This is a genomic window from Sporanaerobacter sp. PP17-6a (assembly GCF_900095615.1).
Classification (GTDB): domain Bacteria; phylum Bacillota; class Clostridia; order Tissierellales; family Acidilutibacteraceae; genus Acidilutibacter; species Acidilutibacter cellobiosedens.
The window spans coordinates 1-57,671 of record NZ_FMIF01000025.1; the positions used below are offsets into that span (position 1 = coordinate 1).

Sequence of the window (57,671 nt, forward strand, 5' to 3'; positions counted from 1 at the left end):
TTTTGACTTCCGCCTTGTAATACCCATATATTTTTTCCCTTTTCCTCCACGGCTTTTAAGGTATCATGGAGAAGGTTAGCTTCCAATTTATCTGTAAAGCCTCCATTTCCAAATACCGGTGTAGGAAGAACAAGGATTATATTTTTCTCCTGGGAATTTTCCAGATCATTTTTTAACCATAGCCACTGCTCTGAATTTGAAGCTCTGAGACCTCCCTTGGAACTATCGGCCTTTATTATAAGCAAATTATTAAGCTTATAAGGCTTGTACCCGGAAGACACATTTATAATATTGGAATTCTTTAAACCATTTTGGAATTCCTGAGTAGTTCCTCCAAGATATATTCCTGTATTGAAATTATTCATTTTTCCTTTTATTTTATCCGTTGCAGCATATCCTACCAATTCATTTAATTTTTGTGGCACGGCAGTTATCCCTAAAGTATAACCGTTCGCTTCTTTTTTCACAGCTACATTTTTATCATCCTTTAAAGTGCTGGAGGCAGGTAGTACCAAGCTTCCGCTTTGAGAAGGGGGATATACAGCAGACAATCCGTCAAGGAGAATTTCTCCTGAGTATTTAGTAGGACTGTCGACCTCGACTATATAGATTTTCTTGAGAGTAACAGGATATTCTATTCCTTGAGGAATATCGGCAGTTACATATTGCCATCCGGACCAATCAATACTTTTTGAAAAATCTATATTAATTGATTTTCCGGTTTTATCTACGATATTTCCTCTCAGCCAACCTCCGTTTTCGTCTCCGTAAACCCATAAACCTAATTTACTGGGGGTTCCATCTAACACACGTCCATTTCCTCCGTTCTGGATGAAATTAACATAGGCTGCTCTTGTATTTTCTCCCAGAGTAAAATCGTATTGAAGGCTCAGGCTTTTATTACCTTCCTTGGCCTCATCTGAAGAAGCAATACTTCCTTTTGTAGTTTCAGGAGAAGTAGATGAAGAGAAGTTCTCCATATTGTCAAAGGACTCAACCAATACTCCTTTTCCTCCTATGGAAACCAGTATGTTTTCAACTCCCTCTCCTAATTTAGCGGTTATTGCTCCTTTTCCGCCGTTACTGTTGCTGTAAAAGATTCCTTTTTCCACATAGCCTATATTTCCTATAACGGTGAAGTTTAAATCTTCCGGATATATAATAGCCTTATAACCATCTTTGTCCTTCCCATGAAATACGCTTAAATTCTTTTGGCTGTTGATATCAAGAGAGAAACTGGTTAAATCCGTGGTAATATCCATTACTTTTCCCAGAACTTTTATATCATAGGTCCCTGTAATTCCATTGTAACTGGCAGTTACCTTTCCGGTTCCGGAAGAATTAGCCTTAAGGACATTTCCGTTAAAGGTTCCGTCAATTCCTGACACGGTATACTTGACTAACGACTGGTCAATTGCAATAGGATTGTAATACTGATCATAACCCTTTACCGAGAATTTTCTGGTGGTTTCCGGGAACATATTGGAATCATCAGTAGTTACAGTTAAATAAGCTAAGGTTCCCTGAGGAGGATTCGAGAATACACCAACTCCGTCTACAACTTTTCTTTCAGTACCGTCTGAAGGTTTATTTACAACTGTTGGGGTTTGTTCATCTAAGGCTCTTACGGCCATAGTGGTTGACCCGCCTCCATCAAGGACTAATGCATTATAAGCACCTAAATCCTTCATTATTTGAGAGAATACCTCTTGGGACACTCCCTTAAAGGAAGTGTCTCTTCCGTCAATTGTTACCATAAGAAGTTCATTTCCATCTTGAGTTATACCCAATCCTGTTCTTGGGTTGTCCCCCTTGATATTAAGATTGGAGTTTATAGTTTTTCCATTTTCAACTATTCTGCTTCCGCCGCCTATGGCAAATTTTATTTTATCCAAATCAAGATCCGTATAATCAGGTACTGCGGAAAGTTTAAGTTCAACGGTATCTCCTACATGGAAATTATTTAAAAGGGTATCTTTGACTCTTCCCCTTCCTGTAAGTATGTATCCATCTTCAGGAATGTTCACAGCTTCTTGACCTACACGCACATCTGTTACAACGTCATTTTCCACTACTACCTCTATCATATCGTTAAATAATTTGTTTCCTATGGACTTTTGGCCCCAATGCCTATTATAAAGCATTATCTCCTCATATTTTTCACTGGCTTTGTTGACAGCAGATAATATGACTTCCGAGTTTGTTGCAGAAGAAACCGCTGCAAGTTTTTTATTGAAGTAATTAAGAGAAGGATTATTGTTCTCATCTAATACAAAAGCCGGAAGAGCATAATCTTTACTCATAGGCGAAGAAATCATGTCTCCGTCATTAATTAATGCTCCGAGAGAGTGAGGAATAGGATTATATTCGAAGAAATCTCCGTTTATTCCTCCTAGGGCCCCTGAATCTTTTACCATAGTACTTACTTTTTCTCTATTTGAAATTCCCTTTTTACTGAATAAGCCTTTGACTTCAGTATACTCATCTTTTAAATTAACCCTGAGAACATTTATATTCCACCATCCTTTAGTAGTAAATTTAAGGATGTTGCTGTATTCTACTCCGCTGGAGAGATGTTTCGAATTTTTTGTTTCATATATTACAGTAGGCATAACAGGATTAGTAGCTACAGTAAAAGCTGGGGAAGCTGCGGATAATATTGAAACGAGTACTAAGAGTAATATAAAAGATTTTTTAATTTCTTTTTTCATTAATGTCACCTCACTTGTTTTTTATTAATATTTACTTAAGGGAACCCCCTAAAAATATTATATAATTTAAATATCTCAAATTGATTACAAAATCATTACAATCATTTGACAAAGGAAAAAAATAACGAACAAAAAGAATTATATCTCCTTGTTCGCCATCAGTCGGGGTGGAGGGATTCGAACCCCCGGCCCCATGGTCCCAAACCACGTGCGCTACCAAGCTGCGCTACACCCCGTAACTATTATAGTATAATGTATCTTACGATTTCGTGCAACGTGACAAAATAAGTTAAATGGGAGATTTATTCATTTATAGATTAAGTATCCTTGAGAAATCAGCATTTTTCTCACTGTATCTATTGATTTGAAAGGGAAGTAAGAAATTATATTATGATGTTCAATTATATGAACAGAAATTCTTTCTAATCATATTCTATATTAAATCAATTAAATATATAAGGGGGAAAATTGTATGAAACAAATGGGTGGTAATGAGATAATACATGGAGGATATGCGGACCCGTCTCCATATCCGGAAATTAAAGTTCTGGGAGAAAATAAACTCTATGCGGAGATTCTGATGGATGACTATGCAGGAGGGGTTAGTGAATTTACAGCAATAAATCAGTACTTATATCATTATTTTATTTCCAACAAAGAAGCGGAAGAAGTCGCTAATATGTGGGAACGTATATCTATCACGGAAATGCATCATATGGAGATGTTAGCAGAAACCATTTTACTGTTGGGAGGCAATCCTATATACAGAGGGAGCCAAAATACAAATTGCTGTTGTTGGAATGCGGGATATGTATATTATGGATGTAACTTATGTGGCCGGCTTCATGCGGATCTTATGTCTGAATACGAAGCAATTCGAAACTATGAGAGACATATCAAAGAGATTAATGACCCTTATGTTCAGGCGATTTTGGCGAGAATTATTTTGGATGAAAAAGTTCATATTGAACATTTTAATAAGGCTATTGGAAAGTATTGCGGCTGGTAATTGAGCATTGATATTTTTTATTGACGAATCATTTTAGCAGTGTTATAATTTAGTCAAGTTCTTATATTGGAAATAATTGAATAAAAATCTTGAACCTTATCAAGAGTGGTGGAGGGAATGGGCCCTATGAAACCCGGCAACCTGAAATGTGTACTTACTTCAATGGTGCTAAATCCCACAGAAATGTTGTTCTGAAAGATGAGGTGCATTTGTTGCCTTTTCTTCGGAAGAGGTTTTTTTATTTAAAAAAACAGAAAATCAAGGAGGCATTTGTATGAAAAGATGGTTGTTTACTTCGGAATCCGTAACAGAGGGACATCCTGATAAAATCTGCGATCAGATATCGGATGCCATATTGGATGCTATATTAGAAAAGGATCCGGAGGCAAGAGTTGCTTGTGAAACAAGTGTTACTACAGGACTTATACTGGTGGTTGGTGAAATATCCACAAAATGTTATGTAGATATACCTAAGGTTGTAAGAAAGACTGTTAAGGAAATAGGATATACCAGAGCAAAATATGGTTTTGATGCGGATACATGTGCGGTAATTACTTCAATTAATGAGCAGTCCCCCGACATAGCTATTGGTGTAAATAAAGCATTGGAGCAGAGAGAATTGAGTGAAGATGAATTAGACAGTATCGGTGCCGGTGATCAGGGAATGATGTTTGGATTTGCCTGCAATGAAACGCCGGAACTAATGCCTCTGCCTATATCTTTGGCTCACAAGTTATCAAAGAGATTGGCGGAAGTCAGAAAAAATCATACGCTTCCCTATTTGAGGCCAGACGGGAAGACTCAGGTAACTATTGAATATGAAGACGGAAAGCCCGTAAGAGTTGAAAATGTTGTAGTGTCCGCTCAGCATTGTTCAGATATTGATTTACCAACTATCAGAAAGGATATAATAGAAAATGTTATAAGTAAGATAATACCCTTAAATATGATAGATGAGAATACCAAATACTATGTAAATCCTACCGGAAGGTTTGTTATCGGAGGTCCAATGGGGGATTCGGGACTTACGGGAAGAAAGATAATAGTCGATACTTACGGAGGCTATTGCAGACATGGAGGAGGGGCCTTTTCGGGTAAGGATCCTACAAAAGTAGATCGTTCTGCAGCCTATGCCGCGAGATATGTGGCAAAAAACATAGTAGCCGCAGGAATTGCGGAAAAATGTGAAGTAGGACTTGCTTATGCCATAGGAGTGGCAAGACCTCTGTCAATTTATGTGGAGACCTTTGGAACAGGAAAATTGACTGATAATGAAATTGAGAGCTTAGTTAACAAACATTTTGATTTGAGGCCTGCTGCAATCATCAGAGATTTGAATTTAAGAAGACCTATATATAGACAAGTTGCAAGCTACGGTCATTTTGGAAGGCCGGATTTGGATCTTCCTTGGGAAAGAACCGATAAAGTAGAAGAATTGAGAAAAGACGGATTTAAACTTTAATACCATTGAAAAATTTTTAAAATTTAGAAGACATGAGTTAGTTTTAAACTGATCTTATGTCTCATTTTTTATATGAAGTTAAATAATTAAATTTTACCGATATAACGGTAAGATTAATATAAATAAAACGATTTCATAATACTATAATTATAAATAGATTATAAATATAGCTAAAATGTGATACTTATCAACGAGACAATTAAAGGAGGATATAATTGGATATTTTTAAGAAGGATTATATATTTTTAGATATTGGTTTAAAAGACAAAGAAAACAGTATTGATTTTATTGCCGGTAAGGCTGTTGAACTAAGCATATCCAATGACAAAGATCAAACAAAAAAAGATTTATGGAGCAGAGAAAGGGCATTTAATACCGCCATTGATGAAACAATAGCAATACCACACACTAAGTCGGAATCAATTAACCTTCCGGCGATATTCATCATAAAGTCGAAGAACATCATTGACTGGGGCGGAAAGAATATTAAACTGATTATATCCTTTTTGACTCCTAAAGAAAATAAGGACAATATCCATTTAACCATGTTGTCTAAAATATCCAGGAAACTTGTGGATGATAAATTTAAGACTACTTTAAACGAGTCTGATGATATTAATTTAATATATGAATTAATTATGAGTGCTTTAAATTCTTAAAATTGAAAGGAGAGAATATTATGGCAAAGAAAATTATAGGCTTATGTGCTTGTCCTATGGGACTTGCCCATACTTTTATGGCTGCCGAAGCATTAGAGAAAGCGGCAAAGGAAAAAGGGTATGATGTAAAGATTGAAACTCAAGGAGCAGATGGAATTCAAAACAAGCTTACGGCAGATGATATTAAAAAAGCAGATATTATAATTCATTCTGTGGGAATAACTCCTGAAGGTATGGACAGATTTGAAGGATATGAAGTATACGAAGTGGAACTTCAGGAATTAATTAAAAATCCAAAGGGAATTTTAGAAGAAATCGAAGAAGATAAAGGATTTAAGTAATTTTTAAAAGGAAAGAAGGGAATTGAAATGACGATTAAAAAAAGAACTATCGGAGTGTCTGAGGATAAAATTGTTGGAAAGGCAAATGATTTAAATGATGGTAAGCAATCTGCTTGGACAGAAATAAGCAGACATATAATGACCGGTATATCTTATATGATACCTATATTGATTATGGGAGGACTTGTCGGAGCATTTTCACAAATTATACCTTATGTCATATTAAGGGTAGACCCTTCGTTATCCATTATAGATGCATTAAATTCAGGACAATATACCGGATTTAGCGAAATATTATTGAAATTAGCCAATGTAATGTCTACTTTTGGCTTTACGTTATTTGGATTTGCAGTTCCTATGTTTGCAGCATTTACTGCTAATTCAATAGGCGGGAAGACCGCTCTTCTTGCAGGATTTATCGGCGGATATATAGCAAATAATCCGGTTGCTAAGCTAAGCATTGTAAACGGGAAATGGGAATCGGCAGCTCCCGTTGCTTCAGGGTTTCTTGGGGGCGTTATTATAGCTTTTGCTGTCGGATATTTTGTAAAATGGCTGAACAAAAAAATAAAGGTATCACATAATTGGCTGGCATTTAAAACTACTTTTTTAGTTCCTCTATTAACGGTATTGTTTACGTTGATATTTATGGTATATATAGTAACCCCTGTTGGCGGCGCTATGAATAGTCTTATTAAGAATGTGCTTCAATCTGCAGGGAAATCGGGAGAGATGATATATGCGGTAATCCTTTCTGCTGCAACGGCTTTTGATTTGGGAGGACCTGTTAATAAGGCGGCAGGATTTGTTGCTGCCGCATTTACGATAGAAAAAACTCTTCCTATTACTGCAAGGGTTATAGCAATAGTCACTCCATCTATAGGATTGGGATTGAGTACTTTAATTGATAAAAAATTAGTCGGCAGAAGGGTATACGACAAACAATTTTATCAGGCAGGGAAGACATCTATATTTTTAGCCTTCATGGGAATTTCAGAGGGAGCAATTCCTTTTGCTTTAGAGAGACCCGGCTTTGTAATTCCTCTATATGTGATTTGTTCTGTAATAGGTTCGGTTACGGCAATTGCATTGGGAGCTGTTCAATGGTTTCCCGAATCCGCAATATGGGCTTGGCCGCTTATAGACGGAATAGTTCCGTATATAATAGGATTGGCTGTAGGATCTATTTTGATTGCCGTAATAAACGTACTGCATAGAAATAACCTGATTAAGAAAGGTAAATTAGAAGTTTTCTAATAAAACAGAAGTTATAAGGATAAGGAGGAAAAATGGAAAAATTAAAAATAGGTGTAATTCCTCATACCCATTGGGATAGAGAATGGTATTTTACGTCATCAAAATCATTCATCTATTCTCTCCACGATTTTGATGAAATTATCGGATATTTAGAACAGAATAAAGAATTTAAGTGTTTTATCTTTGACGGACAAACTTCAATAATAGAAGATTATGTTTCCGCAAGACCTGACATGGAGGCGAGAATTAAAAAACTTGTCAAAGATAATAGAATGATTATCGGACCTTGGTATACTCAACCTGACACATTAGTAGTATCAGGCGAATCCTTAATAAGGAATTTGCTTTATGGTATACATTATGCCGAAAAGCTTGGGAAATATATGAAAGTCGGGTATCTTCCCGATTCGTTTGGAATGAATGAGCAGATGCCACAGATATATAAGGGATTTGGTTTTGATTATGCAGCCTTTAGAAGAGGCATATCCGACAGATTAGTTAAGAATAGGGAGTTTTATTGGACTTCGCCAAATGGTGATGAAGTATTTGTTCACAATATATACGCTTACGGAAGTTTTGGATATCCTCCGGAAAATCCGGATGAACTTAAAAAGTATATAATTGATATTGTAGACAAATTAAAAGAAAAGTATAGGACAGGATTAATATTGTTGTTTAATGGGGAAGATCAAAAACCAATCAGAAAGGATTTACCTCAAATTCTTCAAACAGCCCGAAAAATATTACCGAATATGGATTTTGAGATAATGTCCTTAGAAGAAGGATTAATGGAAATTAAAAAATCCGGCGTGGATTTTGAAAGATATCAAGGAGAATTTACTTTTGGACAATATTCGAGAACTCATAAAAGCATTTTTTCAACTCGTGCAGATTTAAAGATAATGAATAACAGAATAGAAAATTATATTCAAAATATAGCTGAGCCGGTGTCGTCATTAGCTTATACCCTCGGTTTTAAGTATGAGGAGAAGGTCTTTGAAAAAATTTGGAAGCTGATGCTTCTAAATTCTGCTCATGACAGTATTGGTATGTGTAATTCCGATGAAACCAACAAATATGTTGAATATAGGTTTATTGAAGCAAAGAATCTTTTATTTTCATTAACGGAATTAAAGATGAGAGAAATAAGTACAAGAATTCCGGTAAAAGATAACTTCCAATTTCAAGTATATAATCTCCTGCCTTATAAAAGAGGTGGAATTATAGAGACGGAGCTTTTCTTACCCTTTGATGAAGTGGAAATTTATGATGAAGAGGGCAATATATATGAACCACAAATTATTGATATTAAAAATGTAACGGGTTCTTTGCTTAAGAGTTCTATTAAGGAGATCGGAGTGGATAACGACTCTGATACTTCTTGGCATAAAGAGATTGAAAATATATTTGATGCTAAGATATTAATTGATATTGAAGAATTACAGCCCTTTAGTTATAAAACCCTCTATATTCGTAAAAAAGAAGAATCTCATATGCTGCCGATTGAAAATAATAATTATATAGAAAATGAATACTTCCTTATATCAATAGACGATAAGGGAATTATAAATATATATGACAAGAAGAGGCAGATTAACTATAAAGATGCAATTTATTTTGAAGATGACGGGGATGAAGGAGACAGTTACGACTATTCCGAACCGGCCCACAATGTTTATTTAAGAGATATTAATGTAATAAATGTTGATAAAATAATCAATACTCTTAAAAGCACCCTTTATATAACTGTTGATATGCCTTTACCATATAATTTAAAAGAAAGAGTTCAAGGAAAAAATACCGTAAATAACAATATTACTTTAGAACTTTCATTAATTAAAAATAATTCCAATATCGGAATAGATGTTACAGTACTCAATAGGGCAGTGGAGCATAGACTTAGAATTATTGCAAATACTGATATATGTGCGAAATACTCTTATGCCGATGAACAATTTGGCACTATAAAGAGAAAAACTTATCTTAAAGAAGTTGAATCCTGGAAGGAAGAGAAATGGGACGAAAAACCCAGGACAATTGAGCCAATGCAGAGCTTTGTCAGTATAACGGATGAGAATTTAACGGTTCAGGTTGTTACAGATGGGGTAAGAGAGTACCAAATTGTAGGTGAGAAATTTAATAAGATTGCCATGACTGTACTAAGATCTATTCCATACCTTGGGAAGGAAAATCTTAATGACAGACCTGGTAGAGCATCGGGCATGAAAGCCCAAACTTTCGATTCCCGGCTTATAAATAAGAAAATTAATGCGAAATATTTTATATCATGTTATGATAAATATTGTGATTATGAACTTGCTAAGAATGCAAAGGAAATACTTACTCCTATCATTTGCTACCAGGGATCACAGTTTAAGAATAATGCAACTTACTTTGTCATTACAAATCCGAAAGATAAAAGATTGCCGTTAGATTATTCTGCATTGGAGATAAGAGGAGATGTTATATTATCAACGGTAAAAAAAGCGGAACAGAAAGAGAATTTGGTTGTAAGGTTTTATAATCCTGATAGACTTAGGAGTAAGAAGTCAGTAATTATAGGTAAAACAGAAAATTTTTACGAATCTACCTTAGACGAAAAAATAATTTCAAAATTAGACCAGGGTAAAATAGAAATTGGTACCTGTGAAGCAAAAAGCATCATTTACTCTCCTGAAAACAATAATAAATAATAGTAAAAGGTGAGTCCATGAATAAGAGAGAAGAGAACTTGATAAGAATTCTATATGAAAGAAAGAATAACTTTGTATTAATAAAGGAAATGGCCAAAGAAGAAAATTGTTGTGACAAAACCGTTAGAAATTCTCTTGATAGAGTAGAAGAATATCTTAACAAGTTTTCTTGCGATTTAAAACTTGAAAGAAAAAAAGGCAAAGGAATTTGCCTAAGAATTAAACCTCATTCTAAGGTAACCCTTAAAGATATTTTAGGCAATAATTATATGAAAGAAGACACCATATCTGATGATGAGCGGAGAGCCGAATTATCATATACATTGTTAATGTCGACAAAAGCTATAACATTAGAAGAATTTTCAAAAAAATATTATGTTAATAAAAAAATAATTACGGAAGATTTAAAGAAAATAGGTAGGCAACTGGAGAAATATAATTTAAGAATAATTTCCAAACAAAGAATAGGAAATTTTATAAAAGGATTAGAGAAGGATAAAAGAAAAGCATTATCTAATACCATTAAAGATTTAAATCAATTTAGTAAATCAAAATCAACTTTGAGAGATATTTTTCTACCTCATGAAATAGATATTGTTAAAAATGAAATAATGGATTTACAAAGAAATATCGGAATATCCTTTACCGACGAGTCAAATAATGCTTTAGCCATACACATTCTTTTTATGATAAAGAGAATAAAATTAAATCAGCCCATAAGTTTTTTTAAAGATGAAAAAGATTTGGTAAAATCTAAGATTCAATATTCATGGGCTGTAAAATTAACTAAGAACTTGGGAAATATATTTTCTATAACATTTTCAGAAGATGAAATAATTTATCTGACAATACATTTATTGGGAATGAAATATAACGAAGACAGCAATATAGATATAAGCAATTTCATTGTCAAATCAGAATCGAATATTGTAGACTTATTAATAAATAGGTTATTAGACGGTTTGGAAGGAATCGGAGAGGCATCTTTCAAAACCGATGAGATATTAAAGCAGGCTTTAAGATTACATTTATATGGTTCCATTAACAGAATTAACTATGGCTTATCATTGGAAAATCCGATATTAGATGAGATAAAAAGAATGAATCCATATTTGTATTATGAAGTTTTAGATGTAGTGGATAAATTTAATGTCGATTATAATATACAGATTCCAAGGGAAGAGGTAGGATATATAACAATTCATTTTCAGGCTTCAATTGAAAGAAGTAAAAAAAATTTGGAGAAGAAATACTCGGCAGTTATCCTATGCCATATGGGAGTTGGCATTTCAAATTATCTGAAAATAAAATTGGAAAAGATATTTCCATGGGTTGAATTTATAGGAAGTATTTCCGTTAAGGAAATCCCTAAGTTTTTACAAAGTAATCATGTGGACTTTATTTTTTCTACAGTGGATATTGATGATTCTTATTTTAATTATATAAAGATTAACTCTATTATAGATAAAAAAGAAGAATCAAAAATTAAAGAATCGGTAAATAATAACTTGCTGCATAAGGAATTAAAAAAAGATAGAAAATCCCATAAGTATATATACGAGAAATTTATATTTTTAAGGAAAAGCTTTAAAAATAAATTTGAAGTTATAAAATTTATTACCGATAAATTAAGGGAATCAAACAGGATAGACGCTGAATTTCATAGCTCTGTGCTGAAAAGAGAATCTATAGACTCTACGGAGATCGGAAATTTTTTGGCAATACCTCACGGAGATTCTAAGCATATAATATCTTCAACCATAAGTATTCTTACATTGAAAGAACCTATTATATGGGGAAAAGAACAGGTACAGATTGTATTCCTTTTATCTGTAAAAAAAGAAGACTATTCAAAGGATAATACAATGGGTGGGTTTTTTAAACATTTAAACGATTTAAGCAATAACAAAGAAGATTTAAAAAAGTTGATTGAAGAAGACAATATCAACAATTTTTTTAAACTTATAGAATTATAATTAGACAAAACGAGGGGATGATTAATATAGGTGCAATATTTTTTGAACCTGTTTTTAAAGAAAAAATATGGGGCGGGGACAGCCTTAGAAATTTCGGATATAATTTGCCCTCCGATAAAACCGGGGAATGCTGGGCTTTTGCTGCTCATCATAATGGACAAAGTATTGTAAAAAACGGAGAATATAAAGGAAAAACTCTTGGAGACCTTTGGAAGAATAACAGAGAATTGTTCGGCAATATTAAAGGAGATAAGTTTCCTTTATTAGTAAAGATTATTGATGCAAAAGATGATCTTTCCGTTCAAGTTCATCCAGGTAACGAATATGCATTTAAAAATGAAAACGGAGAATCAGGAAAGACTGAGTGTTGGTATATCATGGATTGTAAAAAGGACTCACAATTGGTATTGGGGGTAAATGCACGAAACAAGGAAGAACTTAATGAAATGATAGATAATGGCAGATGGAACGAATTATTAAGGACTATTCCCATAAAAAAAGGAGATTTTGTTTTTGTGCCGAGCGGAACGGTACATGCCTTGAAGGGAGGAACACTGGTATTAGAAATACAGCAGAATTCGGATATAACATATAGGCTGTATGATTATGACAGGAGAGATTCCAAAGGAAATCTTAGAGAGCTTCATATTGAAAAATCTAAAGCAGCTATAGAAGTGCCTTATGTGGATAAACAATTTAAACCTGTTGTGAATAAGCTCAAAGATATTATTGAAACTAAGTTAGTTAAATGTGATTATTTTACCGTATATAAATTTGACGTAAAAGGAAATATAAGTTTAACACAGAATCACCCATTTATGCTATTCAGTATAATAGATGGGGAAGGAAATTTAACAGTTAATGAAAAAATATACAAAATTAAAAAAGGAGATCATTTCATGCTTCCTAAAGGCGTAACAAGCTATATTTTAGAAGGCAAAATATCCTTAATTGTATCATATATATAAAAATGTTTATAGACATGGCTTCCAAAATAGTATTCATAGGAAGCCTTTTTTGTGATATTATTATGTTATAATACATATAAATAAGATTTGCACGGGGGAATGAAATTGGTTGCAGTAGTAGGGACAGTAGCTGAGATAATATATAGGAATGAAAAAAATGGTTATACCGTATTATCATTAGAAACGGATAATGATTTAATTACTATTGTCGGATATATGCCTGTTATAAATATGGGGGAAACAATAAAGGTTGAAGGAGAATGGACATTTCATTCTATTTACGGGGAACAACTAAAGATATCGAATATATCGACGGTGGTTCCTTCTACATTAAACGGAATAGAAAAATATCTTTCCTCCGGTCTTATTCCCAATATGGGAGTTAAAACCGCCAAAAAGATAATTGAAAAATTTGGCTTGGATTCTTTGGATATAATCCAGTACAATCCTGAAAGATTGAAGGAGATAGAAGGGATAGGCGATAAAAAGCTGAAAAAAATAGTTGAAGCCTTTGAAGAACAAAAGGACATGAGAGATATAATGGTCTTTCTTCAGCAATACGGAATTACGATATCTTACGGTATCAGAATATATAAAAAATGGGGGAAAGATACAATAAAAATTATTTCTGAAAATCCTTACAGGTTGTCTGAGGATATATTTGGGATAGGATTTAAGACGGCGGACAAGATTGCTCAGAATATGGGAGTTGAAAAAAATTCTCCTTATAGAGTAATGGCAGGAATTAAATATAAGATTATGGAATTTGCAGGGAAGGGACATTCTTATGTGCCGGAGAATGAGCTTGTTTTGGAAGTATCGGCTATGCTCGATATTGAAATAAATGAGGTAGAAGAGGGATTAAGAGAGCTGGCATTAAAGGGAGATCTGCATTTGGAAAATTCAGAGATGGAAACTCTTGTCTATTATACTCCTTTCTATAAGGCGGAGTCTAATGTAAGCAAAAAGATATTGGAACTTTCGAGGGTGAAATTACCTCAGTTAAATTTGAAAATAGAGGAAGATATTGAAAGAATAGAAAAAGATGAGGGAATACATTTTGCTTTAAAACAAAAAGAGGCAATAAAAGAATCGGCAGAGAACGGATTGCTTGTTATTACAGGGGGACCGGGAACAGGCAAAACCACCACTATAAATGCCATTATCAAAATTTTTGAAGAAAAAGATATGAAAGTTATATTAGCTGCTCCTACAGGAAGAGCTGCAAAGAGGATGAGCAATGCTACAGGAAAAGATGCCAAAACAATTCACAGGCTTTTGGAATATTCTTTTTTGGAAGAGGATATGGCTTTCAGCAAGAATGAGGAAGATCCTATTGAAGGGGATTTGATAATAATAGATGAGGCTTCAATGGTTGATATTCTTCTTATGAATAGTCTTATGAAAGCAATTGCTCCCGGAACAAGGCTTATTCTTTTAGGAGATGTGGATCAGCTTCCTTCGGTGGGGCCGGGAAATGTGCTGAAAGATATAATTAACAGCGGCGTAGTAAAAGTTGTTCAGCTTAACGAAATATTCAGGCAGGCTGAAGAAAGCATGATTATAGTCAATGCTCATAAAATCAACAGAGGAGAAAATCCTGTTTTAAATGTAAAGGATAAGGATTTCTTTTTTATTCATAAGAAAACTTCCAGGGAGATATCGGATATTATATTGGATCTATGCAGTTACAGAATTCCTGATTTTGACGGATATGATAAATTTAAAGATATTCAGGTTCTGTCACCTATGAAAAAAGGAGAAGTGGGAATTAATTCTCTGAATCAAAAGCTTCAGAATATTCTTAACCCAAAGGGAAAGGGAAAACAGGAGAAACAAGTAGGAGAAGAAATATTCAGAGTAGGGGATAAGGTAATGCAAATAAAGAACAACTACCGCATAGAATGGAAAACGGCTCAGGGAGAAGAAGGAGAAGGAATTTTCAATGGAGATTTGGGAATTATAGATGATATTGATGAGGAAGAAAAAAAACTTAAGGTATTATTTGATGATGAACGAAAGGTTGAATACGATTTTAACGAGATTGATGAGCTTAAACTTGCTTATGCAATAACAGTACATAAAAGCCAGGGAAGTGAATTTCCAGTAGTGATAATACCTATCTGCTGGGGCCCTCCTATGCTTCTTACGAGAAACCTTCTTTATACCGCAATAACGAGGGCCAAAAAATTAGTAGTACTGGTAGGAGAAGAGAAATATCTTTATATGATGATTAACAATAACCGTATTGATAAAAGATATTCGGGACTTGACAGCAGAATCAGAAATATGATGACAATTATTTAGGAGGATTTTATGGAAATATGGAAAGAATTTGAGGACATGCTCTTTCCGGAGAAAGGAATATGTTTTTTCTGCGGGGAATATTCTGATGAGATTTCTCATTATATTTGTCATCAATGTAAGAGCAGAATAGAATATTTAAACAAAGATATTCCCTTTGAATTTTCCTACGTTGACAGAATTGCATATTCTCTTTTCTACAGCAATTTCATACGAGAACATATATTTTTATATAAATATCACGGAAGAGGGTATCTTTATAAACCTTTTGGAGAAATACTAATAAATACATTTTTAGAAAGATTCTCTCCGGAAGATATAGACATAATTACTAATGTGCCCATTCACAGAAGGAAGAAAGCAATGAGAGGTTTTGACCAGTCGGAACTTTTGGCAGGTTACATATCCCAAAGGATGAATATATATAATTCAAGAAAAAATTTATTGAGGGTAAAGGAAACTAAATCTCAAAATAAATTAAACAAAGAACAGAGAAGAACGAACATAGAAGGTGCATTTCAGGTTAGAAAAAAGGAAGAATTTGGAGGTAAAAGAATACTTATTTTGGACGATATAATAACTACAGGAATTACTTTTGAGGAAAGCGCAAAGGTATTAAAAGATTGCGGTGCAGAAAAAGTATATGGACTGGCATTGACATCGGGGATGAAATTTTAAAGGAGTGAAAAATATGAATTTGAGAAATTGCAGAAGGTGTGGAAAAGTTTATGCCTATGACGGATTTGATCTATGTCATGACTGCAGAATGATAGATGAGAAAGATTTTGAAAAAGTCAGAACGTATTTAGATGAAAATCCCAGTGCGGATATTAATGAAATATCTGAGAAAACTGAAGTAAATACCAAAAAAATAATAAAATTTTTAAGGGAAGGCAGATTGGAATTAAAAGATGAAAACAATTTTCTTTTACTCTGTGAAAGATGCGGAAAACCTATTAGAAAAGGAAGATTTTGCGAAAAATGTACCGCGCAATTGGAGAGAGAACTTAAAAGAGCCATAGGCCAAGAAAGAAGTCTGGAAGATCTTCCTAAGGATTCGGCAAGAGAGAGGATGAGAGTAATAGAGAGAAAAGGGAAAAAAGATCTAAAGTAGAATCTTTATTTTTCCGATAATAATATCAAGAAGGGAAAGGGGTGTTTTTATGAAAATAAATGGAATAAACAAGACTTTGGAGGTATATGAAAACATTGAAATTAAGAAAAGTAATGACATCAGGGGAATATCAAAGAAAGATGAACTTAAACTTTCGGATAAAGCAATGGATTATGGTATTGCATTGAAAAAGCTGAAAGATGTTCCCGAGATCAGAATGGATAAAGTAAAAAAAATTCAGGATGAAATAAAGACAGGAGTGTATAAACCTGACGGGGAAAAAATAGTAGAGAAAATGTTTCAAGAAGCTAATTTTGAAAAAAGAATATAACTCGGTGGTGAGCGTATGACCTTTAGTGAAGAATTAACCGAACTTCTTTTGAAGGAATCGGAAGTTTTGGAAGAGCTTAAGAATATTACCTTTAAAAAGGCAGACGCACTTATTGAAGGAAATATAAAGGAGCTTGAATTGATTGTCGAAAAAGAAGAAAGGATTATTAATTTAACGGCATCTTTGGAAATAGAAAGGGAAAATCTATTGGACAATTGGGGATTAAAAAAAGATACTCCTATTTCCGACATAATAAAATCGGTTCCGGAAGGTGCCGAAAAATTGGAAAAATTAAAAAGCAAAATGATTGACAACGTTAAGGAAATAAAAGAAAAAAATGAATTCAACAGAAAGCTGACTTTAGATTCTATTGAATGGATAGATTTTAATGTAAATCTTCTTTCTTCTTTTCAGACTTCTTCTATATATAACAAGAAGGATAATGAGATAAGTCAGGGGAACAGTATATTTGATAAGAAGGTGTAGATATGTCATTTGGAGGATTATATATTTCCGTATCGGGAATTAAAGCCAATGAGAGATCTTTGGATACTATTTCTCATAATATTGCTAATGTAAACAATGCTGATTATGTAAGGCAGAATGCAATTCATGCATTCAGCAGGTATAGAAATCTTGAAGACGGAAGTATTCAAGTAGGAACAGGAGTCAATGTTCAGGAAATAAGGCAGATGAGAGACGAATTTTTAGATTTGAAGTATAGGAAGGAAAATACAATCTTAGGATACTGGCAGTCTCAAGGCGATATTTTGGGGGAAATAGAAGCCGTATTTAATGAGAAAACTGATTCTCAAACAGGGCTTCAAGATGTATTAAACGAATTTTGGGACGGTTGGGACGAGCTGTATAAGGAAGCGGACAGCCTTACGATCAGGGGAGTTCTCCATGAGAGAGCGATATCTTTAACGGAAACCATAAACCACATGAGCGATCAACTCAATTCTATTCAACTGGATTTAAACAAGGAAATTCTCAATGAGGCAGAAAAAGTGAACACATTACTTTCACAAATTTCCGAATTGAACTCAAAGATAACTATGACGGAATCACCGGGTTCGAATATAAAGGCTAATGACTTCAGAGATGAAAGAAATGCTCTTATCGATGAACTGTCTGAACTTCTTCCGGTAGATTATTATGAAAGCAATAACCATGGAATAGTTATAAGTTTAAACGGAAGAGATTTGATTAACGGGGAATATTCCAATCCCATAGAGATTAAAAAGGATAGCAGAGGATTTGGATATCTGTATTGGTCGGATACGGGAGAAGAGATTCAGCTAAAAGAAGGCGGACAATTATTCGGATATATTCACGCAAGAGATGTGGTTATTGATAAATACAAGGATAAACTCAATACTTTTGTTAAGACTATTGCGGATAAAGTAAATGAATGTGTCAAGAAGGGATATGATTTGGAAGGGAATCCGGGAGTTGTGTTTTTTTTAGGTAATTTACCTGATGGTTCCGATATAGATGCATCAAATATAAGGGTAAATCCGGAATTATCTAATTTTAATAAAATAGCGATATCAACAGACCCCACTGAACGGGGAAACGGTGAAATAATCAAAAAATATATAGATGATTTAAAAAATGAAAAATTCAGCGAATTGGATGGTTCCACATTTGAGGTTTATTATAGGAATGTAATACTGGACTTAGGAATAGAAGGGAGCCAAGCAAGCACTATTGTTCAAAACCAAAATTCTCTGATAAAAGAAATATCCGATAGAAAGTCTTCCATATCCGGTGTATCTTTGGAAGAAGAGATAACTGATATGATTAATTATCAACATTCATATGTCGCAAATACAAGAGTGTTTAATGTCATAGATGAAATGATGGATTTGATTATAAACAGAATGGTTCAATAAACGGAAGGAGTGATTGAAATTGATGTTGGGATTTAATACTGCAGTATCGGGGTTGCTTTCAAGTCAAAGAAGTCTTTATGTAACAAGCCATAATTTTTCAAATGCGACTACTCCCGGATACTCAAGACAGATAGCTTATCAAAGAGCAACAGATCCTTATTATACTCCTGGGGTCGGATATATAGGAACGGGTACAGAGATATATGATGTTCGCAGAGTGAGGAATTCCTATGTAGATTATAAATATTGGAATGAAAACGGATCAAAAGGAGAATGGGAGACAAAGGCCGAATCATTGAAAGAGTTGGAAACTCTGTTTGGCGAACCTTCAAATAACAGCTTCAGGCAGTATATGGATGATTTTTTCCAATCTTTGGAGGACTTAACTACCAATCCTTCAGATTCTTCTTTCAGAGAGCCCGTTCGTGAAGCTGCTTTGGCGCTGACAAAACATATAAATGAAACCGCGGAGCGACTGGTAAATGTAAAGGAGGAAACTTCTTTTCAAATAGAGGCCCAAGTGAAAAAAGTAAATGATATCGCGGCTCAGATATCGTCGTTAAATGGGCAGATCTATTCTTTGGAAATAGACGGAAAGACCGCTAATGATTTAAGAGATAGAAGAGAACTTTTAGTTGATGACCTTTCAAAGATAGTCAATGTTCAGGTAGATGAATATTCCGACGGAAAGTACAGGGTAAGCATCGGCGGAATTGCTTTGGTAAACCATACCGAAGTGAGCGGAATAAAATATGAGTCCCCTACGGGAGACCCCGATGATGAGAAGGAACTCCAATGGGCAAACGGGAATGCACTGAATTTAAAATCAGGCTCTTTAAAAGCTCTTCAGGAATTATATGAAGGTGACGGAGAAAACAATACTTACAGAGGAATAAACTTTTATATAAATAAATTGAACACTTTCGCTCAGGTATTTGCCGATACAATAAACGAACAACATAGGGCAGGAGAAGGATTAAATGACAGTACTGGAATTGACTTCTTTAAAATTTCGGATTCTGTAAATCCGGCGCTCACATTAACTTTGTCTGATGAGATATTGGATAATACCGCGAATATTGCAGCAGGAACTGTCGGTACGGGGGTTGAGAATGCTGACAACCTTCGTGCCATAATAAAATTAAGAGAAGATAAGACTTTCTTCAGCGGAGGAGTGTCTCAAGGAACACCTGATGACTTTTTAAAATCCATCATTTCCAACTTAGCCGTTGACAGTACTCACGCGAAAAGAATGGATTCCAACGAAGAACAGATCATCAATAATATACGTGAAAAAAGAGAATCAGAATCGGGAGTATCGACCGAGGAAGAGACGACGAATATGATAAGGTTTTTAAATTCCTATAGAGCTTCTTCAGAGATGATATCTACTTTGGATCAGATATTGGATGTAGTTGTTAACAGACTGGGAGTAGCAGGAAGATAGAAAGAGGTGAAAAAATATGAGAATAACAAACGGCATGATGATAAACAATATGCTGTATAATGTAAATCAGAATTTGGCGAGGCTGGAAAAAATTAATCAACAATACTCAACCCAAAAGAAATTTTCTCTGCCTTCGGATGACCCTATAGGAGTCAGCAAAAGCCTTAAATTTAATACCGACTTATCAAAGATAGCTCAATATAAAAGGAATGCGGAAGATGCTGATGCGTGGATGACAGAGACGGAATCGGCTCTTACGGAGATAGAGACTATTTTCCAAAGAGCAAATGAGCTTGCCGTTCAGATGGCTAACGGAACATATAAAGACGACTTAAAAAATACCAAGGAAGAAATAGACCAGATGAAGGAACATCTCATTCAGATATCCAACACGACCTATGCGGGAAGATACCTTTTCAGTGGATTTAAAACCGATCAGTCCCTTCTTGATGATGACGGAAATTATGCCATACCTTTGACTATGAATGGCGATGATACGGAAATATTTCAGTATAATGTAGGGGTATCGGAGGCTGTAAAGGTGAATACCTTGGGAGGAAGGGTATTCGGAACATATACAACGGATGCATCAGGCAATATTACAGAAGATTTTTCAAGTGATGTTACTTCCGGAGAAGGAAGCTATTTAGCGGAAGTGCTTCAGAAATTCAGTGATGCCTTAGGTGGTACGGAACCCGTTGAAGATGAAATACAAAATACCATTGGGAGAATAAAAACTTCTCTTAATCAGATCTTATCGGTAAAATCTGAAATAGGGGCAAAGGTAAACAGACTTGAACTTACTCAGAAAAAATTGGATTCACAGGTTCAGAGTACCAAGGAACTTATTTCGGATAATGAAGACGTGGATTTGTTTGAAATTGTAATATCTCTGTATAAAGAGGAAAATGTATATACGGCAAGCTTATCTGCCGGAGCGAAAATCATTCAACCTTCTCTTCTTGATTTTCTATCATAATGCAAATGTCAATTACGGCTGCCTCTTATATAGAGGCAGCGGTTTGGTATTTAAAGGAGGAAAAATCATGATTTTAAGTACGAAAAATTTTGGGGATATAGAAATAGATGAGGATAAGATCATATCATTTCCTGAGGGAATACCGGGATTTGAAGATGAGAACCAATTTGTAATCATCAGCAATCCCGATGAAGAAAATCCTTTTCACTGGCTTCAGTCTGTAAACACTCCCGGCCTTGCCTTTGTGATCATAAATCCTTTTTTAATACTTAAAGACTATTCTTTGGAACTTCCTTCCTCGGCAGTAGAAAAGTTGGAACTTAGCACTGAAGATGATGCGGCAGTATATTCTATAGCGGTAGTTCCCGAAAAAATCGAAAATATAACCATTAATCTTTTGGGCCCTATAGTTATCAATTGGAAGAAGAAGATAGGCGGCCAGGTAATCCTTGATGATGAAAAGTACAGTACAAAGTACCGTGTCTTTTCTAAAGATACGGCAAGTGAGGTGGGATAGATGCTCATACTCACAAGGAAGAAGGATGAAAGCATATTAATCGGAAAGGATATAAAATTGAAGATAATATCCATAGAAGAGGGAAAAGTAAAAATAGGTATTGAAGCCCCTAAAGATGTTGAGATACTTAGAAAAGAACTGCTGGATACCGTAGAAAAAGAAAATATATCCGCAGCAGAGAGCAACATGGATTTAGATAAATTAAAAGACTTGATTAAAAAATAAATTAAAAAAATTGTTGAATTAACTAAACTTAAATTTATTTTTGTCGATAAAAATACTGTAAGAAGAAATCTTACATAACGGCATGGAAGCCGAATAAAAATCAGGGAGGAATATATAATGAGAATTAACAACAACATGATGGCTATGAATGCTCACAGACAATTGTCAATCAACAATGACAGTGTGTCAAAATCTTTGGAGAAATTATCATCAGGTTACAGAATCAACAGAGCAGGAGACGATGCAGCAGGTCTTGCTATATCGGAAAAAATGAGAGGCCAGATAAGAGGACTTAATATGGCATCAAAGAATGCCCAGGATGATATATCTCTTATTCAGACAGCAGAAGGTGCATTAAACGAAACTCATTCAATTCTTCAAAGAATGAGAGAATTAGCTGTTCAATCAGCAAATGACACAAACGTTTCAGTAGACCGCCAGGCTCTTCAAGCAGAAGTTGACCAATTATCATCAGAAATTACAAGAATATCAAAGGATACTGAATTTAACACTCAAAAATTGTTGGACAGTTCCTTTGAGGACAAAGTATTTCATATAGGAGCCAATCAGGATCAAAATATAAAACTAAGTATAGCTGATATGGGCGGAAAAGCAATAAAGGTTGAACAAGAATATACAGTTGATAGCAATGATTTAAAAACCGGTACAGGTACAGCAGCTACAACTGTTGCTAAGTTTGTTAGTGTAGGAGGTACAATAGGTACTACTACAGCTACTGTAGCCGGATATTATGAAGTTGCGGGAACAGCAGCAAGTACTGTATTATTCCGTGCTGCAGACAAGGCATACACTACATCAACAACAACATTAGGAGTAAATATCTATTCACAAACTGAAGCAAATACATCGATTACGACAATAAACAATGCAATTGAAAGAGTATCCTCTGAGAGATCAAAACTTGGAGCTTTCCAGAACAGGTTGGAGCATACAATAAAGAACTTGGACAATGTATCCGAGAACGTACAATCAGCAGAATCAAGAATCAGAGACGTAGATATGGCGAAGGAAATGATGGAATTCACGAAACAAAATATTCTTTCCCAAGCAGCTAATGCAATGCTTGCTCAAGCAAATCAAGCACCACAGACAGTACTTCAATTATTGAAATAGAAATTTTATTTCAGGGACGATTTTTAATTCAAGGATGAATTAGAAAAGTTAAAACTCAGTATTTTCGACTCAGGGACGAGTTGATATGGTAACCATATTAGCTCGTCCTTTTTCTTAGGGGACAAACACAGGGGGACGGTTCTTCTGTGTTGTTTTACATCAATATATGGTAGGAAAATGATGTCGGTTTTACTTAAATTTAAACGAAATAATGCATATAATCCTAAAGTCCTAAAAATTGTGTCATATATAGAGTACTATAGAACCATATTTTTTAACAAATATAGAATAGTATGGATATAGTGTTGTATATATGATATGATAGAAAAGTAGAATTGTAATTATAAATATATTTCATATTCGAGGAGGGAGGTACGTATGTTGGTAATAGGCAGAAGACCAGGGCAATATGTAGTAATCAATAACAATATTAAAGTAAAAGTTGTGAAAAGCGATTCGGGAGACCTCCGATTGGCAATCGATGCACCATCTGATATAAAAATAATTCGAGGTGAGATATACGAAACGGAAGTATTGAGGAAGGCCTAATCCACATGATTTTTAAATATTTAGCTCATGGATGAGTTAGTTTGGCAGCCACACACAAATTGACTCATTTTTATTTTGGTATCAACAGGACTGCGCATACCCGGGTAAGCAGAACCTGTTATATATAAATTTGGTGAGAAAGGAAGCTCACTTAAAAAAATTCAAGGAGGGAATATATAATGAGAATTAATAACAATTTAATGGCAATGAATGCCCACAGACAGTTAGGAATCAATAACGACAGTGTAGCAAAATCTTTGGAGAAATTGTCATCAGGGTATAGGATCAACAGAGCAGGAGACGATGCAGCAGGATTGTCAATATCAGAAAAAATGAGAGGCCAGATAAGAGGACTTAATATGGCATCAAAGAATGCTCAAGACGACATATCCCTTATTCAGACATCAGAAGGTGCGTTAAACGAAACTCATGCTATCCTTCAAAGAATGAGAGAATTGGCAGTTCAGTCAGCAAACGATACAAACGTTACAATAGATCGTCAAGCATTACAAGCAGAAGTTGATCAATTAGGATCAGAAATCTCAAGAATATCAAGAGATACAGAGTTTAACACTCAAAAATTGTTAGACGGTTCATTCCAAGATAAGGTATTTCATATAGGAGCCAATGAAGGACAAAACATAAAACTAAGTGTAGGAAGCATTGATGGGAAGTATTTGGGAATTCAGACACAATATAAGGCTGATGGTTCCGGACTAAAAGAAGTAAATGCTTCGGGAGTTGTTTCAGGAGATAATGTTGCTGTATTCAGAAATGTAGGAGATGTTCTTATATCTGGATCTTCAGGGGTTGAAGAAGTACTTGCAAATACGGCAGGATATTATGTATTGGATGGTTCAGGAAATGTTACGAAGGAGTTATTCCGTACTGCAGATGCGACATTTGCAAGCGGTGAATTGGTAACATTGGGAGTTAATATTTATTCACAAGCGACAGCAGATAAATCAATTACACAGATCAATAATGCTCTTGACAAAGTATCGGCAGAAAGATCAAAATTAGGAGCATATCAAAACAGATTGGAACATACTATCAAGAATCTTGATAATGTAGCAGAAAACTTACAGGCATCAGAATCAAGAATCAGAGACGTAGATATGGCAAAAGAAATGATGGAATTTACAAAACAAAACATACTTCAACAAGCGGCAACAGCAATGCTTGCTCAAGCAAATCAAGCACCGCAAACAGTACTTCAATTGTTAAAATAGTATATATCAGCTATTAAAGGCAGAGGATAAAATCTTCTGCCTAATTTTTTTTGACATAAATGGCTATGATTTTTTTATGCTGTTTTGGGCAATTAAGTATGCCACCTTGGTTATTTAAAAATTGATATTTTAGTTTTATATTATGTTATAATAACATCATCTAAGTATAATTATGAGGATGTATTTATTTTTATAGCTTATATTATTTTAATATAAATAACATTTTAAGGGGGCATCTTTTATGTATACTACGGTTAGAGAAATTATGAATTTAGAACCATTTTCTGATGCTCAGATAATTTCAGGAATTGGAGGAATGGATAACATAATAAAGTCAGTAACGGTGATGGATCTTCCTGATTTGGGTAATTGGCTTAAAGGCTACGAACTTGTTCTGGCTAATGGATATACTATTAAAGATGATATTTGCAATCAAAGAAAATTAATTATGGATTTAAAAGAAAAGAATTCTTCTGCATTAGCCATAAAGTTAAAAAGATTCTTAGATGAAATTCCAGAAGAGGTTAAAGATCTGTCAAATAAATTTGACATTCCTATCATTGTAGTTTCAAATAGTTTTAGCTGGATAGATATTATAGATCCTGTAGTTCAATCCATTGTAAATAAGCAACACAAAATAATTGATGAAACAATAAAAATACAAAATGAAATTATGAAGGTAACTTTAGAAGGAGGAGATTTAAATAATATTTGTTCTTTTGTTAGTAAGGTTATAGAAAAACCTCTGTCAATATTGGATGTAAAATTTGATTTGCTTGGGTATTCCGATAATTTCAGCTGGGAAATGTCTTTAAAGGGTATAAATAATCACGGCTTATTTTTAAGAAATATGATGTCTGAAAGCAAAGAAATAAATTTAAATTATTATGTTTATTTTAATAAGTATCTAAACGAGTATAATAAGAAATTATTTCTTCTGCCAATAGAACATTATAATAAACTTTATGGTTACATTGCAATTGTTGCAGACGTTAATTTTACTGAAATGTCTGAAATTGATATAGCAAGACTTCAAAGCATTTCAGTCATGTGTGCTCTTGAGATAATAAAAAAAGAAGAATCAAGAAATATAGGCAGAAGGTTTCGCAATGCCTTCTTGGCGGAATTGATAGAAGGTAATTATAGACTACAGGAAGAGATAATCGAAAGAGCTAAATTGATAGATATAAAAATTTATGATGAATATATACTTGTATTATTTAATTTAGATATATTTAGCAATTATGCTTTGATTCAAGAGAAAAATAGAAATAAATTTCAATTTGATATAAACAACTTAATAGATGTATTAAAAGAGAACATATTTGAATTGAAGAATGTGATGTTTTATGATAAAGGGAATATTCTTATAGGTTTTTTACCGAATATATCTGAAATTTCAGAGAATTATAAGGAAATAATATTAAAAATCAGATCATATATGTATAAATGTCTGAAAAAAGGTAAGATAAATATTGGAGTTAGTGATTGGTCTCCGGTTTATAAGCTCAAAGAAGCTTATAATAAAGCATATATTTCCCTTAAGGTTAGTGACTTTTTTAATAACAACAATTGTGTATTCTATGATGAACTGGGAATATTAAAATTTTTTATTGAAAAAAATGGAGATATAAATTTTGATTTTATAGACGATTTTTATGGGCAGACTATACAGCCTTTAGTTGTATATGACAAAAAAAATAATACGAATTTGCTTGATACTCTTAAAAATTATCTAATAAATGATTGTTCTATCATTAAAACAGCTCAGTCTTTGTTTATACATGAAAATACTTTAAGGGCAAGATTGTTTAGAATAGAAAGTTTAACGGGAAAATCCGTAAAAAATAATGATGACTTGTTTGATTTGAATTTGGGAATGAGGATATATTTTTTTGTTTTAAATAAGAGTTAAGGTGCTAATTATTAAAAACCATATGAATTTTAGTATTTTAGGGCTATTGCCCTTTTTTTATAACCCATAGGGAAATCATAATTTCCTTAGTGTAAATTTCTCGTCAAATGGGTTTCAAAAAAGGCTTCTTTAATTTATTGATGCTTCGATTGAAGCCTTTTTTATTTTATATCATTTCTATAGATTGTTTGGACTTCTTTCCTTATATGAATACTTAGTTGTAGAAACATACAATTTATATTCCATTATATTGTAGGAAACGAGTATGTAAGTAGGTACTGAAGAGTTGTAAAATATCGTTAAAGATTGAATATAAAAATACTAATCTTTAATACAGGAAGGAGAGAAGAAAATGCGAGACAAATTTAGAGGAAAGGATTATTTAGGATTTAAAGACTTTACTAAGGAGGAAATAGAACACCTTTTAAGCATTGCTCAAGATTTAAAAAGAAAGTGGACAATGAGAGAACCCCATGAATATTTAAAAGGAAAAAGTTATGCTATGATATTTGAAAAAAAATCAACAAGGACGAGAAATTCATTCCATGCGGGGGCAGCTGCATTAGGAGCACAATCATTTTATTTGAGGCCGGATGAAATGCAGTTAAGCAGAGGAGAACCTATAAAGGATACTGCAAGAATATTGGACAGATATTTTGATGGGCTTTATATAAGAACCTTTGGTCAGGAAATAGTAGAAGAATTTGCTAAATATATGAAAAATCCTGTTATTAATGCTTTAACATCATTGGAACATCCGTGTCAAGGCTTAGCAGATCTTCTTACAATTCGTGAAAAAAAAGGAGAATTTAAGGGACTCAAGATTTGTTATGCAGGAGACATATATAATGTTTGTCATTCATTAATGCTGGGAGCAGCTATGTTTGGTATGGACATGTATATAGCTACACCTAAAGGGTATGGTGCAGAGCCTTCAATAGTGGAAATGGCAAGAAAACATGCTGCTTTATCAGGTTCTAAGATTGTATTTACGGATGATTTTGATAAGGCACTGAAAGATGCTGATATAGTATATGGAAATACATGGCATAGTATGGGAGAAAACGAAGAACAAAAAGAACAGAGAATTAAAGACTTTATGCCATATCAAATCAACAGTGAAGCAATGAGCAAGGCAAGGAAAGATGCAATATTTATGCATTGCTTACCAGGATACAGAGGGGAAGATATGACTGATGAAGTTATTGAGGGACCTCAATCTGTAGTATGGGATGAAGGAGAAAACAGAATGCATGCTGTAAAGGCGGTATTAGTTGCAACTTCCCTTTAATAAGGTTTACTATTTATTATAAAAAGGAGAATTGTCATGGGAGACAGAATAGTTATTGCTCTCGGAGGAAATGCATTGCAGACAGTCGATGGTTCGCCAACTTTTGAATCACAAATGAAGGCTTGCCAACAAACGGCTGAAAAAATAGCTGAACTCTTGGAAAAAAATTATGAGTTGATCATTACTCATGGAAATGGACCTCAGGTAGGGAATATAGTTATACAAAATGAAATATCAAATAGTTCCAGAACTCCCTCAATGCCTTTACATGTGTGTGGCGCAATGAGCCAAGGGGAAATAGGATACTGGCTTCAACAGTCCATATTGAATGAGATTTATACAAAAAATATAAATAAGTCAGTGTGTACTATAATAAGTCAAGTTGTTGTTGATGAGAATGATAAAGCATTTGAATCTCCGTCAAAACCAATAGGGCCATTCTATGATGAAATTGAAGCAAAAAAAATATCGGATGAAAAGGGATATATTATGAAGGAAGATGCGGGAAGAGGATGGCGAAGAGTTGTTGCTTCTCCGGTACCGGTAAACCTTGTTGAAAAAGATGCAATAAGACTATTGATAAGTGAAGGTATAGTAACAATAGTTGGCGGCGGTGGCGGAATTCCAGTTGTAAAAGAAGATAATCGTATTAAGGGAGTATCAGCAGTTATTGACAAAGATCTAACTTCTGAAATGATTGCAGAGATGATAGACGCAGATATATTATTGATTTTAACCGCAGTAGATAACGTTTCCATTAACTTTAATAAACCTAATCAACAACCTATATATTCAATGAATATTGATGATGCTAAAAGATATATAAAAGAAGGACAGTTTGCTCCTGGAAGTATGCTTCCCAAGATAAAGGCGGCTATTAAGTTTGTAACCTCAAAAAGAGGGCGAAAGTGCATTATAACATCTTTGGAAAAGGCAGTTAATGCAATAGAAGGTAAATCGGGAACTTTGATTTCATGATTTAAAGATAATTAAATTGCATATCAAGTGCTAAAATGATTTTTTTAGCACTTGATATGTGGTATTACAATTTATTTTTAACTAAAGTGAAAGGAGTTGAAATATGGAAAATTTAGCTGATAACAGAGAAATTGACGGTAAACAAGATTTATCAAAATCTATGAATTTCAGCGGACTTCTGGGGATGGGTATCGGGTGTATATTTGGCTCTTCTTGGTTGGTGATGGCCGGAACATGGCTTGATATATCAGGAGGACCAATCAATGCAATAATTGCCTTTGTTCTTTGCCTTGTAGTAGAACTTCCTCTGGCATTGTCATATCTTGAAGCAGTGCCCATGATTCCTTTGGCAGGAGGAGAAATGGTATATTCATATCTTGCTTTTGGAGGATTTGCAGGAATGATAGCAGGATGGTTTGGCGCAGTAGTTAATATTGTACTTTGTGCTTGGGAGTCTTTAGCAATAGCTAAGATGATAGGATATTTGTTTCCTTCGGTAAAGACAGTAGGAACCTTGTACACTATCAGTGGATTTAATGTTACAGTACCGTTAACGATTTTAAGCCTGGGAGTTATATGGACCATTAGTTTTATAAATTACAGAGGAGTAAAAATATCAGGAAAATTTCAAACTGCTACAACGACAACAGTGTTAGGGTTAACAATTATTTCTACAATAGTGGGTTTGACTAAATTTGATTTTGCAAATTTGCAACCGTTGACAGTAAAGCCTGTATCAAAGGGGGCATTAGGTATGCTGGCAATATTACCTTTTTCTTTGGCAGGTTGGGAGAATATAGCTAAAGGTGCAGAGGAAGCGAATCTGAGCATTTCAAGGAAAAAAGTAGGAATTGCTGTTGTTATTTCTTTGATATTTCCTATATTCATGTATGTTTTAACATTAATTGTACCTACAGGTATTGTACCATGGCAGAAATTAGTAAATACGGATGTTGCTTATGCTTTTGCACTAAAATCAGTGGGATATCCGGTATTTGGCATACTTCTCATAGTTGCAGCATGTATAGGAGTAATAGGTGTGTGTAATTCAGTATTCTACGGGGCAACAAGGTTATTGTATTCCATGGGAAAGGTTGGGCTGATACCAAAAAAATTTGCATATGTCCATCCCAAATACAAGACTCCTACATTTACGATAATATTTGTTTCAGTTATAGCTTCCATTGCTCCGTTCATTGGAACGGCAGCGTTTATGCCGTTAGTTGATATTGCCGCTTTTTCCTATATAGTTTTGTGGGGTTCCACTCTAGCATCTGTATTAAGGCTGAGAAAAACTCAGCCTAATTTGGACAGGCCGGCCAAAATGCCAGGAGGGAAACTTGTAGGATATGGAGGCCTTATAATCTCTATAGTTTTACTCCTTGTAATATTGGTTCCTATAAGTCCGGGTTCATTAGCTTGGCCCAGTGAATATTTGCTTCTTGTCGGTTTAATAGTATTGGGAATAATATTATATCATTTTAGAGATAAAAATATTTCAGAAGATATTAAGGCTAAGATGATTTTAGGTGATATAAGTAAGCAGATAATTGAAAGAGAGAAAAATTAAATAATTAAATAGATGAAATCTAAAAACTATGAAAGGAGATGAACCATGGGAAATTTAAATGATAAAGCAGCTAAAGACAAGCAAGAATTGTCTAAATCTATTAGTTTTGTTGGATTTTTAGGAATGGGTATTGGCTGTGTGTTTGGAGCGTCCTGGTTAATAATGACCGGAACATGGCTTAATGCTGCAGGAGGACCAATCAATGCAATAATTGCCTTTGTTCTTTGCCTTGTAGTGGAACTACCTCTGGCATTGTCATACCTTGAGGCGGTGCCTATGATTCCTTTGGCAGGAGGAGAAATGGTATATTCCTATCTTGCCTTTGGAGGATTCGCAGGAATGATAGCAGGATGGTTTGGCGCAGTAGTTAATATCATACTTTGTGCTTGGGAATCAATAGCAATAACAAAAATGGTAGGATATTTGTTTCCTTCGGTAAAGACAGTAGGAACATTGTATACGATCAGTGGATTTAATGTTACAGTACCGTTAATTATTTTAGGTTTAGCGGTAATATGGGGAATTGCTTTTATTCAATATAAAGGAGTTAAGATATCAACTAAATTTCAAACAGGTACGACAATTACAGTCATAAGTTTAGTTATTGTTTCTACGATAGTGGGTTTAACAAGATTTAATTCTGTAAATTTACAACCTTTGACTATAAAACCCATGTCTAAAGGGACCCTGAGTTTACTTGTAATGTTACCTTTTTCTGTTGCAGGATGGGAAACAATATCAAAAGGCGCAGAGGAAGCAAATCTAAGCATTTCAAGAAAAAAAGTAGGCGCTGCTGTTGTTATTTCCTTAATCTTTTCTATAAGTATGTATATAATAACGTTAATTGTACCGGCTGGGGTTGTTCCATGGAGGGATTTATTGAAATCTGACGTGCCATTTGCTACAGCAATGAGATCTGCTGGCGCCCCTATATTTGGTATACTTCTTATACTAGCAGCATGTGTGGGAGTAATAGGAGTTTATAATTCAGTATTCTATGGAGCAACAAGGCTTTTGTATTCTATGGGAGAAGTTGGATTGATACCAAAAAAGTTTGCATATGTCCATCCCAAATACAAGACTCCTACATTTACAATAATATTTGTTTCAGTTATAGCTTCTATTGCCCCATTCATTGGTAGTGCAGCTTTAATACCTTTGATTGATGTGGCTTCCTTTGCTTATATAGTTTTGTGGGGGTCTACTTTAGCATCTGTATTAAGGCTAAGAAAAACTCAGCCCGATTTAGACAGGCCTGCAAAGATGCCCGGAGATAAACTGGCAGGATATGTTGGATTGATAATAGCTTTAATATTACTTCTCATAATACTGATTCCTACAAGTCCCGGTTCATTGGCATGGCCGAGTGAATATCTTCTTCTTATCGGTTTAATAGCATTAGGGACAATATTATATATTTTTAGAGACAAGAGCGTTTCAAAAGATGAAAAGTACAAAATGATTTTAGGAGATATAAGTAAACAGATAATTATAAGGGATGAAAAAAGTTAAATGGCTAAGGTATTTATTTTAAAATATAAAAGGAGGAGTTATTTATGGAAAAGAAATATGTAAGAAATGCTACAGGTGTTTTAAAAAAGGTTTTGCTTTGCCCACCAACATATTTTGAATTTGAGCCTATTAATGTTATAACTGAAGATTGGCTGAAAAAAGGGCAAAAAGCTGATAAAAAAGCATGTTTGAGAGAACATGAGGAGTTTGCACAAGCTTATAGGGAAAACGGTGTAGAAGTTGTGATGATGGACCCCACACCAGGATTGACTTATGAAGTATTTGCAAGAGATTTCGGAGGAATGGTTGCGGAAGGATTTATAATGGGCAATTTCAGAGAGCCTTGCAGAAAGGGAGAAACAGCAGTTTACGAAGCAAAGATGAAAGAACTTGGAGTACCTAATATAGCAAGATGTACTGCGGGTGCTTATGAAGGCGGAGATTTTTGGATGCTTGATGAATATACTTTGGCTCATGGAGTTGTGGCAAGGACTGATTGGGATGGACTAAATAATGTAAAAAGACAAGTGGCTGAAATAGGGTACAATATGATAGGAATTCCATGTTTAAGACAAAATCTCCATTTAGATATGTGCTTCAATATTGTAGCTGAAAAAACGGCTGTTGTATGTAAAGAAGCCATTCCCGATTTCTTTTTGAAGATGTTGGAAAGAAGAGGATTTACTTTGATTAATGTAAACCAAGAGGGAGTTTATAGACATTACTGCAATCTTCAAGCTCTTGGAAACAATAAGGTTCTTACATTTAGCAACAATAAAGAGGTAAATAAACAGCTTAGAGCTTTGGGAATAGAAGTTATAACCGTTGATTTAGTTGAGATATTAAAAGGTGGCGGCGGACCTCATTGCATGACATTTCCGCTTGAAAGGGAAATATAAAGAAGATCAGCCAAATAAAACATTAATCAGCCAAGATCTTAATTTGATCTTGGCTGATTGATGTTTTTTTATAATTTTTATAAATATTTCACATAAAATTACCGATAACATTTAAAGAACTATATATAGAAGGACTGATAAAATGGATATCAATATAATCAATAACAATTTTAAAATACTAAAACTTATGGGATATAACAACATAAAATTGTCTGATTCTTTTAATATAGAGGAAACAAAGGACGGATTTCATACATACAAGTATATTGATGAAAACGGGAAGTCTGTTTATATGCACAGTAAATATAATATTAAAAGAGAAGTTGATTCTGTTTTGGAAAATATAGATTTTAATAGGGATGCACTATATTTAGTTTATGGTTTAGGGTTGGGATATCATATAAAAGAGTTGAAGAAGAGAATCAGCAGTAAAAGCTATATTTTTGTTATAGAAAAAGATATGAGCGTAATATCTACATATATTAAAAATGAAGATTTTAGAGAGATATTTGGAAGCAATATTTTGTTTTTATTCGGAAGTGAAGATGATATATTGACATTATTCAACAACAAAATCTTTGCTTTTAATACTATGCCTCTTTTGGGGAACTTAACATATGTTATACTGCCTTCCTATAATAGAATATATGGGAAATGGATAAACAGCATGAATAGTAAGATTATGGATATTGTTAAGCACTCATTTTTTATGTTGGGAAATGATATGAAAGATACCATAATAGGAATAGAAAATAATTTTGAAAATATAAAAGAATTAATTGAGAGTCCGAGTATAGAAAAAATTAAAGATAAATATAAAAAAGTCCCGGCGATAATAGTTTCTGCAGGCCCTTCTCTTGATAAGAATGTTGACAAGCTTAAAGAGGCTCAAGGTAAATGCCTTATTATTGCAACGGATGCAGTACTTACGACATTGAAAAAGCGTGGAATTGTTCCGGATGGAGTGGTTAGTATTGAGAGAGGGGAAGCAACTTATGAAAAATTTTATAAAGATAAAAATATAGATAAAAGAATTGTATTTATAGGCCCTCCCGTAGTGAAAAAAGAATTGTTTCATGAATTAAGGGATAATAAAAAACTTATTTGTTTAAAAAAATATGAAAAAATCAATGAATGGATAAATAATGATATATTAAATGAAAATAGATTGTTGAGTATGGGAACTTCCTGTGCTCATGTGGCCTTTTCTTTTGTTAAATATATAGGAGCTGATCCCGTTGTATTTATAGGTCAGGATTTAGCCTATACTTCAGAGGGTGTTACTCATTCTCAAGATGTGGAAGTTAGGACTAAAAAAAATTTGGAAGAAGAAAAGGATATAGTATTTGTAAGGGGTATGAATGGAGAAGAACTTCCTACAAATAGAGTATTCAAAAACTTTTTGACTTGGTATGAACTTCAAATAGCAAACGACAACAGCGGGAGAGAATATATAAATGCTACAGAAGGCGGTGCATTAATTAAAGGTGCTCAATCTATGAAATTAGATGATGTAATAAATAAATATTGTAAAAAGAAAATTATACCGCTTTATGATATTGTTCCTGAAGGAAGGTTTGATGAAAAAAAATATAAAAAGACCTTGGAAAAAATTGAAGAATTATATCAATATTTTGATGATATCAGGAGGGAAGCAGAAGAACAGATAATAAGATTGAATGAAATAAAGGAAAGAGATAATATAAAGAAGATATTAAAAGAATTGAATAAAGCAGCAAAATTGGAACAGCTCTGCATATCCAACGGCGTTTCAAGAACAATGTTTCAACCTGTTATAATGATGTCGGCGAGCAGGATAAAAATGTTAGGGAATGAATTGACAAGGGATAATGTAAAAGCTAATCTAATTATTCAAAAAAATATGGCGATAGGAATATTGGGAGGCTGCCATGCATTACAAAATTCTGTTTCCAAGATAATTGATAGGTTGAAGTCCGATATTCAGTGTAAAAAAGAATAGAAAAAGCGCGTCAAATAAAAAAAATTTTAGAATAACAGAATAAATAAAGGAGCTGATAAAATGGACATACCATCTCTATCCATAGCCCTAAGCCAATCCAAACTCTACCAAGAAGTAGGAGTATCCGTCATGGAAATGGCTATGGATTCAATAAAAATGCAGGGTACAGATTTGACTAAAATGATGGAAACAACCACAAAAATTATGCAGCAATCTGTAAATCCTAATATAGGAGGAAATATAGATATTTCTATTTAAGCGGGAATTAAATCTAATCTGACTGATGGACAAGGCATTCGTCTACATGCCTGTCCACGGTCTTAATACAAATGGCAGGCTACCATGTGCTCCGATTCTTTTTCTATTAATTTTGGTTCTATTTCATGACATTGCTTCATTCTATATTTACATCTGGTTACAAATTTGCAGCCTGATGGCGGGTTAAGGGGACTGGGTACATCTCCCTCTAAGGTTATGATTGAATTCTTTTTAGCCATTTTTGGATCAGGTTCAAGAACTGATGACAAAAGAGCTTGAGTGTAAGGATGAAGGGGATGTTTATATATATCATCACTATTTCCTATTTCAACCAATTTACCCAAATACATTACCCCTATTCTATGGGATATATGCCTTACCATAGATAAATCATGAGCAATAAACAAATATGTTAATCCCATTTCATTTTGTAAATCTTCCAACATGTTGACTACTTGTGCCTGAATGGATACATCAAGAGCCGATATAGGCTCATCACATAATATAAATTCAGGATTACTTGATAATGCTCTTGCTATACCTATTCTTTGTCTCTGTCCTCCGCTGAATTCATGAGGGTATCTATCCATATGGCTTTTTCCCAGCCCTACCTTTTCTAATAGCTCTAAAACTCTTTCTTTACGTTCTTTTTTACTTCCTATATGATAAACATCCAAAGGTTCGGAAATTAAATCCTGTACAGTTAAAGTCGGATTGAGAGATGCATATGGGTCTTGAAATATCATCTGCATTTTTCTTCTGTAAAGCCTTAAATCCGGCTCCTTTAATTTAGCTATATTTTTTCCTCTATAGAGAATTTCACCATCTGTTATATCAAAGAGTCTGATAATACTTCTGCCTGTGGTAGATTTACCGCAGCCGGATTCACCTACCAATCCTAAAGTTTCTCCTTCATTTATATGGAAGCTCACATTGTCTACAGCCTTTAGGTATTGAGGTTTACTTATGAAAGATGATTTTTTTACCGGAAAATATTTTTTTAAGTTTTTTACTTCTATTAATTTTTCCTTTTCCTTATTTTCCATTATATTCATCTCCTTTATCTAAAATCCAACACATAGCCCTATGATTATTTTTTTCATAATATTTAGGCTGTTGTTTTTTGCATATATTCATTACATAAGGACATCGTCCCGAAAAAGGACAACCTTCGATTGTCTTAGATAAATCAGGAGGATTACCCTTTATTGGTATAAGCCTTTGCTTTCCTTCTGTACCTTTCTTTGGTAAGGATTGAAGCAGACCTTTTGTATATGGGTGCATGGGATTATAGAATATATCGTCCACAGTTCCTTCTTCCATGATAAGTCCTCCATACATAACTATTACCTTAGAACATGTGTTAGCTACTACTCCTAAATCATGAGTTATTAAAATAATTGAGGCGCTCATCTTTTCCTTTAATTCCATCAATAATTTCAGTATTTGAGCCTGAATGGTGACATCCAAAGCCGTAGTAGGTTCATCCGCTATAAGTAATTCCGGTTCGCAACTTAATGCCATAGCAATAATAGCTCTTTGTCTCATGCCACCGCTGAATTCATGGGGATAATTATTGTATCTTTCCTCTGGTGAAGGAATTCCTACTATTCGAAGCATTTCTATGGCTTTATTTTTAGCTTCATTTTTTCCTAATCTCTGATGTCTCCTTATTACATCAGAGATTTGATGCCCTACCGTGAATACCGGATTAAGTGAAGTCATAGGATCTTGAAATATCATAGCTATATCATTGCCACGGATTTTCATCATTTCTTTTTCGGTTTTATCTGCAAGATTTTCTCCTTTGTATATAATCTCCCCATTTGTAATTTTCCCTGTTCCTTTAAGTAATTTGATTATGGACATAGAAGTAATGGATTTTCCGCTTCCTGATTCTCCGACTATTCCAATGACCTCTCCTTTTCCCACTTCAAATGAAACTCCGCGAATTACTTTAATTTCACCACTATTATTGAAAAAGGAGACCTTTAAATCCTTCAAACTTAATAAGGGTTCTTTCAAATTAATTCCTCCTTTTTTTACCTAATCATTATTTGCCTTAGGTTCAAATGCGACTCTGAATACATCTCCTAAAATATTAAAACTAAGTACCGTAAGTAATATTAATATCCCGGGGAATAATGCCAAATATGGTGCATCACCAATATACCCTTGGGCATATTTAAGCATGCTACCCCAGGAGGAATTTGGCTGACGTACTCCTAATCCTAAGAAGGACAGAGATGATTCTGTTAGAATTGCTCCTGCAATATTTAAGGTTGATGCCACTATAACTGTAGGAAAAATATTTGGTATAATATGTTTTAGTATAATAATATTCGATTTTTCCCCTATAATTTTTGCATACAGTACATATTCTCTTTCTTTAACCGATAAAGTTTCGGCCCTAACAATTCTTGCTATTCCCATCCAACTGAATAAGCCTATTATGATAATGATATTTTGAATTCCGGGTTTTAAATAGGCATTTAGTATGAGTATTAAGAAAAACGTAGGTATACTCATAAGTATATCTATGGTTCTCATAATTAAACTGTCAACTCTCCCGCCAAAGTAACCGCTTACTGTTCCAACTATAGTTCCTATTATTGTTGATATTATCATGGAAAGAAAACCAACTGTCAGAGACACTCTGCCTCCGTATAACGCACGTGCAAAATAATCCCTTCCCATTTCGTCTGTACCAAATATATGCTCTTTATTGGGAGATGACAAACTATTCATTACGTCAATTTTATTTGGATCATGGGGAGATAGAAATGCAAATACAGATGCGACTATTAATATAAATATTGTTATTAAAGCTATAATTCCTAATTTATTTTGTTTCAGTTGATATTTTAAATTTACCTTTAATCTGTCATTCATTATTATTTCAACTCCTTAATCCTTGGATCTGCAATACCGTATAATATATCCGACAATAAGTTCCCTATAATTAGTATAAAGGATGAGAACATAGTAATTGCCATAATGAGAGGGTAATCATAGCCGAATATTGCTTTGATTCCCAATTGTCCCATGCCAGGCCATCCAAAGATGCTTTCTGTAATGAAAGCTCCGGATACCAATCCCGGCAGAGACATACCCAATATTGTGATTACAGGTAAAATCGAATTTTTCAACACATATTTGTATAATACTTCCCTTCTGCCGGCACCTGATGCATATTCAACTGTTACATAATCTTCTTTTAGCTGGGATATGGTACTTGACCTGATATATCTGGTAATTGTGGCTATATTTTGCAGACTCAAAACAATCGTGGGCATTATTCCGTGCTTTATTAAATCCCAGGTAGTATGTATTCCTATAGTTCTCATTCCTATACTTGGCAAAAGATTTAATTTTAAAGATAGCAAATATATCAACATCATTGCAAACCAAAAACTGGGTATGGATATACCGATATAAGAAATAAAAGCAGCTATATTATCAAAGATTTTATTCTGATTTGCCGCTGAGATAAGGCCTATTATAATTCCCAGAATCATAGAGATTACTAAAGAGGTTCCCATGAGACCTAAAGTTGCGGGAAGTCTTTCAAGTATTTGCATTGCTACGGGTCTGTGATTCACCAATGAATATCCCAAGTCGCCTTTCAGTGCAGATTTTAGCCATCTTATATATTGTATATGTATGGGTTTGTTAAGCCCCATATTTTCTCTTATTTTTTCTATCTGTACAGGTCCCATTTCAGGAGTAATATAGGCTTGTACCGGATCTCCTGGAGCTAATTTTATAAGAAGAAATGAAACTATGGATATGGCAATCATCATTGGTATCGATTGAATTGCTCTTTTTATAATCATTCTTACCACAAAAATTCCTCCTAATATAACCACAAAAGTAAACTTAAGTTTAAGTTTACTTTTGTGATTTTTATTTAAATTATTCCGTTATATAAAGTTTAGAGAGATCTCTGAACATAAATATAGGAACCGGTTTGGCTTCTTCGATTCCGCCGTATTTTTTGTTTACTGCAACAATCGAATTCGGATAAGCTATTGGATATACTACCATATCGTCTATTAATTGTTTTTGAATAGTTTTGTAGATTTCGCCTCTCTTGGCTTCGTCTGTTTCAACTATGCCTTCTTCCCATTTTTTATCTAATTCTTTATTTACATATCCCATGAAGTTATTAAAGTCTTTTTCTAAAAATAACGGTTTATATCCGTTTGGTTCCACGCCCATTACATAGCCGTTAAATGCTAAGTCAAAATCCGTATTGGAAGCATCAAGTAATTTATCATAAAATGCTCCTCTTTCCATTGGGATAAGTTCCACTTCGACACCAATTTCTTTTAATTGTTGCTGCATAATAAGCCCGTATTCTTCGTCTTCTTTGCTTGAGTTCATATATGCCAGTCTTAATTTCAGATTTTCAACTCCGGCTTTTTTAAGAAGTTCCTTTGCTTTTTCCGGATTATAGTCATATTTTTCTACATCATCGGTATAAAATTTTGTGCTCGGTACAAACAAAGAATATGCTTTTTTTGCATATTTTTCTGATTTATAAACTCCCTTTATTATTTCATCTTTATTTATTCCGTAAGCTATTGCTTTTCTTACATCTTTATTCTGTAAATTTTTATTAGTTAATCTGAATACCATATTGTTTAGCATACCTTCATCATAAATAATTACATCGAAGTTTTCATTTGTATTGAACTTGTTTACATCTGCTGTAGTTATATATCTGGCAGATAATTCACCGTTTAGTAATGCTGTATTTGCAGCATTTGGATCAGCTATTACTCTGAATACTATTGATTCAAGATTAGGTTTTCCGCCAAAGTAGTCATCAAATCTAACCAATTCTACCTTTTCACCGCTTTTCATTTCTTTAAATTTGAATGGTCCAGAACCTATCGGTTTTAGATTTTTTTCACTTTTTGCCAAATCCTTTTCTCCTTCAAATATATGTTTTGGAATAGGACGCATATCGCCTAAACTGCTTTCAAAGGGCATTGAAACTTCCGGCAATGTAAATTCTACTGTTAAATCGTCTATTTTTTTAGCTGTTATCGGTTTCCCGTTTATTACAAAGGAACCTATGTCATTGGCATTTTGCTTTTCGTCTGTAATGGAATTCAATGTAAATACCACATCATCTGCAGTTAAATTTTCTCCGTCATGCCATTTAAGATTTGGTTTTAATTTTAAAGTATAGGTCAAATAATCATCTGAGTGTGTAATACTTTCAGCTAAGTAGAAATGTGTCCCTTCCTCATCAGTAACATAAAGCGGTGAAAACAATGCATTATCGATGGTCATTGTAACTCTGTCCCCTGCATATAATGGATTCATTACATTAGGGTCACTCCCTATTCCAAATATAAAAGTTCCTCCGTCTTTCTTTTTCGGAATTGCTGATTCCTGTGCCGTATCTTTAGATGTATCGACGGGAGTTTGATCTTTGGCCGTTTCTTTATTGCTACAAGCCGTTGATACTAACATAACTAATGCAAGCAACAATATTATCCATTTTTTGTTTTTCATATTAATTGTTATTCCCTCCTATTATGTTTGTTAGTTTTTCAATAGTTAAACCCACAATTATTGTATAATTACTTTATATATGAATCAAATTGATTATTTTTATATGAGTTGATATTGGTATAGCTTAAATTAATGCTCTGAATATTCGATATTTACTGTATATATCGGGCAAAAAGGTTCTTTAGTGTGTTTTTAGGGAAAATAGTGAAATTATTCGATTAATAGTACTATACAATGTGAGAAATAGTATGATGTCCCGTTGATTTTATTTCATCTTTTGGCTAAACTTTTTATAATCTTTGCCGAAATACAAAATAGTGGGACCAAAGTCTCGGAAAAAACAGGCTAAATGTACTATGTTAAAATGGATTATTGAAATAACTTATAAAGAGGGATCTTTATGTATATACAAAATAATATTTTGGGAATTAACTTTTTAAACAATGACAAAAAAAATATAAAGATATTGGAGAAATCCTTAGATAAGCTGTCTTCGGGACGAAGAATAAATACGGCAGCAGATGATGCTGCCGGTTTAAGTATATCGGAAAAGATGTGGGGTCAGATACGTGGACTGAAAATGGCGAAAAGAAATGCATTGGATGCCTATTCTATGATGGAAACAAGAGATGGTGCATTAGACGAGGTTCAAAATATGCTTCAAAGGATGAGGGAATTAACCGTACAATCGTTAAATGAGACATTAACGGATGAAGACAGGGAAAAATTACAAACAGAATTCAGAGCCTTGCAGATTTCCATATCTAAAATCAGCAAGGAATCCCAATGGAATACAAAATCTTTATTTGAACTTCATGAATCCTCATTTTGCAGTTTTGAAGGAAATCAAAGATTTAATCAGATAATAAAAATTTCAGAGGGATTTAATAATGATTTGGAAATATCCGCAGATGGGAATATTACAAATATATTTTTAGAGGGAGGATATTACACAATCGGTGAAATCGCAGATATTATAGATGATAAATTGATAGAGAAAAATCCAAATTTAATTATTAATTTGACTGAAGAAAACGGAATATCCATTCAAAGCGAAAACAGTTCAAACATTGATTATATAAAAGGCGGATTATCTTTTTTATTTTACGACTATCATATGGGTACCCCACCGGGAATGGTAATAGGTGTAACCGAATTTATAAAAGGCGGAAGGTTGAATATCATTCCCGGTAACAATGATAAATTAAATTTTTATATCGGAGCTGACAGAGGGTGTACAATAAGTTTTTTGCCTAAATCGGGAGGGTACTCCATAGATGAATTAATTGATACTATTAATGTTCAATTAAAAACAAAAGGGGAAAATGATGTAAAAGCTATAAAATACTTGGATAAATATATCGCCCTATATTCCAGTAAATATGCTATTACAGGATTAAGCGGAAATATGATTAAAATAGACGGAATTACATCCGTATTATATGATAATGCTAAATACGGCTATATATCAAAAAACCAAGGGTATGTAGTAGGAAGGAAAGATTTAAAAAATGGGATTGAGGTAAAGAAAGGTATAAATGATACCCTTAGACTAAAGGTAGATGATGAAGTTGGGTTTAATGTCATAAATTTATTGGACGAAGAGGAAAACAGCAAAATTTATACTTCAGACGGAATAATAAAAAGAATAAATGACGAGGCGGAAAGGCAGGGAATAGGAATTATTGCTGACGGAGTTTCATTTGGGGAAGGCAAAATCAATCTGAGAATACAAAGTAACTATTTTGGCGGTAAAAGTAAAATTATATTGGACCCGTATTCCTCTGCATATAATGATCTTTTCGTAGGAGAAGAGAGATATAGACTTAATCCCATAGAAAATTTTGGAAAGGTGACTCAGGCAACCATAGAAGGAAAGTATGTAATAGGTGAAATTGCAGAGATAAAGAAAGATTATAATGATACTTTGAAATTGACTGTTGACGGGAAAACAGAAACGATTAAATTAAAAGAGGGAAGTTATAATAGCGATGAATTAATTAGTGAAATAAATTTTGAATTGCAGGAAAGGGAACTTAATGCAACAGCTAAGCTAATGGGGCCATCTGAAGATGATAAATATGCGATATTCATTAATAATAGTGAAATCGGAGAAGGCAAGATAAGTATTTCGGAAGATTCAAATGGGTTTGAATATTTATTCTGTAAATCTTACTTTGACGTATTGGAGAATAAAGAAGGAGAAACAAAAATAGTGGAGGGGGAAGAAGGAATAGTAGGGCCAATAGAGGTTATAGAAACCCCTGCTGTTTTAACGGGAAGAGCGGATTTAAAAAATGGAGTCAATATTGATAATACAAATGATAAATTAAGTTTTAATATGAGCGGGGAAGACATGGAGATTATATTAGACCATGGAAGTTTTAATGCCCGAGAGTTGTCTTTTATGATAAATGATAAGCTGAGGGGGAAAAATATAGATGTAGGTTTAAAAGAAAATTCTGGCTATGGAATGAATCTTGTATTTACTACTGTAAGTAAAGGAAATGGACAATATTTTAGAAATATAGGGGGATCAGCATACAGTACCGTATTGGCAAAAATCGTATACAGTAAACCTGCCAATAGCGATAGCGGAGTAACTACAAATTATTCGATTATTGGAAGGACAGATATAGGAAATGATTTTGTAATTGATGATTTAAATAACTTATTGTCTTTTGTTTATACGGATGGAAATAAGGATGAGAATAATGAATATAAATTGGATATTGAATTGGAGAAGAAAACGTATACAGATACAAATGACTTAGTTTCGGAATTAAATAATAAAATTAAAGATAAATTGAGAGAGAAAGGATTATCTGATGATAAAATATCTGCTGATTTGGTTAATTCCAAGATAAGATTAAATATCAAAGAGCCTGGAGCTGATTATAAATTGAATAAATTTAGCGGAGGTTTTTATGATATGGTATTTGAAAAGGAAGTTATATCTAAACTTCAGCCATATTCTTATTCGGGATATTCTAATTCAAAAGATGAGCAGATTACGTATGTTGTCGGCAGGGAAAATTTGAATAAAGAAATAACAATACACCCATATATAAATGATGTTTTGATTTTTGATTTTCATCATAATTCAAGGACAGAAACTTTTAAACTACACATTGATCCCGGTAAATATACTTCCTCTGGGGCTGTTGCAGCCGAAATTCAAAGTAAACTTAATAAAGAATTATTGAAGAAAGGATACGAATCAAATAGTATTAAAGTGCAGATAGGCGGAGTCGACAGCGGTACAGCCATAGATGATGAAAATAAATTAGTAATTAAATATGAGAGTAAAGACGGTATAAACGATAATGGCAGTTATATAATTGACGGGGTTAGGGGAAGTGCTGCTTATACTGTTTTTTATAGGGCGCAAGGAGAGCCGAGTCCGACTCACGCGGTAGGGGTTGTGGATTTAAGCAAAGGAGCTGACATAAAATCAGGAATTAATGACACTTTTATAATGGATATTAACGGAGAAACCAAAACTATTATTTTGGAAGAAAAAAAGTATTCTTCTGAAGAATTGTTGAATGTTATAAACAAGAAATTGGAAGAAAAATCAACGAATATTACGGCATCTTATTACGACGGCAGATTAAAGTTAAGTTTTAATGAAGTGGGAGGTAATACAATAGACGGTATTAGAGGAAATGCCAGAGGAACATTATTTTTTAATGTAGGAGGCAGAGAATTTGATAAACCGGAATACTTTCAGATAGGTGCCAATTCGGGGGATACGTTAATTTTTGACAAGCTTCGAATTTCAACCGAATTGATGAGAATAAATACTATTACGATTCATAAATCAAGCTATGCAAATAAAGCTTTAATAAGAATAGACAATGCCATGGATTATTTATCCGGTGAAAGAGGAAGGATCGGAGCGGTTCAAAACAGATTGTTTTCTGTTATTCACAATAACGAAAATTATGAAGAGAATTTAACTGCGGCCAATTCAAGAATCAAGGATGTAGATATGGCAAGAGAGATTTTAGAATATACAAAACAGATGATACTTAAGCAAGCTCTGCAAAATATGTTTATTAAAATCAATCATTATCCGGAAGAAGTATTAAAATTATTGGATTAGCAGAATACAGTGGGGCAAGCACAGGTTGTTGTAATTTATAATAAAAGTATCAATAAAAATAGTGAGGGGGACTTAAGTGGGTAAAGGTGTTATTATTTTTGGTGTATTATTTTATGATTTTTCAATTAAAAATACTTTATTTGTAACAATAGTCCCTTTAATATTATCAATAGTATTAATAATGTTGTGGGATTATATAAATAAAGTAACAAAGGACTCGAATAGTATATTATTAAAAATAATTAAAGGAGTAGTTAAAGGTACAAGCTATTTTATAATGTTTATTATAGCAATCGGAATACTTATATTTATTGTTGCAGATAGTGCAGATTGGTTAGCTGGTATAGATAGTGGGGTATTATTATTAATTATAGTGATTATATGGTCAACATTTTCCATTACAGGAGCAGTTAATTCTACAAAGAAGGGCTCAAAATAGAGTCCCTTTTCTTTTGGATACCTGATCATAAATATTTATATACTGTTGAGTTGATTTACACTAAACTTATGGGTTTGAGAAATGGGAAGAATAATATGATGGAAATATCGTAAAAGCTGAATAATGTCTTTTTTATAAGAATCCTTGCCTGGTTAAGAGTAATTTATTATTTCATAAACTTATATTGTATTCAATTTGATTTTATGGTTTTCTAAAGTACATTTTATGTCATCGGGGATATCCGTGTCCGTAAATAAATAGTCTACTTCGTCAAAACTAAGAAGATTGACTAAACCACGCTGCATGAATTTACTTGAATCTGTCAACACAATAACATGATTGGCAGATGTAGTCATGGCCTTTACAGTTTCTGCTCTCATAAGATCACTGCTTGTAAAATCTGCATTCATTGAAATCCCATCGATTCCTATAAAAAGTTTATCAACAAAAAATTCAAGAGCACATTTTTTTGTTATAGGACCTACGTTTACTTATGATCCCTTCTGATATTCTCCGCCAAGTAAAATAGTTCTACAATCAGGGTATTTACGAATATATGAAGCAATAAAAGCAGAGTTTGTAATAATAGTAATATTTTTTTTATTTTTTGCTAATTCTTCTGCAAACATAGCACAAGTAGAACCTGATTCAATCATAACGGTTTCTCCGTTTGAAGTTATATCTAAGGCTGAACGTGCTATTTTCTTTTTTATATCATAGTTTATTGATAATCTATTATTGATATCATCACTTTCATTTAAAGTTGCATATCCATGTTCTCTGGAGATAAGGCCTTTCTTTACCAATACGTCCAAATCTTTTCTTATTGTTACTTGCGAAACACCAAGAGCATCGGACAACTTTGACACTTCTATTTTTTTGTACTTGTTTACCAAATCTAATATTTTTGTAAGCCTATCCATTATTTTTCCTCCGTAATTTATAGTTTAGAGGTACCAAAAATAATTATAACATAAATTATTCTATAGTACAACACAGGTTTTGAGTATCAAACTGTCTGTTTTTGTAATAAAATGATTACCAATGAAATTAAAAATATATATAAACGAAACAAAATATATTTACAATTATTAAAAAATGAATTATTCTATTTATAGAATAATGGCATTGGAGGTGAAAACATGAACAGTAAAAAGGCTTTAATATTTAATATTCAGAAGTTCAGTATACATGATGGCCCGGGCATCAGAACGATTGTATTTTTTAAAGGATGTCCTCTCAGATGCTTGTGGTGTTCTAATCCGGAATCACAAAAAAATGATATTGAAATAACATGGGATGCTTCTAAATGTATAAGTTGTAAACGGTGTATAAAGACTTGCCCTCAAGGAGCAATTTATGAAGAAAACGGGATTAAAGTAATTAACAAAAATAAATGTATTATATGTAAAAGGTGTACGGAAATATGTCCTAAGAAGGCTTTTGATACGGAAGGAGAATACAAAACTGTAGATGAAATTATGTCTGAAGTTTTAAAGGACATGGATTTTTATGAAGAATCAGGAGGGGGAGTAACTTTATCGGGAGGAGAAGTCCTTTATCAAGCTGATTTTGCTATCGAATTATTGAAAGAGCTTAATAAATATGGGATTCACAGAGCTGCTGAAACTACAGGTTTTACTTCTCATGATATTTTTAAGAAATTTATTGAAAATGTTGATCTGTTGTTATTTGATATGAAACATTATGATCCCCAAAAACATAAACAAGGTACAGGAGTAGACAATGCTTTGATTATTGAAAACATGAAGACAGCAGTAGATAGAGGGAAAGAGATAATAATAAGAATACCTGTTATACCTAATTTTAATGACAGTTTAGAAGATGCAGAGAAATTTAGTACTTTATTAAATAAAATTGGCATAAAGAAAGTAAATCTTTTGCCATTTCATCAATTTGGCCAGAAAAAATATAAACTACTTCAAAGAGAATATGAAATGGAGGATGTACCGCAACTTCACACTGAGGATCTTGCTGATTATAAAAAGGTGTTTATAAACAATGGTTTTGACTGTAAAATCTAACTAAAAACTTAAATTCGAAATGTAGAAATAAAGGTAGTATAAATTATAAATGATTATTAACGTAAAATATTAACTTACGAATGAAAATAAAACATTGATTATAGTAACCAAATATGTTATTATATAAATAAGTTATGAAGGAATAACATCTGTAAAAATTTACGTAAGGAGGAGAAATATTAATGAGCAAGCATTTTGGACAATTAACAGACAGAATGAATCATTTTAGGGAAGAAGTATTAAATGCTAAACCTTATGTATGTGCCGAAAGGGCTATATATACTACCGAGAGTTATAGAAAATATCAGGACAAGCCAGTTATATTAAAAAGGGCTTATATGTTAAAAAATATTTTGGAAAGTATGACTATTTTTATTGAGAATGATACGTTGCTTGTAGGCAATCAAGCATCGGCTAATCGTTCTGCTCCGATATTTCCGGAATATGCTATGGATTGGGTGATTGATGAATTAGATGATTTTGAAAAGAGAGACGGAGATGTATTTTATATTACAGAGGAAACAAAACAGAAATTAAGAGATATTGCACCATTTTGGAAGCATAATACGACGAAAGAACGTGGGCTTGCAGCAATACCCCCGAATAGTAAACTTTTTTATGACTTAGGTATTATTAAAGCTGAAGGGAATATTACATCCGGAGATGGTCATATTGCAGTTAATTATGGGGAAATTATGCATAAAGGTTTAAAATCTTATAGGAATAAAACGGAATTTATGATGAGAAATTTAGATCTAACAAATTATAAAAATCTAAAAAAATTTTATTTTTATCAGGCGGTTTTTATTGTAATCGATGCAGTTTCTGATTTTGCTAAAAGATACGCGGATTTGGCTGATGAGATGTCAAAAAAGGAACAAAATAACAAGAGAGCGTCTGAGTTACGTGAAATTTCAAGGATTATGAATAAGGTTCCATATGAACCTGCCGGATCTTTTCATGAAGCTATTCAATCCATGTGGTTTGTTCATCTTGTTCTACAAATTGAATCTAACGGACATTCCGTTTCTTATGGGAGAATGGATCAATATTTGTATCCGTATTATAAAAAGGATATTGAAGACGATTTTATTACGGAAAACAGTGCATGTGAGCTACTCACGAATTTGTGGATTAAAACTATGACTATTAATAAAATAAGAAGCTGGTCTCATACTCAATTCAGTGCAGGAAGTCCGTTATATCAAAATGTAACAATAGGAGGGCAAACACCGGATAAAGAAGATGCCGTAAACCCGCTGTCCTATCTTATCTTGAAGAGTGTGGCACAAACAAAACTTCCACAACCGAATCTTACCGTTCGTTATCATAAAGGGCTTGATGATAGGTTTATGAAAGAATGTATTGAAGTTATGAGAGAGGGATTTGGTATGCCTGCTTTTAATAATGATGAAATCATTATTCCTTCTTTAATTGAGAAAGGTGTAAAAGAAAAAGACGCTTATAATTATAGTGCCATAGGCTGTGTAGAAGTTGCTGTACCGGGGAAATGGGGATACCGTTGTACCGGAATGAGTTTTTTAAATTTTCCAAAATCACTTTTGATTGCTATGAATGACGGAATAGATCCGGAATCAGGGACAAAGCTTACTAAAGGTACGGGACATTTTAAAAATATGGAGACATATGATGCTCTTAAACGTGCTTGGGATGTAATTATAAGGGATTTTACAAAGCATAGTGTAATAATTGAGAATGCATGTGATATGGTTTTGGAAAAAGACGTACCTGATGTTCTTTGTTCTGCCCTTACCGAAGATTGTATCGGAAGAGGAAGAACAATAAAAGAAGGAGGTGCAGTATATGATTTTATAAGCGGTCTTCAAGTAGGCATTGCGAATTTGGCGGACTCGTTAGCTGCAATTAAGAAATGTGTATATGAAGATAAAAAGATTACCCGTGATAAGCTTTGGGATGCATTGATGAATAATTTTAAAGGAGAAAAAGGTTTAAAAATTCAAAATATCCTTATTAATGATGCACCTAAATATGGAAATGATGATGATTATGTGGATGAATTAGTTGTAGATGCGTATAATTCATATATTGATGAAGTGAAAAAATATCCCAATACACGTTATGGCAGAGGCCCAATAGGCGGTATCCGATATGCAGGAACGTCTTCGATTTCTGCTAATGTAGGTCAGGGAGTCGGAACTATAGCTACACCGGATGGGAGAAACGCATTTACCCCATTAGCTGAAGGATGTTCTCCATCCCATGGCATGGATAAAAATGGCCCAACATCTGTATTTAAATCGGTTTCAAAACTTCCTGTCAAAGAAATAACCGGTGGCGTTTTATTAAATCAAAAAGTAAATCCTCAAATATTGGAGAAAGAAGAAGACAAAATGAAATTGGTTTCTCTGATAAGGACATTTTTTGACAGATTACACGGATTCCATGTACAGTATAATGTAGTTTCTAAAGAGACTCTAATAGACGCACAAAAACATCCTGAAAAGCATAAAGACTTAATTGTTCGTGTCGCAGGCTATTCCGCATTTTTCAATGTGCTTTCTAAGACGACGCAAGATGATATCATTGAAAGAACCGAACAGACAATTTAATTTACTATCTGCAAGAGCTGGTATAAGACTGACTTATTATAAAAAAATAGAAAGGGGGGATTTTGTTGGCTGAAGAAATCAACGAAACCGAATCACAAATCATGCAAATAATTATATATGCCGGTGATGCCAAAAAGCATGCATATGATTCATTAAGAGATGTAAATGATGGAAATTATGAAAACGCTGACAAAGAAATGAATATGGCTCATGAATCTTTAGTTACTGCTCACAATGCCCAAACCTCTTTACTACAAAATGAGGCAAGAGGCAAGAAGATGGAGATAACTGCTTTGTTTGTTCATGCACAGGACCATCTTATGACATCTATAACTGAAATTAATTTGATTGAACAGATTGTCGAGCTTCGTAAGGTAGTAAATACTTTGTTGGAAGGAAAAAATAATCAATAAAAAGATGGGAGGAAGATATAATGATTAAAATTAAATTATTTTGTGCAGCAGGTTTTTCAACCAGCCTTTTGGCTGACAAAATGAAAAAAGCTGCGGATGCTAAGAATATAGAGGTAGATGTTGAAGCATGTTCGCAGGGACAAATGGCAGACTGTCTGGATGATGCCGATGTTATGCTTTTAGGGCCTCAGGTGGCTTATACTTTGCCTAAATCAAAAGAAATATGTGCACAAAAAGGTGTCCCCGTTGATGTTATTCCTATGGCTGATTATGGCAGGATGAATGGGGAAAAGGTATTAGAATTTGCCTTAAATTTATTAAAAAAGTAATACAGTATCAAATTTATAGAGGGAGGAAAAGGTATGTCACAATCAAAATTCAGTACTAAAGCTATTGATAAAATTATGAAATTTGTAAATATGAAAGGTATTGTTGCTCTGAAAGAGGGTATGCTGAACATCTTACCTTTAACTGTAGTAGGATCTATATTTTTAATTATTGGTTCACTGCCGTCCGAGCATATAAATAATTTCATTGCTGGAATATTTGGGCAGAATTGGACGGAACCGTTTCTGCAAGTCCAGGGAGGTACATTTGCTATAATGGGAATCGTATCGTGTTTTGCCATAGCTTATCATTATGCCAAAAATGAAGGCCATGAAGCATTACCGGCCGGTATACTGGCACTTTCTTCATTTTTTATAATAACTAATTCTTATATGGTTACGGATAAGGGTGACATGGTAAAAGATGTAATATCCAAAACGTGGACAGGCGGACAAGGAATGATTACAGCTATTATTGTTGGATTATTTGTAGGATATTCTTATTCTTGGTTTATGAAGAGGGATATTGTGATAAAATTACCGGAAAGTGTTCCCAAAGCAATATCAAATCAATTTGCGGCTTTAATACCGGCAACTTTTATTTTTTTAGTTTCCATGATTGTATATATTATTTTTAAGTTTGGATTCAATACTACGTTTATTGAATGGATTTATCAGGTTTTACAAGTACCATTGCAAGGGCTTACGGATTCGCTTCCTGGGGTTATTGCTATTGCATTTTTTATTTCATTCTTGTGGTGGTTCGGCGTTCACGGACAATCTGTAGTAAATGGTATAGTATGCTCTTTATTAACGGCCAATGCGGTAGAAAATACGGAAATGCTTCAGGCTACAGGCAAACTTGTGGTGGGAGGAGGAGCTCATATTGTAACACAGCAATTTTTGGATAGTTTTTTGTTGATTTCCGGTTCCGGTATAACTTTTGGAATCGTTATTGCTATGTTGTTTAGAGCAAAATCGAATCAATACAAGAGTTTGGGAAAATTATCCATAGTACCGGCGATTTTTAATATTAATGAACCCGTTACATTTGGGTTGCCTATTGTATTGAATCCTATCATGTTTGTACCTTTTGTTGCGGTTCCTGTTATAGCTGCTTTGATTGTATACGGTTCCATTGCCGTAGGTTTTCTCAAACCGTTTTCCGGTGTTTTACTGCCATGGAGTACCCCATTTCTTATTTCGGGATTAATGGTGGGAGGATGGAAAGGCTGTTTAATACAAGTCATTATATTATTAATGTCTTGTTTGGTTTATTACCCATTCTTTAAAAAACAAGACCAGATAGCTTATCAGCAAGAACAGGAAGCAGCAGTACAGCAGGGAAAATAGTTTTAATTCATGTATAACGTTTTCTGAGAATTGAAAATTGAATGTTATGTATATGAATAAAGGCATTGTTTGCTAAAGCAAGTTCTATGCCGATAATTACCACAATTATCGGCATAGAACTTTTTTATATACTTTGTCTCAGAATATTTTAAAATAACTATTTGTATGATAAATATTTTTTTTTGAAAACAGGCTACGAGATTTTATCAAAATATAATAAAAAGATTTTTTAAATCTAAAGGAATCCTTTTGATTTAAATTGATGAAAAATATTTTTTAAAATTGTCTGAATATGATAATATATATACAAATAAGAATAGGGAAAACAGTGATTTGGATATTGCAATATATTTAGAAGGAGAAAGAGAGAGCTTTGTTAAACTTGAAATATTGGATGAATTGGTATCGATATTACAAAGGGAGGATATAGACATAGTTATTCTGAACAATGCAGATATAGAACTGCAGTTTCAAGTGATTAAATACGGAAAGGTTATTTACATGAAAGATTTGTTGACAAAGGTATTATATGAATCCAAAGTGATGAGTTATTATATGGATATGGAGCATTTCAGAAATGTTCAGTACAAAATAGGGCATGAGAAATTTTTGAAATTATTTAAGGATATAGAATGATATATTTATTAAAATAAGCAGAGGGAGCTCTGCTATATTTGTATGTAGAGATTGTTATAATATTGATGCTAAGAAATAATAAATTTTTCTTGTATTTTGCCGATAAAGTATCTAAATAAATTATATACCAACAATTGTCATCATAATGTCGACATATGATTTTATTTATAAATATTTTTTTATTTTAATCATTGATATTTATAATTCTTGTATGATATAATTTATTTATTGAATAAAATATAGGAGGTCAAAAGTGTGACTAACGAAGAATTTCAAAAGATTGTTTTGGAAAAGCTGGGAACACTTGAGAACGGGCAGAATGACCTAAATGAGAAGTTCGGCATTTTAGAAACTAAATATGAATCCCTTGAAGAAGGACAGAGAGAGTTAAACAAGAAATTTGGTACTTTGGATGATAGACTTGGTACTTTAGAAGTCAAGTACGGTACTCTTGAAGAAGGACAAAAGGAACTAAATAGGAAATACGATACTTTGTTGGAAGGACAAAAAGAATTAAACAGGAAGTACGATACTTTGTCGGAAGGACAAAAAGAATTAAACAGGAAGTACGATACTTTGTCGGAAGGACAAAAAGAATTAAATAAAAAATATGATGCTTTGGAGACTAAATTCAGTATATTGGAAGAAGGACAGAAAAAGATCTATAAAAAAGTCGAAGTTATATATGACCAGGTTATTGAATTGACTGAATTTAAGACGAAAGTCAATACTCAAGTCGACAGAATTGCAGAAGATAATGAGGCTCTTAAAGAAATTGTCGGAAGACATGAAGTGGAAATAAAAATTTTAAAAAATAAAATCGGATAAATAAAAGTAAATAAAAAGTAGATCAGACTGAAAATATTAGGTTTGATCTACTTTTATTTATAAACATTTTTATTTGAGTTACCGATATATTTAAGGGATAGTATATAAATAGTTGAGAAAATGGAAGAAGAATTGATGATAATTATATAGAAAAAATGTATAATGAATGTAAAGTCGAATTTTGGGGGGTAAATAGATGAAAATATATGTTTTGAATCAAGTAATGGAATATGATAATAATAAGGATGTTATTAAAGAAATATTTGAAAAAGGGAAGAAAATTATTTTTGATTCAAATTATACATTCAGCCATTTAAATGTGGACGGCATAGATGTCTATGATGATTTTTATGATTATATATCGGATAATATAAAAAATATAAAAGAGATTAAATTTGTAGCAAAAATGTTTAATGAAGTTATACAGGATGTAATTGTAAGTACATATGATTATATAGAAAATTCATTGCCTGAGATTAGAATTCTATCTAATGAATTTTATACGACTCCGAATCAAGAAGCTTGGGGGAAATTAGTTGATTTGTTTGAAGGCATTACCTGGATAATGGATACTTTTGAAGTAATCGATAAAAACGACAATATAAAGGACATAGTTAAAAGCTATGAAACATGGAATCTGTATGCTAAGGACATATATTCTTTAAAAGAACTGATGGTAGAGTTTGAGGAGATACTTTCAAGTGAAGATTTGGTTTCAATAGGAGATATTCTTTCTTATGAAATAATTCCTTTATTTGAATCAATGAAGGGAAAATTAAATGTTCTTGTGGATAGGAGGGTAGAAGTTCATGATCTTAACTGACAATATAAATATTTTAAGAGAATCCTGTCCCCAAAGTTGGGAAAAAATAAAAAATATTGAGAATAACTTGGATTTAAATATGGTTCATGTAGAACCGGCTAAAAAAGAAGGACAAACCTTATTTATAAATCAGGGGAATAAAAGGGTATACATGCATAGTAAATATGATCCTTTAAAAGAAGCGGGAACGATAGTTGACGGATACAAAGACGTGAAAGACGGTTCCAGTGTTATATTTTATGGAACGGGTCTGGGATACCATATAGAAATATTTTTAAAGAAGCATCCGAATGTTAATTATTATATAGTTGAATCTGTTCCGGAGATATTATATACTTATTTATCCGAAAAATCTTTAAAAGAACTTCCCATCAAAAGGTTAAAAGGCATAATATTAGGAATAGATGAACAGAAAATAGTTAGTTTCTTAAATAATATCATAGATAAAACCAGAAAAGATACCATTATAGTTGAACTGCCAATACATAAAAGTGTTTTCCCTAAAGAATATGAAAGATTCTTAGATATATTTAAAAGAGCAATTAAGAATAAAAAGAGTGAACTTCATACAGAATTTTCTTTCCAAAAAAGATGGATACTTAATAGTATGAAAAACTTTAAATATATTGTTTCTACTCCTAATATTCTTATGGAAAAGAAAGGACACTTTAAAGGAAAACCGGCTATACTTGTTTCTGCAGGACCTTCTCTTGATGATGAGATTGAAAATCTTAAGTATATAAAGGAAAAAGGATTAGCTTATATTTTCAGTGTGGGTTCGGCTATAAATACTCTTATATATAATGATATATATCCTCATGCAGCATGTACATATGACCCGACGGTAAATAATCAGAAAGTATTTGCAAAGGTAAAAGAACAAAATATATCGGATATTCCGATAATATTCGGGAGCAGTGTAGGATATGAAACCCTTATAGATTATCCGGGAGAAAAATATCATATGATTACGAGTCAGGATACTGTTTCAAATTATTATTTGAAGACAGAAGACGAGAGCAAAATGAATATAGTCTTTGATGCACCTACAATAGCTGTAGTTACACTTCAACTTCTTTATCAACTGGGATTTGATCCTATAATTCTTGTAGGACAAAATTTGGCTTATAAAGGTAAGAAGAGACATTCGGAAGGAATAGAGTACAGCAAAGATATTTCCAAAGAAGAGATAGAAAAGGGAATCTGGGTAAAATCTGTAGACGGAAGCGAAGTTTTGACTAATGAAGGCTTTAATAGGATGAGAAAACAGATGGAATATTATATAAGCATATTCACCGGCTTAAAGGTTATCAATACAACTAAAGGCGGAGCAAATATTGAAGGAACGGGTTTTAAAGAGTTGAGAGATATAATAGGCGATTATTTAGTTGATGAGGTATTTGACGAAAATTGGTTGAACGGTACCAAAGTTATTTATGATAAAGAATATTTAAAAGCTCAGGCTGATAAAATGGACAAATCTCATAGTGAGGCATTAAAAATCATAAGGGAATATAGAGAAGTAATAGAGAAAATATTCAATTTGGTTAAAAATCAAAATTTTAGTCAGTCAGAGAATATGTATTCAAAGCTTGACAATATAAGATTCAAAATGAACGATAATGATTTTTTCAAAACATTTATTCTTCCTATGAACAGGGTCAACTATAAAGTATTGATTGATGGAATAGAAAGTATGAAATCCGAAAGAGCTCCGCTTATGAAAGGACTTAGGATTATCAGTACTTTTAAGAATTTTGTGGAAGTATGCAACAACGATATTAAATTAATAGATCCTGTGTATAAAGAAATGAATGAGGATATATTATCTTTTATTGAGGGATGATGTGATGAAGACAAATTTGGAAAATGTATTTGTATTGCCTGATTATACTATAAGAATGGTGCTGGAAAAATTGGATAAAGGTGGCAGAGGAATAGTACTGGCCGTAGATAAAGATCAAAGACTAATAGGTACTGTTACGGATGGAGATATAAGGAGGGCACTCCTTAATGGTGTAACTTTAAATAATTCTATAAAGGATATTATTCATTATAATTCGGTATATGCTAAAATCGGAACAACGAGAGAAGATATAAAGGATATATTTATAAAAAAAGCAATAAAACAGCTTCCGATAGTAGATGACTTTGGCAGAGTTTTAGACTTAATAAGTATTAATGATATATTGCTTCCCAAGGGAAAAGAAAACCCTGTATTGATAATGGCAGGAGGTTTGGGTTCAAGACTAAAAAATCTGACAAAAGAAGTTCCGAAACCAATGCTAAAGGTAGGACAAGATCCCATTCTTTATCATATTATCAATAATTTTAAACAGTATGGATATAACAATATACTTATTTCTGTTAATTATAAGTCGGAAATAATAGAAAATTATTTTCAGAATGGTTATGCTTATGGAGTCAAGATAGAATACATAAAAGAGAAGAAAAGATTAGGAACAGCAGGAAGTATATACCTTGCCAAAGATTATCTTGATAAACCTTTTTTTGTCATTAACGGAGATATATTTACGAATTTAAATGTAGACAATATGATGAAATTTCATTTAGAAAATGGATTCCCTATGACTGTTGGGACTAAGAAGTATTTTTATCAGATACCTTATGGAGTGATTCAGCCTAAGGGGAATGCCGTAGAAAAAATTGTGGAAAAACCGGAGATAGAATATTTGATTAACGGAGGGATATATTGTTTGAATCCTGAGGTGATAAAATATATACCGGAAAACAAATATTTTGAGATTACAGATTTGATAAATATTTGCATAGATAAAGGACTAAATGTAGGAAATTATGAAATAGAAGAATATTGGATGGATATAGGGAAGATAGATGATTATAATAAGGTCAATGATGATGTTGAAAATATAGTTTATTTAAAACAGTGAGGGTGGTTAGAGTGATCGGTAGTAAGAAAGTTGTAGGCATTATTCCTGCAAGAGGTGGGTCAAAAGGGATACCAAGGAAGAACATTAAAAATCTCTGTGGGAAACCTCTTATTGCATGGACTATAGAAGAGGCTCTGAAAAGCAAATATATTGATAGATTGATTGTTTCGACGGAAGATAAGGAAATAGCTGAAATAAGCAGGGAATATGGAGCAGAAGTGCCCTTTTTAAGACCTGTTGAATTGGCAAGAGATGATACTCCCGGAGTAGAACCTGTACTTCACTGTATAAATTGGTTAAAAACAAATGAAAATTTTGAATCTGATTATGTATGCGTTTTGCAATGTACTTCACCGCTGAGAACATATAGAGACATTAATCTGTGCTTAGAAAAAGTAAATAATACTAAGTTTGATGGCATAATTTCTGTTTGTGAGGTTGAGACCAACCCATATTGG

General features: G+C 33.3%; 48 protein-coding genes, 1 tRNA gene, 1 pseudogene and 1 riboswitch (1 of these 51 running past the window's edge). Of the genes and pseudogenes, 42 read left to right on the forward strand and 8 right to left on the reverse strand.

Annotated features, from left to right (window positions below):
* Both PP176A_RS10295 and PP176A_RS10300 read right to left on the reverse strand, forming a co-directional pair.
* The coding region (locus PP176A_RS10295) for a phosphodiester glycosidase family protein (RefSeq protein ID WP_071140393.1) at positions 1 to 2,711 on the reverse strand (2,711 nt) is incomplete at its 3' end.
* A gap of 162 nt (positions 2,712 to 2,873) precedes the next feature.
* Positions 2,874 to 2,947: transfer RNA gene (locus PP176A_RS10300), tRNA-Pro, on the reverse strand.
* Between the two features lie 236 nt (positions 2,948 to 3,183).
* Between PP176A_RS10300 and PP176A_RS10305 the strand changes: the two genes are divergently transcribed.
* The 29 genes from PP176A_RS10305 to PP176A_RS10445 all read left to right on the forward strand — a co-directional run bounded on the left by PP176A_RS10305 (position 3,184) and on the right by PP176A_RS10445 (position 35,210).
* A complete protein-coding gene (locus tag PP176A_RS10305; RefSeq protein WP_071140394.1) occupies positions 3,184 to 3,720 on the forward strand; it encodes a ferritin-like domain-containing protein in 537 nt (178 codons plus the stop codon).
* A gap of 93 nt (positions 3,721 to 3,813) precedes the next feature.
* Positions 3,814 to 3,925, forward strand: a riboswitch (SAM riboswitch).
* Positions 3,926 to 3,994: 69 nt separating this feature from the next.
* Entirely contained in the window at positions 3,995 to 5,182 is a 1,188-nt protein-coding gene (gene metK / locus PP176A_RS10310) for a methionine adenosyltransferase (protein WP_071140395.1), read from the forward strand.
* 215 nt (positions 5,183 to 5,397) lie between these two features.
* A complete protein-coding gene (locus tag PP176A_RS10315; RefSeq protein WP_071140396.1) occupies positions 5,398 to 5,841 on the forward strand; it encodes a PTS sugar transporter subunit IIA in 444 nt (147 codons plus the stop codon).
* A 20-nt stretch (positions 5,842 to 5,861) separates the two neighbouring features.
* Positions 5,862 to 6,182, forward strand: coding sequence for a PTS fructose transporter subunit IIB (locus tag PP176A_RS10320; RefSeq protein ID WP_071140397.1), 321 nt, complete (start codon positions 5,862 to 5,864; stop codon positions 6,180 to 6,182).
* Between the two features lie 27 nt (positions 6,183 to 6,209).
* Positions 6,210 to 7,439: a PTS fructose transporter subunit IIC gene (locus tag PP176A_RS10325; RefSeq protein WP_071140398.1), complete on the forward strand. Its 1,230-nt coding sequence runs from the start codon at positions 6,210 to 6,212 to the stop codon at positions 7,437 to 7,439.
* Positions 7,440 to 7,471: 32 nt separating this feature from the next.
* Complete coding sequence (locus tag PP176A_RS10330; RefSeq protein ID WP_071140399.1) at positions 7,472 to 10,132, forward strand: glycoside hydrolase family 38 N-terminal domain-containing protein; 2,661 nt, start codon at positions 7,472 to 7,474, stop codon at positions 10,130 to 10,132.
* A gap of 17 nt (positions 10,133 to 10,149) precedes the next feature.
* A complete protein-coding gene (locus PP176A_RS10335; protein ID WP_071140400.1) occupies positions 10,150 to 12,108 on the forward strand; it encodes a BglG family transcription antiterminator in 1,959 nt (652 codons plus the stop codon).
* A gap of 17 nt (positions 12,109 to 12,125) precedes the next feature.
* Complete coding sequence (manA, locus tag PP176A_RS10340) at positions 12,126 to 13,076, forward strand: mannose-6-phosphate isomerase, class I (protein WP_071140401.1); 951 nt, start codon at positions 12,126 to 12,128, stop codon at positions 13,074 to 13,076.
* Between the two features lie 105 nt (positions 13,077 to 13,181).
* Positions 13,182 to 15,383, forward strand: a complete 2,202-nt coding sequence (gene recD2, locus PP176A_RS10345; protein ID WP_071140402.1) for an SF1B family DNA helicase RecD2 — start codon at positions 13,182 to 13,184, stop codon at positions 15,381 to 15,383.
* Positions 15,384 to 15,392: 9 nt separating this feature from the next.
* A complete protein-coding gene (locus tag PP176A_RS10350; protein ID WP_071140403.1) occupies positions 15,393 to 16,058 on the forward strand; it encodes a ComF family protein in 666 nt (221 codons plus the stop codon).
* A gap of 13 nt (positions 16,059 to 16,071) precedes the next feature.
* Positions 16,072 to 16,494, forward strand: coding sequence for a TIGR03826 family flagellar region protein (locus tag PP176A_RS10355; RefSeq protein WP_071140404.1), 423 nt, complete (start codon positions 16,072 to 16,074; stop codon positions 16,492 to 16,494).
* Between the two features lie 49 nt (positions 16,495 to 16,543).
* On the forward strand, positions 16,544 to 16,825 hold the full coding sequence (locus PP176A_RS10360) for a flagellar biosynthesis anti-sigma factor FlgM (RefSeq protein WP_071140405.1): 282 nt from the start codon (positions 16,544 to 16,546) through the stop codon (positions 16,823 to 16,825).
* A 15-nt stretch (positions 16,826 to 16,840) separates the two neighbouring features.
* Entirely contained in the window at positions 16,841 to 17,311 is a 471-nt protein-coding gene (locus PP176A_RS10365; RefSeq protein WP_071140406.1) for a flagellar protein FlgN, read from the forward strand.
* Between the two features lie 2 nt (positions 17,312 to 17,313).
* Positions 17,314 to 18,723 (forward strand): flagellar hook-associated protein FlgK, encoded by a 1,410-nt coding sequence (flgK, locus tag PP176A_RS10370; protein WP_071140407.1) that lies wholly within the window; start codon positions 17,314 to 17,316, stop codon positions 18,721 to 18,723.
* 22 nt (positions 18,724 to 18,745) lie between these two features.
* A complete protein-coding gene (gene flgK / locus PP176A_RS10375; RefSeq protein WP_071140408.1) occupies positions 18,746 to 20,170 on the forward strand; it encodes a flagellar hook-associated protein FlgK in 1,425 nt (474 codons plus the stop codon).
* Between the two features lie 16 nt (positions 20,171 to 20,186).
* Complete coding sequence (flgL, locus tag PP176A_RS10380) at positions 20,187 to 21,149, forward strand: flagellar hook-associated protein FlgL (protein ID WP_071140409.1); 963 nt, start codon at positions 20,187 to 20,189, stop codon at positions 21,147 to 21,149.
* 67 nt (positions 21,150 to 21,216) lie between these two features.
* Positions 21,217 to 21,666, forward strand: coding sequence for a flagellar assembly protein FliW (gene fliW, locus PP176A_RS10385; protein ID WP_071140410.1), 450 nt, complete (start codon positions 21,217 to 21,219; stop codon positions 21,664 to 21,666).
* Complete coding sequence (csrA, locus tag PP176A_RS10390) at positions 21,667 to 21,891, forward strand: carbon storage regulator CsrA (RefSeq protein WP_071140411.1); 225 nt, start codon at positions 21,667 to 21,669, stop codon at positions 21,889 to 21,891. It begins immediately after the preceding gene.
* A gap of 117 nt (positions 21,892 to 22,008) precedes the next feature.
* A complete protein-coding gene (locus PP176A_RS10395) occupies positions 22,009 to 23,025 on the forward strand; it encodes a flagellin N-terminal helical domain-containing protein (RefSeq protein ID WP_071140412.1) in 1,017 nt (338 codons plus the stop codon).
* 378 nt (positions 23,026 to 23,403) lie between these two features.
* Positions 23,404 to 23,574 carry a carbon storage regulator gene (locus tag PP176A_RS10400; RefSeq protein ID WP_071140413.1) on the forward strand — a complete coding sequence of 57 codons (171 nt, stop codon included), beginning with the start codon at positions 23,404 to 23,406 and terminating at the stop codon, positions 23,572 to 23,574.
* A gap of 179 nt (positions 23,575 to 23,753) precedes the next feature.
* Entirely contained in the window at positions 23,754 to 24,806 is a 1,053-nt protein-coding gene (locus tag PP176A_RS10405; RefSeq protein WP_071140414.1) for a flagellin N-terminal helical domain-containing protein, read from the forward strand.
* Between the two features lie 241 nt (positions 24,807 to 25,047).
* A complete protein-coding gene (locus tag PP176A_RS10410) occupies positions 25,048 to 26,721 on the forward strand; it encodes a PucR family transcriptional regulator (protein WP_071140415.1) in 1,674 nt (557 codons plus the stop codon).
* 352 nt (positions 26,722 to 27,073) lie between these two features.
* Positions 27,074 to 28,012: an ornithine carbamoyltransferase gene (argF, locus tag PP176A_RS10415; protein ID WP_071140416.1), complete on the forward strand. Its 939-nt coding sequence runs from the start codon at positions 27,074 to 27,076 to the stop codon at positions 28,010 to 28,012.
* Positions 28,013 to 28,048: 36 nt separating this feature from the next.
* Positions 28,049 to 28,990: a carbamate kinase gene (arcC, locus tag PP176A_RS10420; RefSeq protein WP_071140417.1), complete on the forward strand. Its 942-nt coding sequence runs from the start codon at positions 28,049 to 28,051 to the stop codon at positions 28,988 to 28,990.
* 103 nt (positions 28,991 to 29,093) lie between these two features.
* Positions 29,094 to 30,560 (forward strand): APC family permease, encoded by a 1,467-nt coding sequence (locus PP176A_RS10425; protein WP_071140418.1) that lies wholly within the window; start codon positions 29,094 to 29,096, stop codon positions 30,558 to 30,560.
* 45 nt (positions 30,561 to 30,605) lie between these two features.
* The gene (locus PP176A_RS10430; protein WP_071140419.1) at positions 30,606 to 32,072 is read left to right on the forward strand and encodes an APC family permease; all 1,467 of its coding nucleotides are present in this window, start codon (positions 30,606 to 30,608) and stop codon (positions 32,070 to 32,072) included.
* Between the two features lie 44 nt (positions 32,073 to 32,116).
* Positions 32,117 to 32,971, forward strand: a complete 855-nt coding sequence (locus PP176A_RS10435) for a dimethylarginine dimethylaminohydrolase family protein (RefSeq protein WP_071140420.1) — start codon at positions 32,117 to 32,119, stop codon at positions 32,969 to 32,971.
* Between the two features lie 142 nt (positions 32,972 to 33,113).
* Positions 33,114 to 34,952: a motility associated factor glycosyltransferase family protein gene (locus PP176A_RS10440; protein ID WP_071140421.1), complete on the forward strand. Its 1,839-nt coding sequence runs from the start codon at positions 33,114 to 33,116 to the stop codon at positions 34,950 to 34,952.
* A gap of 60 nt (positions 34,953 to 35,012) precedes the next feature.
* Complete coding sequence (locus PP176A_RS10445) at positions 35,013 to 35,210, forward strand: YjfB family protein (protein WP_071140422.1); 198 nt, start codon at positions 35,013 to 35,015, stop codon at positions 35,208 to 35,210.
* Between the two features lie 62 nt (positions 35,211 to 35,272).
* Here PP176A_RS10445 and PP176A_RS10450 read toward each other — a convergent pair whose 3' ends face one another.
* The 5 genes from PP176A_RS10450 to PP176A_RS10470 form a co-directional block, all read right to left on the reverse strand.
* Positions 35,273 to 36,256 (reverse strand): ABC transporter ATP-binding protein, encoded by a 984-nt coding sequence (locus PP176A_RS10450; protein WP_071140423.1) that lies wholly within the window; start codon positions 36,254 to 36,256, stop codon positions 35,273 to 35,275.
* Positions 36,246 to 37,235 (reverse strand): ABC transporter ATP-binding protein, encoded by a 990-nt coding sequence (locus PP176A_RS10455; protein ID WP_071140424.1) that lies wholly within the window; start codon positions 37,233 to 37,235, stop codon positions 36,246 to 36,248. The genes PP176A_RS10450 and PP176A_RS10455 overlap by 11 nt, the downstream gene beginning before the upstream one ends.
* 21 nt (positions 37,236 to 37,256) lie before the next feature.
* Positions 37,257 to 38,102 carry an ABC transporter permease gene (locus tag PP176A_RS10460; protein WP_143037683.1) on the reverse strand — a complete coding sequence of 282 codons (846 nt, stop codon included), beginning with the start codon at positions 38,100 to 38,102 and terminating at the stop codon, positions 37,257 to 37,259.
* Positions 38,103 to 38,104: 2 nt separating this feature from the next.
* Positions 38,105 to 39,046, reverse strand: a complete 942-nt coding sequence (locus PP176A_RS10465; RefSeq protein WP_234958908.1) for an ABC transporter permease — start codon at positions 39,044 to 39,046, stop codon at positions 38,105 to 38,107.
* Positions 39,047 to 39,125: 79 nt separating this feature from the next.
* A complete protein-coding gene (locus PP176A_RS10470; protein WP_071140427.1) occupies positions 39,126 to 40,739 on the reverse strand; it encodes an ABC transporter substrate-binding protein in 1,614 nt (537 codons plus the stop codon).
* A 400-nt stretch (positions 40,740 to 41,139) separates the two neighbouring features.
* Between PP176A_RS10470 and PP176A_RS10475 the strand changes: the two genes are divergently transcribed.
* Together PP176A_RS10475 and PP176A_RS10480 are read left to right on the forward strand one after the other, a co-directional pair.
* Entirely contained in the window at positions 41,140 to 44,847 is a 3,708-nt protein-coding gene (locus PP176A_RS10475) for a flagellin (protein ID WP_071140428.1), read from the forward strand.
* A 76-nt stretch (positions 44,848 to 44,923) separates the two neighbouring features.
* Complete coding sequence (locus PP176A_RS10480; protein ID WP_071140429.1) at positions 44,924 to 45,286, forward strand: hypothetical protein; 363 nt, start codon at positions 44,924 to 44,926, stop codon at positions 45,284 to 45,286.
* A 179-nt stretch (positions 45,287 to 45,465) separates the two neighbouring features.
* On the opposite strand, the pseudogene PP176A_RS10485 reads toward PP176A_RS10480, so the two are convergent.
* A pseudogene (locus PP176A_RS10485) lies at positions 45,466 to 46,209 on the reverse strand (DeoR/GlpR family DNA-binding transcription regulator).
* 219 nt (positions 46,210 to 46,428) lie between these two features.
* On the opposite strand from PP176A_RS10485, the gene PP176A_RS10490 reads away from it, so the two are divergent.
* The 11 genes from PP176A_RS10490 to PP176A_RS10540 all read left to right on the forward strand — a co-directional run.
* Complete coding sequence (locus PP176A_RS10490) at positions 46,429 to 47,331, forward strand: glycyl-radical enzyme activating protein (RefSeq protein WP_071140430.1); 903 nt, start codon at positions 46,429 to 46,431, stop codon at positions 47,329 to 47,331.
* A gap of 182 nt (positions 47,332 to 47,513) precedes the next feature.
* Positions 47,514 to 49,922: a glycyl radical protein gene (locus tag PP176A_RS10495; RefSeq protein WP_071140431.1), complete on the forward strand. Its 2,409-nt coding sequence runs from the start codon at positions 47,514 to 47,516 to the stop codon at positions 49,920 to 49,922.
* A 65-nt stretch (positions 49,923 to 49,987) separates the two neighbouring features.
* A complete protein-coding gene (locus PP176A_RS10500) occupies positions 49,988 to 50,335 on the forward strand; it encodes a PTS lactose/cellobiose transporter subunit IIA (RefSeq protein ID WP_200796128.1) in 348 nt (115 codons plus the stop codon).
* A gap of 20 nt (positions 50,336 to 50,355) precedes the next feature.
* The gene (locus PP176A_RS10505; RefSeq protein WP_071140432.1) at positions 50,356 to 50,664 is read left to right on the forward strand and encodes a PTS sugar transporter subunit IIB; all 309 of its coding nucleotides are present in this window, start codon (positions 50,356 to 50,358) and stop codon (positions 50,662 to 50,664) included.
* 33 nt (positions 50,665 to 50,697) lie between these two features.
* Positions 50,698 to 52,014 carry a PTS sugar transporter subunit IIC gene (locus PP176A_RS10510; RefSeq protein ID WP_071140433.1) on the forward strand — a complete coding sequence of 439 codons (1,317 nt, stop codon included), beginning with the start codon at positions 50,698 to 50,700 and terminating at the stop codon, positions 52,012 to 52,014.
* Positions 52,015 to 52,296: 282 nt separating this feature from the next.
* Positions 52,297 to 52,650 (forward strand): type VII toxin-antitoxin system MntA family adenylyltransferase antitoxin, encoded by a 354-nt coding sequence (mntA, locus tag PP176A_RS10515; protein WP_143037684.1) that lies wholly within the window; start codon positions 52,297 to 52,299, stop codon positions 52,648 to 52,650.
* A gap of 255 nt (positions 52,651 to 52,905) precedes the next feature.
* Complete coding sequence (locus PP176A_RS10520) at positions 52,906 to 53,478, forward strand: hypothetical protein (protein WP_071140435.1); 573 nt, start codon at positions 52,906 to 52,908, stop codon at positions 53,476 to 53,478.
* A gap of 196 nt (positions 53,479 to 53,674) precedes the next feature.
* A complete protein-coding gene (locus PP176A_RS10525) occupies positions 53,675 to 54,301 on the forward strand; it encodes a hypothetical protein (RefSeq protein ID WP_071140436.1) in 627 nt (208 codons plus the stop codon).
* Positions 54,288 to 56,147 (forward strand): motility associated factor glycosyltransferase family protein, encoded by a 1,860-nt coding sequence (locus PP176A_RS10530; RefSeq protein ID WP_071140437.1) that lies wholly within the window; start codon positions 54,288 to 54,290, stop codon positions 56,145 to 56,147. Before PP176A_RS10525 ends, PP176A_RS10530 begins: the two co-directional genes overlap by 14 nt.
* 4 nt (positions 56,148 to 56,151) lie before the next feature.
* Positions 56,152 to 57,213 carry a nucleotidyltransferase family protein gene (locus PP176A_RS10535; protein ID WP_071140438.1) on the forward strand — a complete coding sequence of 354 codons (1,062 nt, stop codon included), beginning with the start codon at positions 56,152 to 56,154 and terminating at the stop codon, positions 57,211 to 57,213.
* Positions 57,214 to 57,224: 11 nt separating this feature from the next.
* Positions 57,225 to 57,671 carry the 5' portion of an acylneuraminate cytidylyltransferase family protein gene (locus PP176A_RS10540; RefSeq protein ID WP_071140439.1) on the forward strand. The gene runs 264 nt beyond the window's last position, so only the first 447 of its 711 coding nucleotides appear in the window; it begins with the start codon at positions 57,225 to 57,227; its stop codon lies off the right edge, out of view.

Excerpts from the sequence above, each read along its gene's own strand:
- PP176A_RS10305 (WP_071140394.1), top strand. The coding sequence starts at position 3,184 with ATGAAACAAATGGGTGGTAATGAGATAATACATGGAGGATATGCGGAC.
- metK (WP_071140395.1), top strand. The coding sequence starts at position 3,995 with ATGAAAAGATGGTTGTTTACTTCGGAATCCGTAACAGAGGGACATCCT.
- PP176A_RS10320 (WP_071140397.1), top strand. The coding sequence starts at position 5,862 with ATGGCAAAGAAAATTATAGGCTTATGTGCTTGTCCTATGGGACTTGCC.
- PP176A_RS10325 (WP_071140398.1), top strand. The coding sequence starts at position 6,210 with ATGACGATTAAAAAAAGAACTATCGGAGTGTCTGAGGATAAAATTGTT.
- PP176A_RS10330 (WP_071140399.1), top strand. The coding sequence starts at position 7,472 with ATGGAAAAATTAAAAATAGGTGTAATTCCTCATACCCATTGGGATAGA.
- PP176A_RS10335 (WP_071140400.1), top strand. The coding sequence starts at position 10,150 with ATGAATAAGAGAGAAGAGAACTTGATAAGAATTCTATATGAAAGAAAG.
- manA (WP_071140401.1), top strand. The coding sequence starts at position 12,126 with ATGATTAATATAGGTGCAATATTTTTTGAACCTGTTTTTAAAGAAAAA.
- PP176A_RS10350 (WP_071140403.1), top strand. The coding sequence starts at position 15,393 with ATGGAAATATGGAAAGAATTTGAGGACATGCTCTTTCCGGAGAAAGGA.
- PP176A_RS10355 (WP_071140404.1), top strand. The coding sequence starts at position 16,072 with ATGAATTTGAGAAATTGCAGAAGGTGTGGAAAAGTTTATGCCTATGAC.
- PP176A_RS10360 (WP_071140405.1), top strand. The coding sequence starts at position 16,544 with ATGAAAATAAATGGAATAAACAAGACTTTGGAGGTATATGAAAACATT.
- PP176A_RS10365 (WP_071140406.1), top strand. The coding sequence starts at position 16,841 with ATGACCTTTAGTGAAGAATTAACCGAACTTCTTTTGAAGGAATCGGAA.
- flgK (WP_071140407.1), top strand. The coding sequence starts at position 17,314 with ATGTCATTTGGAGGATTATATATTTCCGTATCGGGAATTAAAGCCAAT.
- flgK (WP_071140408.1), top strand. The coding sequence starts at position 18,746 with ATGTTGGGATTTAATACTGCAGTATCGGGGTTGCTTTCAAGTCAAAGA.
- flgL (WP_071140409.1), top strand. The coding sequence starts at position 20,187 with ATGAGAATAACAAACGGCATGATGATAAACAATATGCTGTATAATGTA.
- fliW (WP_071140410.1), top strand. The coding sequence starts at position 21,217 with ATGATTTTAAGTACGAAAAATTTTGGGGATATAGAAATAGATGAGGAT.
- csrA (WP_071140411.1), top strand. The coding sequence starts at position 21,667 with ATGCTCATACTCACAAGGAAGAAGGATGAAAGCATATTAATCGGAAAG.
- PP176A_RS10395 (WP_071140412.1), top strand. The coding sequence starts at position 22,009 with ATGAGAATTAACAACAACATGATGGCTATGAATGCTCACAGACAATTG.
- PP176A_RS10400 (WP_071140413.1), top strand. The coding sequence starts at position 23,404 with ATGTTGGTAATAGGCAGAAGACCAGGGCAATATGTAGTAATCAATAAC.
- PP176A_RS10405 (WP_071140414.1), top strand. The coding sequence starts at position 23,754 with ATGAGAATTAATAACAATTTAATGGCAATGAATGCCCACAGACAGTTA.
- PP176A_RS10410 (WP_071140415.1), top strand. The coding sequence starts at position 25,048 with ATGTATACTACGGTTAGAGAAATTATGAATTTAGAACCATTTTCTGAT.
- argF (WP_071140416.1), top strand. The coding sequence starts at position 27,074 with ATGCGAGACAAATTTAGAGGAAAGGATTATTTAGGATTTAAAGACTTT.
- arcC (WP_071140417.1), top strand. The coding sequence starts at position 28,049 with ATGGGAGACAGAATAGTTATTGCTCTCGGAGGAAATGCATTGCAGACA.
- PP176A_RS10425 (WP_071140418.1), top strand. The coding sequence starts at position 29,094 with ATGGAAAATTTAGCTGATAACAGAGAAATTGACGGTAAACAAGATTTA.
- PP176A_RS10430 (WP_071140419.1), top strand. The coding sequence starts at position 30,606 with ATGGGAAATTTAAATGATAAAGCAGCTAAAGACAAGCAAGAATTGTCT.
- PP176A_RS10435 (WP_071140420.1), top strand. The coding sequence starts at position 32,117 with ATGGAAAAGAAATATGTAAGAAATGCTACAGGTGTTTTAAAAAAGGTT.
- PP176A_RS10440 (WP_071140421.1), top strand. The coding sequence starts at position 33,114 with ATGGATATCAATATAATCAATAACAATTTTAAAATACTAAAACTTATG.
- PP176A_RS10445 (WP_071140422.1), top strand. The coding sequence starts at position 35,013 with ATGGACATACCATCTCTATCCATAGCCCTAAGCCAATCCAAACTCTAC.
- PP176A_RS10450 (WP_071140423.1), bottom strand. The coding sequence starts at position 36,256 with ATGGAAAATAAGGAAAAGGAAAAATTAATAGAAGTAAAAAACTTAAAA.
- PP176A_RS10460 (WP_143037683.1), bottom strand. The coding sequence starts at position 38,102 with ATGAATGACAGATTAAAGGTAAATTTAAAATATCAACTGAAACAAAAT.
- PP176A_RS10465 (WP_234958908.1), bottom strand. The coding sequence starts at position 39,046 with ATGATTATAAAAAGAGCAATTCAATCGATACCAATGATGATTGCCATA.
- PP176A_RS10470 (WP_071140427.1), bottom strand. The coding sequence starts at position 40,739 with ATGAAAAACAAAAAATGGATAATATTGTTGCTTGCATTAGTTATGTTA.
- PP176A_RS10475 (WP_071140428.1), top strand. The coding sequence starts at position 41,140 with ATGTATATACAAAATAATATTTTGGGAATTAACTTTTTAAACAATGAC.
- PP176A_RS10490 (WP_071140430.1), top strand. The coding sequence starts at position 46,429 with ATGAACAGTAAAAAGGCTTTAATATTTAATATTCAGAAGTTCAGTATA.
- PP176A_RS10495 (WP_071140431.1), top strand. The coding sequence starts at position 47,514 with ATGAGCAAGCATTTTGGACAATTAACAGACAGAATGAATCATTTTAGG.
- PP176A_RS10505 (WP_071140432.1), top strand. The coding sequence starts at position 50,356 with ATGATTAAAATTAAATTATTTTGTGCAGCAGGTTTTTCAACCAGCCTT.
- PP176A_RS10510 (WP_071140433.1), top strand. The coding sequence starts at position 50,698 with ATGTCACAATCAAAATTCAGTACTAAAGCTATTGATAAAATTATGAAA.
- PP176A_RS10525 (WP_071140436.1), top strand. The coding sequence starts at position 53,675 with ATGAAAATATATGTTTTGAATCAAGTAATGGAATATGATAATAATAAG.
- PP176A_RS10530 (WP_071140437.1), top strand. The coding sequence starts at position 54,288 with ATGATCTTAACTGACAATATAAATATTTTAAGAGAATCCTGTCCCCAA.
- PP176A_RS10535 (WP_071140438.1), top strand. The coding sequence starts at position 56,152 with ATGAAGACAAATTTGGAAAATGTATTTGTATTGCCTGATTATACTATA.